Origin of the sequence: Streptomyces neyagawaensis (assembly GCF_023516595.1) — a bacterium.
Taxonomy (GTDB): Bacteria; Actinomycetota; Actinomycetes; order Streptomycetales; family Streptomycetaceae; genus Streptomyces; species Streptomyces neyagawaensis.
In genome coordinates this window covers 115,344-171,873 of record NZ_JAMGBG010000013.1, presented here as the reverse complement: position 1 = coordinate 171,873, position 56,530 = coordinate 115,344, and the positions used below count along the sequence as shown (strand labels likewise).

The following is a 56,530-nucleotide window of genomic DNA, read 5'->3' as shown; positions in this document are numbered from 1 at the left end:
GCACCGCGACGGCACCGATGCCGACGAACAGCCCGACGGACGGGCCCTTCTCGTCGGACGTACGGGCGTCCTCGGAGGCGGCCGAGCCGTCGGACGCGCCGGAGGTGCCGGACGCGCCAGATGCGCTGGACGCGCCGGAGGTGCTGGACGGGTCGGGGCCGTCATCGGCGATCGCCTCCCCGCACCCCTTCCGGGGATACCCGGCGATCGAGCAGAGCAGCGCGTTCGTGTCGTACCGGAGCGGCTTCGCCACGGCGGCCAGCGCGTCGGCGGTGGTCGCGTCCGACGGCACGCGCGCACAGGCGGTGCGCGCCGGCGGGGGCGTCTCACCCGCCGGCGCGTCCTCGGCGGTGCCGAAGTCGAGGACGAGCGCGATCCGCTTCTGCCCGTCACGGGCGGCCGTACCCGAGCAGATGGCGTCGAAGCGGGCGGCTCCGCGCGGCTCGGCGGCGTCGTCGGAGTCCGCACTGACGGCGAACCGGAAGCCCTGGACGTCCCCGTCGGAGGGCCGCGCCGTCGACGGCCCCTGCGTGGCGTACACCCAGCCGAAGCCGTCCGCCCCCCGGTCCCAGAAGGACCAGTACCGGTAGGCGGCGGCATGGGCCGGTCCGCCCAGCCCCACCAGGACGCACAGCAGAAGCAGGGTCGCCGCCGACGCGGCCGTGGCGCGCCCGCCGGTGAGGGTCATGTCCGTCGCCGCTTCCGGGTGAGGCGCGTCAGTGCGGCCCCGGCCAGCGCGGCGAGGCCGAGCCCGGCGCCCAGAACCACACCGGTCGCGATGCTCCCGTCGTCCCCGCCGTCGGCGGTGTCGTCGCTGGGCACGCTTCTGTAGTCGTCCACGTCCCGCGCCGGGCCGGTCTCGGTCAGCTGGGCCACGAGGTCCGCGCCGCCGAAGTCGCGCGGGTCGGTGCCGGCGGCGTGCGCGGCGAGGATGAGCTGGGCGTACGCGGCGGGGCCGGACTTCGCCGCCCAGGGGCCGTGGTTCTTCTCCAGCCAGGCGAGCGGCTTCGCGGTGGTCTTCGTGTCCCCGGCGGCGGCCAGCGCCACGACCGCGTCGGCGGTGTTGCCGAGGTCGGGCTGGTCCTCGGCGCCCGGGAGGGCGGACTTCAGGTAACCGTCGGAGGTGAGGGCCCCGGCGAGGTACACGGCACCGTTGTGCGCCGCGTCCTCGGGCGAGGTGCCGCTGACGCACTCACCGGCCGTACCGGCACCGGCGTTCGCGCTGCCGCTCTCCGCGTTCTCCCCGGCTTCCCCGGTCTTGGCGGCGTCGACGACGAACCCCTCACCCAGACTGCCGACCACGGCGGCGGCCGTGGCGTCGGCGTTGGCGGCGAGCCCGCCCTTCTTGTCGGGCTGGTAGGCGAAGGCACCGCTGCCCTCGGTGCCGGCTGCGCAGGGGAGGGCGAGGGCGCGCAGGGCGTCGTAGGGGGAGTGGCCGGCCTTCTTCTGCCCGCCGGGCGTCTCGCCCGCGGCGGCGAGCGCGCCGATGACGACGGACGTGGAGTTCGCGTCGCTGGGCCCGCCGGCGGTGAAGCCCCAGCCGCCGTCGTCGTTCTGGTGGTCCTTCAGCCAGCCGACGGCCCGCTCGGCCTGCGCGTCGTGCCCGCCGACGGCGGCGAGCGCCTGCACCGCGGCGGCCGTGCTGTTGGTGTCGACGGCCGTCTTGGCGTCGCACTCGGCGGTGGGGTCGGGCCGGTACGCTGCGAACGCGCCGTTCGCGCACTGCTGGCCGAGCAGCCAGTCGACGGCCCCGGCGCCGGGCTTCTCACCCACGGCGTCGAGGGCGACCAGCGTGAGCGACTGCCGCCAGACACCGTCGAACTTGGGGTCCGTCGACCCGTACAGACCGGTGGGTATCGCCTGCGACGGCGACGCGGACGGCGCGGCGGGGGCGGTGTCGTCGGCGAGGGCGGCCGGCGCGAAACCGGTACCGAGTCCGGTGCCGACCCCGGCTGTGGCGGCCAGTACGGCGACGACCGCGGCGCTGCGGCGGACATTCATGATCGGGGGTGCCTCTCCCTGACGGGAGCCGGGCGCCACGGCGCGACGCCGGGCGGCTCGGCTCCGTATTCCTCGACGGTGCCGTGCACCGGCGGACGCCGGTGACGCGAGCCGGTCACAGTTCCGCACAGGGCAGTCCGACTCGCCGATCGCACGGACGGCTTCGGCTCACGGTTGCGGGTCAGCGCCGGATTTGCACCGGCTTCCCCCTGTACGGGCGTGACAACCCGGCCACTCTACCTGCCGGTAGGCAACAGCCGGAGGGCCACCTGCGCCGGAGGGTAGGTTCGGGAACATGCGGACGGGGAGACTGCTGGGCGCGGGGCGTACGGCGGACGTGTACGAGGTGGCGGACGACGCGACGGGAAGCGACGCGGTCGACGACGACGCGGTCGAGGACGACGCGACCGCCGATGGTGCGGCCGAGGATGGTCGATCCGTGGACGCCGCCCGTGCTGCCGGCCTCCGCGGCGCCGGTGTCCGCGGCGCCGGTGTCCGCGGCGCCAGCGTTCACGGCACCTGGGTGCTGCGCCGGTACCGGGACGGCTGGGGCGACGCACGGGCCGAGGCCGAGGTCATGGAGCACGTACGCGCCCACGGCTATCCGGCCCCACGCGTCCGCACGGCGACCCGTACCGACCTGGTCCTGGAACGCCTTTGGGGCCCCACCATGCTGGAGGCGATCGCCGCGGGTGTCCTCCCGCCGGAGGAGGCCGGCGCCGAACTGGCCCGCCTCCTCCACGCGCTGCACGCGCTCCCGCCCCGCCGCTCCACCGACCCGGCGACCCGCGTCCTCCACCTCGACCTGCACCCCGAGAACGTCCTCCTCACCCCGGACGGCCCCCGCGTCATCGACTGGGCCAACGCCGAGGAGGGCCCGCCCGGCCTCGACTGGGGCATGTCGGCGGTCATCCTCGCCCAGGTCGCGGCCGACACGGCCGACGCCCGCGCCCCGCTGGCCCACGCAGCACTCACCGGCCTCCTCGCCCACCAGTCGCCCAACGCCCCCTCAGCCCTCACGGAGGAGGGACTGACAGAGGCGATCACCCTCCGGTCGACCAATCCGACGATGAGTGTGCGAGAGGTACGACTCCTCGATCGGGCCCGGGAGTTGATCCGTTCGGTCGGTGTCCGCTGAGGCCGTGTTCGTCGACGCCCGGTCTCACGCCGCCACGTACGTCACCGGGTCGGTGCCCGGGACCGCCTCCGCTCGGCCCTGTTTCACCAGGCGGCGCAGGTGGGCTTCCGCCTCGGCGACGGCGATGTTCCTGGAGCTGTAGGGGATCTGGGACCAGGGGCGGTTCCACTCCATGCGTTCGGCGAGTTGCCACGGCGTGAGCGGGGTGGTGAGGAGGGAGCGCAGGTCGGTGAGGCGGGACTCGTGGTGTGTGAGCAGCTCCCGTACGCGGGCCGAGGCGTCGGTGAACGTGTACTGGTGCGCGGGGAGGACCTCGGCCGGACCCAGCCGGGCGACGCGTTCGAGGGAGTCGAGGTAGTCGCCGAGCGGGTCGGTCACCGTCGTGTCGTCGGGGTCCTCGTACAGGCCGATGTGCGGGCTGATCTCGGGGAGGAGATGGTCGCCGGAGAACAGCCGCCCCCGGCCGGGCAGTTCCGCCGGGTGGTCCTCTTCCAGGTGCAGGCAGACGTGGCCCGGGGTGTGGCCGGGCGTCCAGATCGCGCGGAGGCGGCGGCCGGGCAGGTCGAGGAGTTCGCCGGGGACGATCTCGCGGTCGGGGAGCGCGGGGGAGAGGCCGGGCAGGGTGCGGCGACCGCGCGGGGCGCGCAGCGGCGCCACGTGCTCCTCGGGCGCACCGGCCGCCGTCAACTTGGCCGCCATGTACGTGAACCAGCGCTCCGGCCGCGTCTCCCGCGTCCGCCGTACGACCGCCGCGTCCGCCGCGTGCATGGCCAGCCAGGCGCCGGACGCCTCCCGCACCTTGCCCGACAGGCCGTGGTGGTCCGGGTGGTGGTGGGTGATCACCACGCCGGTGATCTCCCCCACCGACGTACCGCACGCGACGAGGCCCTCGCACAGGGTGTCCCAGGAGGCCGGGTCGTCCCAGCCGGTGTCGACGAGCACGGGCCCGCGATCGGTGTCGACGACGTACACGAGCGTGTGGCCCAGGGGGTTGTCCGGGATGGGGACCCGAAGGGACCGGACGCCGCCGCCATGGTCGTACACCTGCGTCATGGGCTCCCCAATCGCCGCCGTCCGGCAACTATAACTAGAACAGGTTTCGATGGGAGGCCGAGTCAACCGTCCCCCTCCACCGTCCCCGGCCGACGTCCTCGTCAATCGTCCCGAGCCGTCCGTCGTCGCCCCGCGTGGACACCCCCGTGGACTCCTCGAACCGGAGCTGGTATCAGTTCCCGTATCACCTATCTGATGCATCGTCAGAAATAGGATCGGCTCCGGGGAGGCAGTCGGCCATGACCGAGCTCGTGGAACACGGACAGCTGTTCATCGGCGGGGAGTTGACGGACCCCCTGGGCACGGACGTCATCGAGGTGGTCTCGCCGCACTCGGAGGAGGTCATCGGCCGCGTACCGCACGCCTCACGGGCGGACGTCGACCGGGCCGTGGCCGCCGCGCGGAAGGCGTTCGACGAGGGGCCGTGGCCCCGGACGACCCTCGACGAACGCATCGAGGTCGTCGCCCGCATCAAGGACGCCTTCGCCGTGCGCCACGAGGAGTTCGCCCGCCTCATCAGCGCCCAGAACGGCACCCCGTTCACCTCCAGCGTCATGGTGCAGGCCCTCGCCTCGATGATGGTGTGGGACGCGGCGATCACCACGGCACGGAACTTCACCTACGAGGAGCACCGCGACGGCGTGCTCGGGAAGATCCTCGTGCGGCGCGAACCGGTCGGGGTCGTCGCGGCCGTCGTCCCGTGGAACGTCCCGCAGTTCACCGCCGCCGCCAAACTCGCCCCCGCCCTGCTCGCGGGCTGCCCCGCGATCCTGAAGGTCTCGCCCGAGACCCCGCTCGACGCGTATCTGCTCGCGGAGATCGCCGCCGAGGCCGGGCTCCCGGAGGGCGTCCTGTCGATCCTCCCGGCGGACCGCGAGGTCAGCGAGTACCTCGTAGGGCACCCGGGCGTCGACAAGGTCTCCTTCACCGGCTCGGTCGCCGCGGGCAAACGCGTCATGGAGGTCGCCGCCCGCAACCTCACCCGCGTCACCCTGGAGCTGGGCGGCAAGTCCGCGGCGGTGATCCTGCCGGATGCCGACGCGCAGACCGCCGTCAACGGCATCGCGCCCTTCGCCTGGATGATCAACGGCCAGGCGTGTGTCGCCCAGACCCGCATCCTCGTCCCGCGCACCCGCTACGACGAGTTCGCCGAGGCGTTCGCGGCCGCCGCTTCCGCGCTCAAGGTCGGCGACCCCCTCGACCCCGCCACCGAACTCGGCCCGCTCGTGGCGCGGCGGCAGCAGCGCCGCAGCCTCGACTACATCCGCATCGGCCAGGAGGAGGGCGCCAAGATCCTCACCGGCGGCGGCCGCCCCGCCGGCCTCGACCACGGCTGGTACGTGGACGCCACCCTCTTCGGCGACGTCGACAACTCCATGCGCATCGCCCGCGAGGAGATCTTCGGCCCGGTCATCTGCCTCCTCCCGTACGGCGACGAGGCCGAGGCCGTACGGATCGCCAACGACTCCGAGTACGGCCTGAGCGGCAGCGTGTGGACCGCCGACGACGAGCGCGGCATCGAGATCGCCCGCCAGGTCCGCACCGGCACGTACTCCGTCAACACCTTCAGCCTCGACATGTTCGGCCCCTTCGGCGGCTACAAGAACTCCGGCCTGGGCCGCGAGTTCGGCCCCGAGGGATACGGCGAGTACCTGGAGCACAAGATGATCCACCTGCCCGCCGGGTACCAGCCGCCCGCCGACGCGGACGCCGCTGCCGGGGGAGAGGGGGTGGGCTGATGGGCGACCGCTGGCGCGTGGAGGTCGACCGGGCGATCTGCATCGGCTCCGCCCAGTGCACGCACCTCGCCCCGGACGCCTTCCGCCTCGACACCGCGATGCAGTCCCACCCCACCGAACCGGAGACGGACGCCAACGAACGCATCCTGAAGGCGGCGGAGGGCTGCCCGGTGGAGGCGATCTCGATCACCCTGCCCGGCAGCGGCGAGCCGGTGTTCCCCCCGGAGGAGTAGCCGCCCACCACCCCTTACGCTGTGCCCTCGTATCACCGTGAACCATCAGTGACCAGGGCGGGAAAGCGTGCGGAAGTCCGAGGCCAAGCAGTTGATCGAGCAGGCGCGTGCCGCCTGGGACGCCGAGGAGTGGCAGCGCGCCGCCGACCTCTACGAGCAGGTGCTCGCCCACTACCCGGACCTGGAGGCGAGCGCGGTGTGGTGGTACGACGCCGCGCTCGGCCACAAGTTCCTGGGCAACTGGGAGAAGGCGTACGAACTCGGCGTCCAGGCCGCCGCCCGCTCCCCGCGCGGCGAGGGCGACCCGGCGTTCTGGAACCTCGGTATCGCCGCCACCATCCGCCGCGACTGGGCGACCGCCCGCGACGCCTGGTCCGGCTTCGGCATCGACCTGCCCGACGGCGACGGCGAGATCGCCGGCCGCTTCGGCAACGCCTGCGTGCGCCTCGACACCGACGGTGAACGCGAGGTCGTTTGGATAGAGCGCCTGTGCCCCACCCGTGGCCGTGTCCTCAACGTGCCCGTCACCGGCGGCCGACGTTACGGCGAGATCGTCGTCCACGACGGAGAACCGAAGGGCGAGCGGGTCGTCGACGGTACGAACTACCCCGTCTTCGACGAGCTCCTCCTCTTCGAACCCTCCGACCTGCCCACCCTCTCCGTGACCGTCGCCGCTGCCGAACAGGCCGACCTGGAGGCCCTCCTCCAGCTGTTCACCGACCACGACTTCGGCGCGGAACCCGAGAGCAGCCTCGTCGTCCACTGCGCCTGCTGCAGCGAGGGCACCCTCCACAAGGAGCGCAGCGTCCACGCGGGCGCCCAGCGCGTGTCCCTCGCGGCCCCGGAGGAGGACGCCCGACGCCTGCTGGACCAGTGGGCGGTCGGCACGGCCATCGGGCGCAGCTGGAGCGGGCTGGAGGCAGTGGCGTAGAGATCGGAGGAGAGCGGAGTAAAAAATCCTCACCAGGGGGTTGCATACCCATATGGGCGTTCTATCCTGGAATTCGGCCTACGGGACGAGTGAGGGAGTTCGACCGGAGTAGCCGACATTTGCGAGAGGCGCAGGTCTCCGCTGGTGCCGACGTCGACGGTCGGGCTGAGAGGCCGAAAGGTCGCTGGTGCAGGACCGGACGGCGACCCCCAGAACCTGATCCGGGTCATACCGGCGCAGGGAACCCGTCTCGTAGGTCCTTCATGTGTGAGTAGATCTTCATCCGCCCCGGTGCCCGCGCGGCGCCGGGGTCATTTCGCGTCCCCGGGGGCCGTCAGGTCGATCAGGCGGCAGACCGTCTCGATGTCGATCTTCACCTGGGCGATGGAGGCACGGCCGGAGAGCCAGGTGATGAGGGCCGAGTGCCAGGTGTGCTCGATGACGCGGACGGCGGAGAGCTGCTCGGGGGTGGGGTGCTCCAGCCCCATCGCGTCCAGGATGATCGCCGTCGTCTGGTGGGAGACCTGGTCCACCTCGGGGCTGACGCTGCGGTCCGCGAACGTGAGCGCGCGGACCATGGCGTCCGCGAGGTGCGGCTCTCTCTGGAGCGCCCGGAACGCCCGCATCAGGGTCTCCGCCACCCGCTCCGCCGCCGTCTCGCCGGTCGGCGGCTTCTTCCGCAGCGTGCCGTGCATGTGCTCCAACTGGTCCTGCATCGTGGCGACCAGCAGATGGATCTTGGAGGGGAAGTAGCGGTAGAGCGTGCCGAGGGCGACCTGCGAGGACTCGGCGACCTCCCGCATCTGCACGGCGTCGAAACCGCCCCGGCTGGCCAACTGCGCGCTCGCGTGCAGGATCCGGCGCCGGCGGGCCTCCTGCCGCTGGGTGAGGGGCGGCGAGTCCGGCCGCGACTCCGGGCGCTGTTCCTGTCGGGCGCTACTGGCGTCCACCTTGGCTTCCGCAGGCATGGGTACCGTTCCGTGACAGTCGGTGAGGGCGTGCGATCCGACAGCATGCCAGGGCGCGTGCCGTGGCGTGAATCACCTGATCCACCGCTCACCGCGGCCCTACCTGCCGGTAGATTCAGTGCTCCTTGAACGATCAAGTCTGTAACTTGTTCTAGATTACCGTCCCGACGTAATCTCACCGGACAACACAGGCAGAAGGGGGCCCGAGAGTGACCGCTGAGGCCAGTGAGGCGGGGCATCACGTCGGCCCCGCCGCCGACGGCGGCCGACCGCTCAACATCGCGCTCCTCACCTATAAAGGGAACCCGTTCTGCGGGGGCCAGGGCGTGTACGTACGGCACCTCTCGCGCGAACTCGCCCGCCTCGGCCACCGGGTCGAGGTCATCGGCTCCCAGCCCTATCCCGTCCTGGACGAGGACGCCGTTCCCGGCGCCGGGCCGGGCGGGCTCTCCCTCACCGAGCTGCCCAGCCTCGACCTCTACCGGCAGCCCGACCCCTTCCGCACCCCGAAGCGCGACGAGTACCGCGACTGGATCGACGCGCTCGAAGTGGCGACGATGTGGACCGGCGGCTTCCCCGAGCCCCTGACGTTCTCCCTCCGCGCCCGCCGCCATCTGCGCGCCCGGCGCGGCGAGTTCGACGTCGTCCACGACAACCAGACCCTCGGCTACGGCCTGCTGGGCGAGGTGGGCGCGCCCCTCGTCACCACCATCCACCACCCCATCACCGTCGACCGGCAGCTGGAGCTGGACGCCGCCGAGGGCTGGCAGCGCCGTATGTCCGTACGCCGCTGGTACGCGTTCACCCGTATGCAGAAGCGCGTCGCGCGCCGGCTGCCGAGCGTGCTCACCGTCTCCGGCACCTCCCGCCAGGAGATCGTCGACCACCTCGGCGTACGCGGCGACCGTATCCACGTCGTCCACATCGGCGCCGACACCGACCTCTTCTCGCCCGATCCGTCCGTCGCGCGGATACCCGGCCGGATCGTCACCACCTCCAGCGCCGACGTGCCGCTGAAGGGCCTCGTCTTCCTCGTCGAGGCGCTGGCGAAGGTCCGCACCGAGCACCCCGCCGCCCATCTGGTCGTCGTCGGCAAGCGGCCCACCGAGGGCCCCGTCGCCCAGGCCATGGAGCGCTACGGCCTCGACGGCGCCGTCGACTTCGTGAAGGGCATCTCCGACGCCGAGCTGGTCGACCTGGTGCGCTCCGCCGAGGTCGCCTGCGTGCCCTCCCTGTACGAGGGGTTCTCGCTGCCCGCCGCCGAGGCCATGGCCACCGGCACGCCACTGGTCGCCACCACCGGCGGCGCCATCCCGGAGGTCGCCGGACCCGACGGCGAGACCTGCCTCGCGGTGCCCACGGGCGACGCGGGCGCCCTGGCCGCCGCGCTGAACCGGCTGCTCGGCGACCCCGACCTGAGAGCTCGGCTCGGCCACGCGGGCCGCGAGCGGGTGCTGCGCCGGTTCACCTGGGCCAAGGCCGCCGAGGGCACGGTCGCCCACTACCGCGAGGCGATCGCCCGCGCCGAGGGGCGCCCGGCGGGGGCCGCCGTGAGCACCGCCCCGCGTGCCGTCCCGACGGCGGACCGCACCGCCGAGCACACCACCGACCACACCGCCGACCGAGTCGTCGACGCCCACGAGGCCGTCGAAGAAGCAGTTGAAGCAAACCGCGAAAGCGCCGACCGCGAAAGCAGGGCCACGTGCTGACCGTCGACTTCTCCCGGTTCCCGCTCGCCCCGGGGGACCGCGTCCTGGATCTCGGCTGTGGAGCGGGCCGGCACGCCTTCGAGTGCTACCGGCGAGGCGCCCAGGTCGTCGCCCTGGACCAGAACGGCGACGAGATCCGCGAGGTCGCCAAGTGGTTCGCGGCGATGAAGGAGGCCGGCGAGGCCCCCGAGGGCGCGACCGCCACGGCCATGGAGGGCGACGCCCTCGCCCTGCCCTTCCCCGACGAGTCCTTCGACGTCGTGATCATCTCCGAGGTCATGGAGCACATCCCGGACGACAAGGGCGTACTCGCCGAGATGGTCCGCGTGCTCAGGCCCGGCGGCCGCATCGCGATCACCGTCCCGCGCTACGGCCCCGAGAAGGTCTGCTGGACGCTGTCCGACGCGTACCACGAGGTCGAGGGCGGCCACATCCGCATCTACAAGGCGGACGAACTCCTCGCCAAGGTCCGCGAGGCCGGCCTCAAGCCTTACGGCACCCACCACGCGCACGCCCTGCACTCGCCGTACTGGTGGCTGAAGTGCGCGTTCGGCGTCGACAACGACAAGGCGCTCCCGGTCCGCGCATACCACAAGCTGCTGGTCTGGGACATCATGAAGAAGCCCCTGGCCACCCGGGTCGCCGAGCAGGCGCTCAACCCGCTGATCGGCAAGAGCTTCGTGGTGTACGCGACGAAGCCGCACCTGCCGCGGATCGCCGACGGCGACGCCGACGGGGGCGCGACGGCAGCCGGGCCCGCTTCCGAGACCGGTGCCGAGGCCGGGGTGGCCGCCAAGTGACGACGCCCCGGACAGAACACCTGGTCCTGCCCGGGGTACTGACCGCCGAGCAGGCCGCCGCCACCGTCCGAGGGATCCTCGCGGTGCAGCGGGAGGACGGCGCGATCCCCTGGTTCCGCGGACACCACCTGGACCCCTGGGACCACGTCGAGGCCGCCATGGCCCTCGACGCGGCCGGAGAGCACGACGCCGCCGAGCGCGCCTACACCTGGCTGCTCCGGCACCAGAACGAGGACGGCTCCTGGTACGCCGCGTACGCCGACGGCGACGCCGCCGACGTCACCGACCGCGGCCGGGAGACCAACTTCGTCGCGTACATAGCCGTCGGCGTCTGGCACCACTACCTGGCCACCGGCGACGACACGTTCCTCGACCGCATGTGGCCCGCCGTGCACGCGGCGATCGAGTGCGTGCTGCGGCTCCAGCAGCCCGGCGGGCAGATCGGCTGGAAGCGCGAGGACGACGGCACGCCCGTGACCGACGCCCTGCTGACCGGCTCCTCGTCCATCCACCACGCGCTGCGCTGCGCGCTGGCCATCGCCGAGCAGCGGGAGGAACCCCAGCCGGACTGGGAGTTGGCCGTGGGCGCGCTGCGGCACGCGATACGCCGGCACCCCGAGCGGTTCCTCGACAAGGACCGCTACTCGATGGACTGGTACTACCCGGTCCTGGGCGGCGCGTTGACGGGCGCGGAGGCCAAGTCCCGTATCGAGGAGGGCTGGGACCGCTTCGTCGTCCCCGGCTTCGGTGTCCGCTGCGTCGTCCCCAACCCGTGGGTGACGGGCGGCGAGTCCGCCGAACTCGCCCTCGCGCTCTGGGTCATGGGAGAGTCCGACCGGGCCCTGGAGATCCTCCAATCCATCCAGCATCTGCGCGACCCCGCGACCGGTCTGTACTGGACGGGCTTCGTCTTCGAGGACGGGGCCGTCTGGCCCGAGGAACTGACCTCGTGGACGGCCGGATCCCTGCTGCTGGCGGTGGCCGCGCTCGGAGGCGACGAGGCGACGTGCGCGGTGTTCGGCGGGGAGCGACTGCCGCGGGGCCTGGACGACGTCGAAGAGTCTGACTGCTGCTGAGGTCCGGCCTCCGGGTGGGGAGCTTGAGGTCGTGAGGCGGCCGCGGGTGAGTGGGGGCTGCTCGCGCAGTTCCCCGCGCCCCTAAAAGCACGGGCCGGGCCCGGGGGTGTTCAGGGGCGCGGGGAACTGCGCGAGCAACCACGACCCACCCGCAGTCACCCAGCGGCCGCAACCCGCCCTCGCCGTTCCGCGAAGCGCTCAGTGTCGGTGCATGCGGTTCGCGATCGCGTGGCCCACGAACAGGTAGACCACGGCGGCGAGCCCGTACCCGGCGACGACCCGCGCCCACTGTTCGTCGAAGGTGAACAGGTCGTGGGACCAGCCGGCCAGCCAGCGGGCCGCGTCATGGACGAACTGCACGAAGTCGTTCGCGCCGTTCGCACCGAGCAGATACATCAGGATCCACAGGGCCAGAATGAAGGCCATCACGTCCGCGACGATCGCGATGACCCGGCCCGCCTGGTTGGAGCCGCTATATCGAGACATGCTTGACGGGTTGCCGCTGATTCGTGGCTGAAACCCTATGAGTTCAGCTCGGCCAGCACCCGCAGCGTCGGCAGGTCCGGTGACACGACGAGCAGATCCGTCACCGGCCCCTTCCGCCACACCTCCAGCCGCTCGGCGATCCGCTCCCTCGGCCCCACCAGCGAGATCTCGTCGGCGAACGCGTCCGGCACCGCGAGCACGGCCTCCTCGCGACGGCCGTCGAGGAACAACGCCTGTATCCGCCGCGCCTCTTCCTCGTACCCCATGCGCGCCATGAGGTCGGCGTGGAAGTTGCGCTTCGCGTGCCCCATCCCGCCGATGTAGAAGCCGAGCATGATCTTCACGGGCAACAGGCCCTCGGCGACGTCGTCGCAGAGCTGCGCCCGCGCCATGGGGGCGATGAGAAACCCCTCGCGCAGATCGGTCAACGACGCCTCGTAGACGTCCGTCCGCGTCGGCGACCAGTACAACGGCAGCCAGCCGTCCGCGATCCGCGTGGTCTGCGCGATGTTCTTCGGCCCTTCGGCGCCCAGCAGGACGGGCAGATCGGACCGGAGAGGATGCGTGATGGACTTCAGCGGCTTGCCCACACCGCTGCCGTCCGGACCGCGGTACGGCACCGCGTGGAAACGCCCGTCGAGCTCGACCGGGGCCTCCCGCCGGAGCACTTGGCGTACGACATCGACGTACTCCCGCGTCGCGGTCAGCGGCGACCTCGGGAACGGCCGCCCGTACCAGCCCTCCACGACCTGCGGACCGGACAACCCGAGCCCCAGAAGCATCCGCCCGCCGGAGAGATGGTCGAGGGTGAGCGCGTGCATGGCGGTGGTCGTCGGCGACCGCGCCGCCATCTGCGCCACCGCTGTACCGAGCTTGATCCGCGACGTGCGCGCCGCGATCCAGGTGAGCGGCGTGAACGCGTCCGACCCCCACGACTCGGCCGTCCACACCGAGTCGTACCCGAGCCGCTCCGCCTCCTGAACGAGCGGCACATGATCCGCCGAAGGACCACGCCCCCAGTACCCCAGTGCCAGACCGAGCCGCATACGCCGCCTCCTGACGCCCCGTCAGTTCCGGTGACCAGGAGGGCGACTGTACGACAACGGCCCCCCGCTCGGAAGAGCGAGGGGCCGGTCGTACGGCGAGGGTGCGGCGTCGCGCTCAGCCGCGCTGGATGCCGGTGGTGTCCTGGAGGACACCGCGGCGGCCGTCCTGGGTCTGGGCGACCAGGTTGGCGCCGCGCTGCTCGACCGCCAGGTACCAGGTACCGGGGGCCAGTTCGGCGATCGTCGACTGCGAGCCGTCCTCGGCGAACAGGGGACGCGCCACGGGCACGGCGAACCAGAACGGAGAGAAGTCACCTGCGGGCGGCTGCGGAGCGGCCTGCGCCTGCTGCGGCTGCGGCTGACCACCGAACGGCGCGCCCGGCTGCCCCGGCTGGGGCTGGCTCGCACCGAACGGCGCCTGGGCACCGGCACCCGGGTAGCCGTAACCACCGGGGGGCTGGGCGCCGTAGGGCTGCGGGGCCGCCGGGCGCGGGGCGCCGACGAGGGCGGCCTTCAGCGCGGGGACGAGGGGGGTGGCGACGGCCGCGGCGGCCATGATCAGGGTCGCGATGAGGGCGAGGATGAGGCCGGCGCCGGCGTCGGTGCTGTTGCCGCTCGAGCCGCTGCCGAAGTTGTCACCACCGCCGGTGGGGTCGAAGATGTTGCCCAACGCGCTCCACGCGGCGAAGACGGTGAAGGCGATGCCGAAGTGGCCGAGGTCGATCCCGGCGATCTTCGGCGCCTGCGGCAGGCCCCGGGCGATGACGATGAACACGGCGCCGAAAATGCCTGCCAGCACGACGCTGAGCAGCACCGGCCCGCTCTCCCAGAGATTCGGCATCTCGAAGCTGTCGGGAACACCGTCGAGGGAGTAGTTGTCGAGGAACGACGCGATGAACAGCAATACCGCTGCTCCGATCACGACGCCGTCGCCTCTGGTGAGGGAGCGGATATTCACTTCAGGTCCTTCGTCAGTCGTCTCGTCATCGGTGTGGAGGCGTCGCTGTTCACCATGGCGCCGTCAGGCTCTGGTGGGAAGCGCGGGGGTGGCCCCTCATCGTAGGGATGACCATATCGTCCACCCGACGTAGGTGTACGTCGGGATTGCCACGATGATCACGACCCTCCCCCTACCCGCGCAGGAAACTCACGATTCCCTCAGAGATCCCCTGCGCGGCCTTCTGCCGCCATGTGCCGGTGGTCAACAGTGCCGCGTCCTTGCTATCGCGCATATTGCCGCACTCGATGAACACCTTGGGAACCGTTGACAGATTGAGACCGCCCAGGTCCTGACGTGTGACGAGACCGGTACCTCCGCCCACATAGTTGGAGGGAGCGCTGCCCGTCTCGCGGACGAACTTGCCCGCGATGCGCTCCCCGAGATCGCGGGAGGGACCGACGATGGGCCGGGTGTCGGCGGCGCCCTCGTGCACCGCGCCCGGAAGGATGACGTGGAAGCCCCGGTTGCCGGCCGCCGAGCCGTCCGCGTGGATCGACACCACCGCGTCGGCCTGAGCCGCGTTGCCGATGCGGGCCCGCTCGTCGATGCAGGGGCCCCACTCCCGGTTGCCGTCCTGCGTGAACTTCACGGTGGCGCCCTGCTGTTCGAGGAGCGCCCGGACCCGGCGTGACACGTCCAGCGTGAACTCGGCCTCCGTGTAGCCGTCGTTGGTCGACGTCCCCGTGGTGTCGCACTCCTTCATCCCGGTGCCGATGTTCACCTTGCGGTTGATCTCGGCGGTGTGCCGGAAGTTCCCGGAGTTGTGACCGGGGTCGATGACGACGACCTTGCCCTTCAGGGGCCCGTCGGCGGCGGCCCCGGAGGAGGCCGTCGGGCTCGCCTTCTTGCCGTCGTCCCCCTTCTTCCCGTCCTTCCCGTCCTTGCCCTCGCCGTCCTCGGAGGCGGTCGGCTCGGCGGAGGGCGTCGACGACGCCGGGGGAGCGGTTCTCGGCTGGTTGCGCGCGGCCGCCCGGTGCGACCCGTCGTCCCCGCCGCCGGGGTCGCCGACGGCCTGCCACACCCCCCAACCGGCCACCGACCCCACCACGACGGCGGCGACGGCCACGGTCAGCGGGCGGCGCAAAGGCGAACGGCGGGGCTGGGGCGGCTCGAAGTCCGGTCCTACGTACGACACGCCTGCCACCATACGGGGCGGGCCGGCGCCGGCGGCCTCACGACGCCGTACCGTCACGCTTCACCCCCTCCCGCCGCTCCCCTTTCCCCCGTGCGGGGGCGCGGCCCCGAAACAGGGTGTGACCAGCGGATGGGCGGATGCCCGGTCGCACGGTAGAGTCGGCCAATTACTGCTTGTCGTGGGGCAGGGCTCGGCCGGGCGGTGGCAGGGGCCCTGGGGGGAGGGCCTGCAAGGGATGAGTCGTCGCTCCAACGGGTTGGTCGGGGTCTGGGCCGAGGCACAGCGCCAGCAGCAGCGTCAGCTGGAGGCGCGCGCCAGGCAGCAACGGGAGTACGAGCGCCAGCAGCGCGCGTACCAACGGGAGGTGGCCCGCAGCCACCGCGAGCAGCAGCAGGCGTACCGGCAGCAGCGTGAGGCGGAGGCCCGGCGGCGTACCGAGGAACTGGACGCGCAGGTCGCCGCCCTCCAAGGGTTGCTCGCCGCCGGCTGCCGGGCCCCGGCGTTCCGCGCCGCCTCCCTCACCCGCTCCGAGCGGCTGGAGCCCTTCGCGCCCGGCGCGCTCGCCCAGCCGGTGCCCATGCCGGACCCCGGCCAGTACCAGGCCCAGGGCGGCTGGACCGCCGGCCGGAGGGCGCAGGCGCAGGCCGAGGCGCGGGCCCGCTTCGAGCAGGACTGGCACGCGGCGCAGGCCGCGGAGGCCCAGCGGCAGCGGCAACTCGCCCAGTACCAGCGGCAGTACCAGCAGTGGGCCGACGGGCAACTGGCCGACATCCGCCGGCACAACGCGGGCGTCGCCGAGATGACGACGGCCCTGCGCTCCGGCAGCGACCCGGAGGCCGCCGTCGAGTACTTCTCCGCGGCGCTCTACGCCTCCGCCGCCTGGCCCGAGGGCTTCCCCCGCCAGGTCTCCGCCGCCTACGACGCGGCCGCCCGCGAACTCGTCCTCGACTGGGAACTGCCCCGCTTCGACGTCGTCCCCGAGGCGAAGTCCGTGCGCTACCAGGCCGGCGTCGACCAGGACAAGGAGACGGCCCGGCCCGTCACCCAGCGGCGCGCCCTCTACCGGGACGTCCTCGCCCAGTGCGTCCTGCTCGTGCTGCACGACCTCTTCGCCGCCGACGAGTTCGGCGCCCTGGAGGCGGTCACGCTGAACGGGTTCGTCGACGACCACGACCCGGCGACCGGCCGGCGCGCGCAGATCGTCCTCGCGAGCGTCATGGCCCCGCGTGCGGTGTTCACCGGCCTGAACCTGGAGCAGGTCAGCGCCGTCGACTGCCTGCTCGACGGGCTGCGCGGCCAGCTGTCCGCCAAGCCGGACCAGCGCACCACCGTACGGCCCGGCCGCCGGCCCGCCGACGTCGGCAACGGTGTCGTCACCCACGGCGGCGACGAGGAGCCCGATCTGCTGGAGATGGACCCCGTCGCCTTCGAGGCGCTGGTCGCCGAACTCTTCCAGGCCATGGGCATGCAGGCGGTCACCACCCAGCGCTCCAACGACGGCGGGGTGGACGTCGACGCCCTCGACCCGGCGCCGATCCGCGGCGGCAAGATCGTCGTGCAGGTCAAGCGGTACCGCAACACCGTCCCGCCGACGGCCGTCCGGGACCTCTACGGCACCGTCCAGCACGCGGGCGCCAACAAGGGCGTCCTGGTGACGACGTCCAAGTTCGGCCCCGGCTCGCACACCTTCGCCAACGGCAAGCCGCTCGAACTCGTCTCCGGCAGCGAACTCGTCGACCTGCTCCACCGGCACGGGCTGCGCGGCCGTCTGGGCACGGGCGGCGGGCGCGCCGTCCCCGCCCAGCGGACGGCGCCCGACCCCCGCCAGGCACTGGCCACGACCCCGGACACCCCGCCGGGCGACGCCGACGACTTCAGCGTGCTGGGCATGGGCTGGAGCGGCACCGTCGCCCTGGACGTGTGCGCGCTCGTCTGCCACGGCAACCGGGTGCTCAGCGACGACCACTTCGTCTTCTACAACAACCTGCGCACCCCCGACGGCACGGTTCGCGCGCTCCCCCCGGCGGCACCGGACAAGGCCGCGATCCGGGTCTCCTTCGACGCGCTGCCCGCGGAGGCCGACCGGCTCGTCCTCGTGGCGGCGATCGACCCCGCCGTCAACCCCGAGGCCGACCTGTCGGGTTTCACCGACGCCTGCATCCGGCTCCTGGACCCGTCGCGCACCGAACAGGGGCGCCTCGACGTCTCCGACGGCCGCCCCGGCGAGACCGCCCTGGTCCTCGGCTCCTTCCGCCGCCGCGCCAACGGCGACTGGGACTTCGTCCTCGGCGGCAAGGGCTACCGCGGGGGGCTGGAGGAACTGGTCCAGGACTACGGGATAGAGGTGGCGTAGGGCTGGGTGCCACCACCGGTGGTGCCACCACCGGTGCCGGTGGCACCACCGGTGGCGGTGCCGGTGCCGGTGCCTGTTCCGGTCCGGTGCCAGTGGTGATCCGGGTCAGACGCCGGCGCCCGTGCGCCGCAGCACCCGCAGTGAGTCCGTCGCCGAGACCTCCGTGAAGGCGCCGGAGGCGAGGGCCCGCAGATAGACGCGGTACGGGGCCTGGCCGGTGAACTCGTCGACCGGGTCGGGGAACACGTCGTGGATGACGAGCAGGCCGCCCTCGGCGACATGCGGGGCCCAGCCCTCGTAGTCGGCGGTGGCGTGCTCGTCGGTGTGGCCGCCGTCGACGAAGACCAGGCCGAGGGTGGAGTTCCAGACCTTCGCCACCTGCGGTGAGCGGCCCACGAGGGCGATGACGTGCTCCTCCAGACCCGCCCGGTGCAGGGTGCGGCGGAACGTGGGCAGCGTGTCCATCAGCCCGATCTCGGGGTCGACGGTCTCCGGGTCGTGGTACTCCCAGCCCGGCTGCTGCTCCTCACTGCCCCGGTGGTGATCGACCGTGATCGCCGTGACGCCCGCCTCGCGCGCCGCGTCCGCGAGGAGGATCGTCGAGCGGCCGCAGTACGTGCCGACCTCCAGCAGCGGGAGCCCCAGGCGCCCCGCCTCCACGGCCGCCGCGTACAGGGCCAGCCCCTCGCCCACGGGCATGAACCCCTTGGCCGACTCGAACGCGGCGAGGATCTCCGGCTTGGGGGCCGCGGGCATGGGGTCCTCCGTGGTGGCGTGGGCGGGTGCGGGTCCGCTGTGCGTGCGGGTGCCTCGCGGGTGCGGGTGCGGGTGTCGTACAGGCGTTTAAGGGCCGTACGAAACCGGGGGGTGCCCCACATGCTGCCATGCGGCCCGTCGGCTGCGTCAGGACACCCGGCGGCTCGGCTGCGTCAGGACACCCGCTCGACCGGGCGTTCGGCGGTCGCCTTGTCGTCCGCGTTGTCGTCCGCGCTGCTCGCCAGGAGGGTCGGGCCGTTCGCGGGACGGCGGCCGGGGAGGAACACGGCGAGGAGGATGCCGACGGCGACCGCGGCGGTGGCGATCAGGAACGAGACCCGGAAGCCGTGCATGGTGGGAATCGCGACCCCGCCGACGTGGTGCGCGGTGTTGGCGAGCACCATGCCGATGACGGCGCTCGACACGGACGTGCCGATGGAACGCATCAGGGTGTTGAGGCCGTTGGCGGCGCCCGTCTCGGACGGGTCGACGGCGCCGACGATCAGCGCGGGCAGCGAGGAGTAGGCGAGGCCGATGCCCGTGCCGAGGACCACCGACACCACCACCGTCTGCCAGGCGGCGCTCATCAGCCCGAGGCCCGCGCCGTAGCCGACCGCGATGATCAGCAGACCGAGGATGAGGGTGCTCTTGGGGCCGTACTTGGCGGACAGCCGGGCGTAGACGGGCGCGGTGAACATCATCGTCAGGCCGAGCGGCGCCACGCACAGGCCCGCGACGACCATCGACTGGCCGAGGCCGTAACCGGTGGCGGTGGGCAGCTGGAGGAGCTGCGGAAGGACGAGGGAGACGACGTAGAAGGAGACGCCGACCATGATCGAGGCGAGGTTGGTGAGGAGCACCTCGCGGCGGGCGGTCGTGCGCAGGTCCACCAGGGGCGCGGGGATGCGCAGCTCCAGGACGCCCCACAGGAGCAGCACCAGGGCCGACGCGGCGAACAGGCCGAGCGTGGTCACGGAGGTCCAGCCCCAGTCGCTGCCCTTGGTGATCGGCAGGAGGAAGAGGACCAGGCCGAGGGAGAGGCCGAGCGCGCCGAGGAGGTCGAAGGAGCCCTGTGCCCGCGTCTTCGTCTCGGGCACGGCGACGAGGGTGAGGACGATGGAGAGGACGCCGAGGCCGGCCGCGCCGAAGAAGAGGACGTGCCAGTCGGTGTTCTGGGCGACGGCCGCGGCCAGCGGCAGGGCGAGTCCGCCGCCGACGCCGATGGACGAGCTCATCAGGGCCATCGCGGAGCCGAGGCGCTCGCGGGGCAGCTCGTCCCGCATCAGGCCGATGCCCAGCGGGATCGCGCCCATCGCGAAGCCCTGGAGGGTGCGGCCCACGATCATCGGGATCAGGGCGCTGGTGAAGCCGCTGATCAGCGCGCCCACCACCATCACCGCCAGGCTGGCGAGCAGCATCCGGCGCTTGCCGTAGAGGTCGCCGAGACGGCCCATGATCGGGGTGGCCACGGCGCCCGAGAGGAGCGTGGAGGTCAGGACCCAGGTGGCGTTGCTGGGCGTGGTGTCAAGGAGTTGGGGGAGATCCTTGATCACCGGGACCAGCAGGGTCTGCATCACCGCGACCACGATGCCCGCGAAGGCCAGCACGGGGACGATCCCGCCGTTCGTTCTCGTGGCGGGCTCGTGGGCGACGGGTGTGGGCGGGTGCGTCATTGAGGGAGGCCTCCTGGCCGGACGTGGGTGCGTGACAGCTGAACCTCGTCGACCAGGGCAACTATTCCGATGGTTCGAGTGGCTAATGAATTCTTGACCAGTCCATGGGAATGTGATCGTCCGTCAGGTCGTCCGTCAGGTCGTCGGTCAGGCTCCTGGGCTTCGCTGGGCGGGCTGCCGCACGGGCCGCCGCGCGGGCTGCTGCGCGGGCGCGGCGAGGCCGTCTGAAGTTCTCCGCCGGACGAGGCAACGGATCCGGGCCCTCGTGGACTGTTAAAGACATCTAGGAGGTGCTCATGGGGGATCGGAAACAGGCTCGGGACGAGGAGTTCCAGAGCTTCCTCGTCGGCCGCTGGCCACGGCTGATGCGCACGGCATTTCTCCTCACGGGGGAGCAGCACGCGGCGGAGGACCTGGTGCAGACGACGCTGGAGCAGGTCTACGCGGCCTGGCGCCGAGTCGCTTCGACGGACGACCCGGACACCTATGTACGGCGCGTCATGATCAACGCCCATGCGCGCAGGCACCGCAGACGCCTCAAGGAGTTCCTGGCGCCGAGGACCGACTCGGACCTGGTGCCCGAGGTGCCGGACACCGGCGACCGCATCGCCCAGGCCGACGACCGCGGCGCGCTCCTCACGGCGCTCTCCCAGCTGCCGCCCCGGCAGCGGGAGGCCGTGGTCCTGCGGTACTGGGAGGACCTGAGCGAGAGCCAGGCGGCGGAGGCGATGGGCTGCTCCGTCGGCTCGGTCAAGAGCAACGCGGCGAAGGGGCTCGCGAAGCTCCGCGCCATACCGGGACTGGCCGAGACGGTGACACAGGGAGGGCGGAAGTGAGGGACGCGGACGACACACATGGCATCGACGGCGGGCACGGGAAGGCGGAGCGGCACATGACTCGGGGCGATGGCACCCATGGCGGCGACGACACGCTCGGCGGCCTCACGGGCAGCACGGCGCTGGAGAGGGACATCGCCCTGCTGCTGGCGGACGCGGCCGACGACGTGGAGATCGGCACAGCTCCCTACCAGGCGGTGATCCGGGGCGGCCGGCGCCGCAAGGCCCGCCGCTGGGCCGTCGCGGCGGCGGTGACGGTGGTGCTCGCGGGCTCCACCGGGGCGCTGGCCCTGGCCGGCGCGGCGGACGGGGGCCGGGTCGCGGTGCCCCCGGCGGCCACGTCACCGGCCGAGCCCGAGCAGCGCCACCTCTACCAGCCGCAGCGCACCCAACTGGCCTCGGGGCGCGACCAGGGCCGCGACTGGAAGGTCACGGTCGACTTCTGGGACGCGCCGAGGACCGAGAAGGAGGCGGAGAAGCAGCTCGCCGCCATGGCGCTGCGCGGCGACAAGCCGACGGACGTGGACGGCCCCGCCGAGCTCGTGGGCCACGCCTGGCACTTCGTGCATCTGTCCGTGGCTCCGGGGCAGACCGGCAAGGTGCTCGACGGCGAGGAGTGGACCGCGGCCGGCGCGGACCACCAGGCGTTCGCGATGGCCCTGCCCACCGGCGGCCAGGACGCGGACGGCGCCCCCAAGCGCCTGGTCATCGGTGAGGTCGCCCCGACCGCCCAACAGGTCCGCGTCACCTGGTCCGACGGCACGTCCGTCGACGCCAACCGCGAGTCCGACCTGCCCTTGTACGAGGACCTCCGCAACCCCCGCATCGTCGATGCCAAGGGCTCCCCGGTGAGCTGGTTCGTGGCCCTCGCACCGAAGGGCGCGGAGTACGAGTCGGTGAAGGTCGTGCGGTGAGGGGGTGACGGGGCCGGGCCGAGGGGTGGGCCGGGCGATGGTTGCCGGGTGGCCTGCGGGGGTGGGCACCCGGGGCAGGGTCCCGCACCTGCGGCGGCTCCGGGTCCACATCTGACACAGTGTCAGGAGTCTTCACAAGTGCACGTGCCTCGGCTATACAGAGGGTCGCCGGACTGGAACGCGTTCTAGAAGGGCGGGTTCCGGACCCCTGTGACGACCTCGGCGCGGCCGCTGGTGCGGACGGTCGTGCCGAGGTTCCGAGGTTCTTCCGAGAACAGGAGCCCCATGCCCATCGACGCAGCCAAGGCCCTCGCGGCCGAGCCCCGTTCCGCCGAGATCGCCTGGACCCGCAAGGACGTCCTGCTCTACCACCTCGGCATCGGCGCCGGCACCCCCGCGACCGACCCCGATGAGCTGCGCTACACCCTGGAGTCCCGGCTGCATGTCCTGCCGAGCTTCGCCACCGTCGCGGGCGCCGGCTCACCGGACGTCATCGGCGGCCTGAACGCCCCGGGTGTGGACGTCGACCTCGCCAAGGTCCTGCACGGCGGCCAGCGTGTCGCCCTGCACCGGCCCATCCCCGTCGAGGGCCGGGCGACCGCGACCTCGCGGGTCGCGGCAGTCTACGACAAGGGCAAGGCCGCCGTGCTCGTCATGCGCACCGACGTCGCCGACACCGACGGCCCCCTGTGGACGAACGAGGCCCAGATCTTCGTCCGCGGTGAGGGCGGCTGGGGAGGCGAGCGCGGCCCGTCCGCCCGCCAGGAACCACCCTCCACCGCCCCCGACAAGGAGGTCGAGCGCGTCGTACGCGAGGACCAGGCGCTGCTGTACCGCCTCTCCGGCGACTGGAACCCGCTGCACGCCGACCCGGAGTTCGCCGCCCGCGCCGGATTCGACCGGCCGATCCTGCACGGGCTGTGCACCTACGGGATCACCCTCAAGGCCGTCGTCGACACGGTGCTCGACGGGGAGGTCGCCCGGGTCCGCTCCTACGGCACCCGCTTCGCGGGAGTCGTCTTCCCGGGGGAGACCCTCCGCATCCGGATGTGGCGGCCGGACGACCACGCGGTGCGGGTGGCGGTCAGCGCCGTCGACCGGGACGACGCACCGGTGCTGGCGGACACCCTCGTCGAGCACGAATGAGCAGCTCAGCACAACCGTAGGCCAAGTACGCCGGACAGGTTCCGTACTCCTGACGGGTTACTGCCGGCAGGTACTCCTGAGGGGAGCCGCACCATGCGCGCAGCCGTACTGCACGAGATCGGCCAGGACAAGCTGGAGGTGCTCGACGATGTCGAGGCCGCGGGCTTCGGGCCGGGCAAGGTGAAGATCCGGGTGCGGGCCACGGGGCTGTGCCACTCGGACCTGTCCGCGATGGCCGGTGTGCTGCCGCAGCCGGGCCCGTTCGTCCCCGGACACGAGGGCGCCGGCGAGATCCTCGAGGTCGGGGAGGGCGTGAGCGGCCTGAAGCCCGGCGACCGGGTCGTCGTCTGCTGGCTGCCGGCCTGCGGCAGCTGTCCCGCCTGCAAGCGCGGCCAGACCCAGCTGTGCCTCGCCGGGTTCCTCAACGCCGGAACTCCCAACTTCAAGCGGCCCTCCGGTGACGTCTTCGGCTTCGCGGGCACCGGCACGTTCGCCGAGGAGGTCGTCGTCGACGCCGGGTGCGCCGTACCGATCCCCGACGACGTGCCGTTCGACGTCGCCGCCCTCATCGGCTGCGGTGTCACCACCGGGCTCGGCGCGGCCCTCAACACCGCCGACGTGGAGGCCGGTGCGTCGGTCGCCGTCATCGGCTGCGGCGGTGTCGGCATCTCGGCGATCCAGGGCGCCCGGCTCAAGGGCGCCGCCGAGATCGTCGCCGTCGACCCGGTGGCCGCGCGCCGCGAGGCCGCCCTGAAGTTCGGCGCAACCAAAGCCGTCTCCCCGGAGGAACTGGCCGAAGCCAAGCAGTCCGTCACCGGCGGCGAGGGCTTCGACTATGTCTTCGAGGTCGTCGGCCGCTCGGCCACCGCCCGCACCGCGTACGAGAACACCCGGCGCGGCGGCACCCTCGTCGTCGTCGGCGCGGGCGCCATGGACGACTTCCTCCAGCTCAGCATGTTCGAGCTGTTCTTCGACGAGAAGCGCATCCTGCCGTCCATGTACGGCGGCGGCGACGTCCTGCGCTCCTACGAGCGGGCCATCGCCCTGTGGCGGGCCGGCCGCATCGACCTGGAGGGCCTCATCACCCACCGGGTGCCACTCGCCGACATCAACGAGGCACTGGACCAGATGCGCACGGGGGCCGCGCTGCGCACCTGCATAGAGATCTGACGCCACCGGGCGCTCCGGGCAGCCTGGGTGGCCCGGGCAGCCCGCGGGTGGCCCGGGCAGCCTGGGTGGCCCAGGGACGCTCGGGGGACCCTGACCCTGCCGCCCGTGCCGGTTCCGCCGTGCCCGACGAACTCCGACGATCTCCGACGACTTCAAGGATGCCCATGTCATTGCCACTGGAGGGACTGTCGGCGATCGTCACCGGCGCGGGCCGGGGTCTCGGCCGGGCCGAGGCGCTGGAGCTGGCCCGGCTCGGCGCGGCCGTCGTCGTCAACGACTACGGGCAGCCGGGCCGGGACGGCAGCGGCGGCGCGTCCAGCGGACCCGCAGAGGAGGTCGCGGCGGAGATAGGGGCCACGGGCGGCCGCGCCCTCGTCCACACCGGTGACGTCTCCGACCACCGCCAGGCGCGCGAACTGGTCGAGTCGGCGATCGGCGCGTTCGGGAAGCTGGACATCCTGGTCAACAACGCGGGCATCCTGCGCGACCGGATGGTCTTCTCGATGTCCGAGGACGAGTGGGACTCGGTGATCCGGGTCCACCTCAAGGGCCACTTCAACACGATCCGCTTCGCGTCCGCGCACTGGCGGGAGAGGTCGAAGACGGCCGGTGCGCCGGTGTACGGGCGGATCGTGAACACCTCGTCGGAGGCGTTCCTCGCCGGCTCGGCAGGACAGCCCAACTACGCGGCGGCCAAGGGCGGGATCGTCGGTCTGACCACGTCCTCGGCGCAGGCGCTCGCCCGGTACGGCGTCACGGCGAACGTGATCTGCCCCCGGGCGCGGACCCGGATGACGGAGGACGTGTTCGCCGGCCTCGCCCGCCCCGAGCAGGGACCCGACCCGCTCGCCCCGGAACATGTCGCCCCACTCGTCGGCTACTTGGCCTCACCCGCCGCCGGACACATCAACGGACAGGTCCTCGTCGTCCACGGCGGCATGGTCGCGATCGTCGAACGGCCGCGGGTACAGGCGCAGTTCGACACCAAGCAGGACGCGTTCACGTACGACGAACTGGACGGCCTCCTCACCCCGTACTACGCCGACCGCCCTCAGGGGGAGACCTTCGCGGCGACGGAGGTCCTGGGGCTCCGCAAGCGCGACGGGTCCGACTGACCGACCGCGCCGCATCGCCCCCCGTCCGGCCGGGCCGTCCCACCTTGCCCCGCCGTGCGCGCCGCCCCACGCAACAGCCCCGCCCCCTCGGTGACGGGGCGGGGCCGGGTGGTGCGGTGGTGTGCGGTCCGGCGTCGGATTGACGTTTCTTCAGATCGAAGGTGCGGACCGACCGTAGATGTACCGCAGGCGCACCGGAGAGGTGCCGGAAAATGACTCGTGCCGCTGTGTTAGGCGGCCGTCGTCGTCTCCGCCTGCTCGACCGGCTTGCGGTGACGCCCGCGAGGCGTCGTCTCGGCGTCGTGGGCCGAGATCTGGCCCCGGTGCCTGCCATGGCCTTCCGCCTCGTGGGGGTCGGCAGTGGGCGGCTGAGTGGTGTGCGCGTCGCTCATGGAAAGTGTTCCCCGTCGGCATGATCTTCTTACAGGCGGGTGAGTTTAACGGCCCTTGGTGCACGATCCGAAGGCGCCCAAGGGCGTGTCGGCCTCCCCCGTGACGCGTTGGCCGAAACTCGCACAGGCCCGGGCATGAGCACCTCACCCAACGGTCACCTCCTCGTTCACCCGCCCTTCCAGCGGCGCCTGTTGCAACGGCACCGGCCGGGCCGCGACGGCGAGCCCGCCCGCCGCCACACTCGCGGGTTCGGGCTCGGGTTCGGTCTCGGTCTCGGTCTCGGTCTCGGGCGGGAGTTCCGCGGTGCCCGTCACCCCCATCAGTGCCACCGCCCCTACGGATTCACCCGGCGCTCCTGGCTCCCCAAAGGCGCCGCCCACCCCTGATGCGCTGGGCGCGTCCAACCCGCCTGGTGCGCTGGGCGGTCCCGGCGTCTCAGGCGTTCCGGGCGCGCTCGGCGTACCCGGCGTTCCGGGCGCGCTCGGCGCACCGCGCTCATCCGGCGGCGCCCCCTCGCACGCCGGCACCACCCCCAACGCATCCTCGTGCGCCGGTCCCTCGTACGGCGGTTCGCAGGCGTCCGGCTCGTCCGCCCAAGGCACTCCGACCCGTGCCACCCCGCACCGCACCATCCCCGTGGCGTAGGGCAGTTGCAGCACTCCGTCCCTGGTCCACAGTCCGGCTCCCGTCAACCATCCCTCGGGGGCGGGCAGATGGTGGACCTGCCGGGAGGCCGGGCGCCACAGGCCGACCCAGCTGCCCCGGGCGCCGTCCACGCGGAGCGCGACCGCGCAGCTCTCCGGGGTCAGGATCTGGCCCGGCTGGATGGCGAAGGGGGTCATGCGATGGTCGTCGGGGACGCGCAGGCACTCGGGGAAGCGGACCGGCAGGGTGCTGCCCAGCACGCCCCAGCCGAGCCGGTCGTGGCCGGGCGAGGGCGCGTCCGAACTGATCAGCAGCAGCCCGCTGTCGGGGTCGGCCAGCAGCAGCCGGTCGTTGCTGTCCTCCGCGATCTGGAGGAGGGGTGAGACCTCGCCCCCCTCCAGGTCCACCACGACCGTCTTGGTCCGGCCGTCCGCCTCCCGGTCCAGGGCGAGCAGCCGGCCCGCCCCGTCCAGCCAGACCCCGCCCGAGCACCGCCCCGGGACCTCCGCCACCGGCTCCGGCCCGAACGCCCCGCCCGCCACCAGCCACACCGCCGTGGAGCTCCGGCCCACGGCGAGGGCGTAGGCCCACTCCCCGCACGGGCTGGGCGGCAGCAGCCGCAGCTCGGTCGTGGGGTCCCCGCACTCGACGGCGCCGAGGAGCAGTTCACCGGTGCCGGGTCCGGTCGGGTAGAGGAGCGAGAACAGATGCCGTTCGGCCGCCAGCCGGTGGATGAGGACACGGCCGTCGGTCAGGGGGAGGACCTCGGTGCCGGGCTCCTCGGGCTGGCTGGCGGGCAGCGGTACGGCGTACGGCTCGGGGCCGTCGAGGGTCCAGCGCTCGGGGAACCAGGAGTCGTCGCCGGCGAGGGCGAGGCGTGCCCCGTAGCTCCCGTCCACGGTGATCACGCAGCCGGGCGGTGACGCGTACCGTTTCTGCTTCCCGTCGCCGGGGGAGCCTTCCTCGCTGTCGTCGTGCCCCTGTCCCGCCTCGTTCCCGTGGCCCGTCGTGGGGGATGGGGATGCACAGGCCGTCATCGTTCGATCACCTCCGACCATGAAGCTAGTTTTCGCGCGCACAGACGTGGGACAACCGGGCTTCCCCTTCACACATAAGGGTGCTCATCCCGCGATTCGCCTGAGGGAACGGCGAGATGTGTGCTGCCGGACGTGTCGAGGGACGCGGACGGAGGCCCGGGGAGAGGGCGGCGATCGGCGCGGGGAGCGACAGGCGAGGCGGGCGGGGAGGCGGGCGGGGAGCGGTGAGTGCGGCGGGCGGGAGCCGTCGGGCGCGGTGGGCGGGGGCAGTGGGTCGTGGTGGGCGGATGTCGGGGCGGCTGGTCAAGTGACCCGTGGCCGGTCGGGGACGGCAGTGGTGCAGGTAGCCTTTGTGCGTGCCCCGTCTGTCTGAAGTCATCGCCGAGCTCGACGCCCTCTGGCCGCCCGAGAGGGCCGAGGGGTGGGACGCGGTCGGCACGGTCTGCGGCGACCCCGACCAGGAGGTCACCCGGGTCCTCCTCGCGGTCGACCCCGTGCGGGAGATCGTCGAGGAGGCGGTGAAGCTGGGGGCGGACCTGCTGGTCACGCACCATCCGCTGTATCTGCGCGGGACGACGACGGTGGCGGCCTCCACGTTCAAGGGCCACGTCGTGCACACCCTCATCAAGAACGACATCGCGCTGCACGTCGCCCACACCAACGCGGACACCGCCGACCCCGGAGTCAGCGACGCCCTCGCCGGGGCGCTGGACCTGCGGGTCGTACGGCCCCTCGTGCCGGACCCCTCCGACCCCGCCGGGCGGCGCGGTCTCGGCCGGGTCTGCGAGCTGGACCACCCGCTGACCGTGCGGGAGCTGGCCGCGCGGGCCGCCGAGCGGCTGCCCGCCACCGCGCAGGGCATCCGCGTCGCCGGCGACCCTGAGGCGCTGGTCCGCACGGTCGCCGTCAGCGGCGGCTCCGGCGACAGCCTCTTCGACGACGTACGCGCGGCCGGTGTCGACGCGTTCCTCACCGCGGACCTGCGCCATCACCCCGCCTCCGAGGCGGTCGCCCGTACGACGGAGGCCGCCGCCACCTCCCTCGCGCTGCTCGACGCGGCGCACTGGGCCACCGAATGGCCCTGGTGCGAGCTGGCCGCCGCCCAGCTCGACGAGATCTCCGACCGCAAGGGATGGGGCCTGCGCGTCCACGTCTCGAAGACGGTCACCGACCCCTGGACCGCCCACGCGGCGTCCACCACCGCCACCGACAACCTGGGAGCCCCCAACTGAACGCCGCGCCCGCCGACCAGATCCGACTCCTCGACGTCCAAGCACTCGACGTACGCCTCCAGCAGCTCGCGCACAAGCGGAGGTCGCTGCCCGAGCACGCCGAGATCGAGTCGTTGACGAAGGACCTCACCCAGCTGCGCGACCTCCTCGTCGCCGCGCAGACCGAGGAGAGCGACACCGCCCGCGAGCAGACCAAGGCCGAACAGGACGTGGACCAGGTGCGCCAGCGCGCCACCCGCGACCAGCAGCGCCTGGACTCGGGCGCGGTCAGCTCCCCGAAGGACCTGGAGAACCTCCAGCGCGAGATCGCCTCCCTCGCCAAGCGGCAGGGCGACCTGGAGGACATCGTCCTGGAGGTCATGGAGCGCCGGGAGTCCGCGCAGGAGCGGGTCGCCGAGCTGACCGAGCGGGTCGGCGCCGTCCAGGGCAGGATCGACGACGCGACCGCCCGCCGGGACGCGGCCTTCGAGGAGCTCGACGGCGAGGCCGCCTCGGTGACCAAGGAGCGCGAGGTCATCGCCGCGTCCGTCCCCGCCGACCTCCTCAAGCTCTACGACAAGCTCCGCGAGCAGCAGGGCGGCATCGGCGCGGCCAAGCTGTACCAGCGCACCTGCCAGGGCTGCCGCCAGGAGCTGGCGATCACCGAGCTGAGCGAGATCCGCAAGGCCGCGCCCGACACGGTCGTCCGCTGCGAGAACTGCCGCCGCATCCTGGTGCGCACCTCGGAGTCGGGTCTGTAGCCGGGGGCTGGGAGCGGCCGTAGTCGACTGACCAAGAGGTTGATGTGGTACGGGAGTTCATCGTCGAGGCCGACGGGGGGTCCCGGGGCAACCCGGGGCCCGCGGGCTACGGTTCGGTCGTCCTCGACGGGGCGACGGGGGAGCCGCTGGTGGAGGCCGCCGAGTACATCGGGGTCGCCACGAACAACGTCGCCGAGTACCGGGGCCTCATCGCGGGTCTGAAGGCGGCGTACGCGCTGGACCCGGCGGCCACCGTCCGCGTCCGGATGGACTCCAAGCTCGTCGTGGAGCAGATGTCGGGCCGCTGGAAGATCAAGCACCCCGACATGAAGCCGCTGGCCGCCGAGGCCCAGCGGGTCTACGCCCCCGGCCATGTCACGTACGAGTGGATCCCGCGCGACCAGAACAAGCACGCCGACCGGCTCGCCAACGAGGCGATGGACGCGGGCAAGCGGGGCGAGCAGTGGTCGCCGTCCATGTCCACGGCGGACCTCGACACCCGCGCGACCCGGCAGGGGGCGGGGGCTGCCGCGTCCGCCGCCGTGCCCGAGCCGTCGGGTCCGCCCGGCGACGCGGCCGCGGGCGCGGCGAGGGCCAGAGCCGCGCTGGCGGGCGCGCGGGGAGGGGCCGGGAACGACCAGGGTGACGAGGGCGGAACGGGACCGAGGACGACAGCCGCCGAGCCCTCCCGTCGCGCCGTCGAGCCCTTCCGTCGCGCCGTCGAGCCCTCCACCGGTGCCGCCGCCGAGACCCCTGCGGGTGCCGCCGCCGAGACCCCTGCGGGTGCCGCCGTCGAGCCCCCGGCCGGTGCCGCCGTCGGGGCCTCTGCTGCCGCTGCTGCTTCTGCCGGGGCTGTCGCCGATGTCTCTGCGGGCGGGGCGGCTGAGCCCCCGGGTGGGGCGGTGTCCGATGCCTCGGCGGGCCGGAAGGCCGCCGCCGACATCCGTGCCGCGAGGAACGTCGCCTCGACGGCCCCCGATCTCGGAACCCCCGCGACCTTCGTGCTGCTCCGGCACGGGGAGACGGCCCTGACGCCCCAGAAGCGGTTCTCGGGGAGCGGCGGTTCCGACCCGTCCCTCTCCGACGTCGGCCGCTACCAGGCGGAACGGGTCGCCGCCGCGCTGGCCGCCCGGGGGACGATCCAGGAGGTCGTGTCGTCGCCGCTGGCCCGCTGCCGGGAGACGGCGGAGATCGTCGCGGCCCGCCTCGGGCTGGGCGTGACCCTCGATGACGGGCTGCGGGAGACGGACTTCGGCGCGTGGGAGGGGCTCACCTTCGGCGAGGTCCGGGAGCGGTACCCCGACGACATGAACGCCTGGCTCGCCTCACCGGACGCGGAGCCCACCGGCGGCGGGGAGAGCTTCGAGGCCGTCGCCCAGCGGGTCGCCGCCACCCGCGACCGGCTGACCGAGGCGCACCGGGGCCGTACGGTCCTGCTCGTCAGCCATGTCACGCCGATCAAGACCCTGGTCCGCCTGGCCCTCGGAGCGCCCCCCGAGTCCCTGTTCCGCATGGAACTGTCGGCGGCTTCTCTGACGGCCCTGGCCTACTACGCCGACGGCAATGCCACGCTCCGCCTCCTCAACGACACGTCACATCTGCGCTGAGCGGCGACGGCCGCAGGGATCGGTCGCGGTGCCGGCCGGGTGAGCCCCGCGCAGGTGCTCTACGCTCCGAGCAGGGCCGCCGCGCTACGCGCCAGCGCCTCGACCCGTCCCCAGTCCCGTGCGGCGATCGCGTCGGCCGGGAGCATCCAGGTCCCGCCGACGCAGCCGACGTTGGGGAGGGCGAGGTACTCGGGCGCGTTGTCCGGCCCGATCCCTCCGGTCGGGCAGAACCGGGCCTGCGGCAACGGCCCCGCGAGCGACTTCAGATAGGCCGTACCCCCGGCCGCCTGCGCCGGGAAGAACTTCATCTCCCGTACACCGCGCTCCAGCAGCGCCACGACCTCCGACGTGGTCGACACCCCGGGCAGGAACGGCACCCCGGACGCCTGCATCGCCGTCAGCAGGGCGTCCGTCCAGCCGGGACTCACCAGGAACCGCGCCCCGGCCCGCACCGCCGCCGTCACCTGTTCCGGCGTGAGGACCGTGCCCGCCCCGACCACCGCGTCCGGCACGGCCCCGGCGATCGCCCGGATCGCGTCGAGCCCGGCAGGGGTCCGCAACGTCACCTCGATCGCCGGCAGCCCCCCGGCGACCAACGCCCGCGCGAGCGGCACGGCGTCGGAGGCGTCCTCGACAACGACGACCGGGACGACGGCAGCGAGGTCGAGCACGGACGACGTCGAGACGGAACCGACGGGCGAGGGAGAGGTCATGGGCTCATGCTGCATGGCCTCTCCAGCGTGCGCAAAGGGCGTTGCGCATGCCGCAATGCCCTCTTTGCTCAAGCGCCGGCGTCCCGTCAGTGCACCTCGGTCACCAGCACGTCCAGCGTCCACGCCTTCCCCGCCCCGGCCGGAGGCTCCACCTCCACCACGTACCCGAGGTCCCGCAGTGCCTCCACCAGCTGCGCCGGGCCCGTGGGCGCGGCGCCGGCCGACAGCAGGCTGCGGACGATACGACCCTTGGTCGCCTTGTTGAAGTGGCTGACCACCTTCCGGGTCGGCGCGTGCAGCACCCGTACCGTCGCCGTGCGCCCGGCGATCTCGCCCTTCGGCTTCCACGCGGAGGCGTAAGCCGAGGACCGCAGATCGAGGACGAGCCCGTCGCCGGCCGCCTCGGGAAGGGCCGACGCCATCGGCGTACGCCAGTGCGTGCCGAGCGCGCCCACGCCGGGCAGCTTCACGCCCATCGAGCAGCGGTACGAGGGGATGCGGTCCGTGACGCGGACGGCGCCCCACAGCCCGGAGAAGACCAGCAGCGAACGCGCCGCCCGCTTCTTCGCGGCGGTGTCGAGGGAGGCCAGGTCGAGGGCGTCGTAGAGGACGCCGGTGTAGATCTGGCCGGCCGGGCGGGCCCCCGCCGTCCGCAGCTCCGCGTTCTTGGCGACCTCGCCGCGCAGCCCCTCGCTCAGGCCGAGCACCTCGCGGGCCTTGTCCTCGTCGCCCGCGCACAACTCGACCAGGTCACCGAGCACGGCCTCCCGCGCCTCGGTGAGCGCCGGGAGGGAAAGGGACTCCAGCTTCAGCGGAGCGCCGCCCGCTGAGGGGGCCTTTCCTTCGGACGGGGGCAGCAGGACGAGCACGGGTACTCCTTCGGATAGGGCTCCGCGACAGCGTACGGGGTGCGAACCGGGCGCCCGGCGGCCTGGTCGGTCGGCCCGCACCGGCACCCGTCGATACGTCGACCACCCGCGCCGACCCGGTCGGCCCGCGCGAGGTTTACGTCGGTAGGTCGACCACCCGTGCCATGCCGGGTGACCGGGTTGGCCCGCACGGGGCTCCTGTCGGAGGCCGACCATTCGGACCGGGCCGGGCGACCCGGTCGGCCCGCACAACGCTCCCGTCGGCATGCCGTCCCGCCCGCCCCGACCTAGGCTCGACGCATGCCCCGCCGCCACCTCCGCGTCCTGGGCGCCCCCGAGGCCCCCCTGCGGGCTGCCCTGCGCGCGCTCCGCGGTGAACTCGGCGTGCCCGACGCCTTCCCCCTCCAGGTCCTCGTCGAGGCGGAGCACGCCGCGAAGTCGCCCCGGCTCCCGTCGTACGACGCCACGGACATCCCCCTCTTCACCATCGACCCGCCCGCCTCCACCGACCTCGACCAGGCGATGCACCTGTCCCGCCGCACGGGCGCGGCCGGCGGCCGGGGCTACCGGGTCCGGTACGCCATCGCCGATGTCGCCGCGTTCGTCACCCCCGGCACAGCGCTCGACGCGGAGGCCCACCGCCGGGTGACGACCCTGTACTTCCCCGACGGCAAGGTCCCCCTCCACCCCGCGTGCCTCTCCGAGGGCGCCGCCAGTCTGCTCCCGGACCACACCCGCCCGGCGGTGCTGTGGACGCTGGACCTCGACGCGGACGGCCGTACCGAGCGCGTCGACGTGCGCCGAGCCCTCGTCCGCAGCCGCGCCAAGCTCGACTACGCGTCCGTGCAGAAGGAGATCGACGCGGGCACCGCCGAGGAACCCCTCGCCCTTCTCAAGGAGATCGGACACCTCCGGGAGCGCCTCGAAGTGGAACGCGGCGGCATCTCCCTCCACGTCCCCGAACAGGAGATCGTCGAACGGGACGACATCGGCGGCCATGGAGCCCAGGGGACGTACGCGGAGGACGACATCGGCGGCCATGAAGCGCCGGGGGCGTACGCACTCGAAATCGCCTACCGGGCGCCCCTCCCCGCCGATGCCTGGAACGCCCAGATCTCCCTGCTCACCGGTATGGCCGCCGCGGAGCTGATGCTCGGCGGCGGCACCGGGATCCTGCGCACGCTGCCCCCCGCGCCGGACGGCGCCGTCGGCCGACTCCGCCGGACCGCGACGGCGCTGCGCATCGACTGGCCGCACCACGTCTCGTACGCGGGCCTGGTCCGCGCCCTCGACCCGCACGAACCCCGCCACGCCGCGTTCCTCCAGGAGTGCACGACCCTGCTGCGCGGCGCCCACTACACGGTCTTCCGCGACGGCGCCCTCCCCGACATCACCACACACTCCGCCGTCGCCGCGCCCTACGCCCACTGCACGGCCCCGCTCCGCCGTCTCGTCGACCGCTACACCGCGGAACTCTGCCTCGCCGCGGTCGCCGGCACCCCGGTCCCCGAGTGGGTCCTCGCAGCCCTCGACACCCTCCCGGACGAGATGGCCGGCGGCAGCCGCCTGGCGGGTCGCGTGGAGCGCGAGTGCGTGGACCTCGTGGAGGCCGCGCTGCTCAGGGACAGGGTCGGCGAGGTCTTCGACGGCTACGTGGTGGACGTCGAGGAGGAGCGGACCGGGAAGGGCGAACCGGCCAGGGGCACCGTCCAGTTGGAGTCCCCGGCGGTCATCGGTCGCGTCGACGGCCGGGACGGCGAACCGCTCCCGCTGGGGGAACGGCTGCGCGTACGGCTCACACAGGCCGAGCCGGGAGTGGCGAAGGTTCGCTTCGTACCGGCGTGAAGTCCCCCTGGGCTCGCCGGAGTCGGTCGATCTCGCCCACGAGCCGATCGGCGTCGTCCGCGTGGAACCGTACGAGCCGGACCGCCCTGGGGCGCCCGAAGAACGTCAAGTACCGTGCATCGTCGGCGAGTTCGAGGGTGACGGTGGTCTGCGAACCGGCCTCCAGACTCAGCTCACCGTCCTTCTTCTCGTGTGTCAGGCACAGCTCGCGGCGCACCGAGGAGACGGTCGTGAGCGGGACGAGGAGGTCCACGGAGGCGAAGCGGCGCAGCCGCAGGGTGGTGTCGGTGAGGACGTGGGGGCGGGTGACCGAGGCGGCGTGCAGTCCGGCGACGATCAGGATCGTGTAGAGGTCGAGGGCGAGGAGGACCCGGTGCGCCAGCGGGTGGTCGTCCAGGAGTACGGACAGGGTGACCGTCTCGACGACGCACACGAACCCGAAGCCGAGCATCATCGCGCCCTGACCGCGCGCGTACCCGAAGGCCCGCCCCTCGCCGACCCCGTGAGGCCGCCGGACCATCCAGCGGAACAGGCTGGCCAGCAGCAGGAGTTCATGCCGGATGAGGGCACGGCCGATCCGGTGGGCACCACCGATCAATACGGCAGGCCTCTTCCGCGCCCTCGGTGTCCCCGGCGTCCCCTGCGTCCCCGGTGTCCTTGGCGTCCTCGGTGGGTTCATCGGCGGTCCTCCATGAGTATCCGGAACGTGCGGCGGATGGCCTCCGCCTGGGCTGGAGCGAAGTCGGCGAAGAATGCCCGCAGAAAGGCGCTGTTGCCGCCGCCGCGTGCGTCGGGGCGGCCGGTGCCGGTGCCGGTGCCGATGCCGGAGCCCTTGCCGAGCCCGAGCCCGAGGTCGAGGTCGAGGTCGGCCGGAATGAGCTCGGCGGGGATGAGGTCGGCGAGGAGCCGGGCGGCCTTGTCGACACGAGGGTCGTCGAGGCCGGCGTCGGCGAGGTCGTCGAGCAGCGCGTACGCCTCGTGCGCCCGCTCCACCGCGCCGGGCGCCGCCATCATGGCCTCGAGCCCGGCCAGCAGTTCGGCCCGGGCCTGCGGGGGTGCGGTCGTCTCCAGGAGTGCGAACACCTCCCGGTCCTTGGCGGCCATGGGGGATTCGGGCGGCACGGTCCCGAACTTCCCGAAGAGGGCGGCGAGTTCGGGTGAGACGGGTCCCTCGGCGGGCAGTCGCCCACGCCGGGCGTCCTCCCTCAGGACCCGCAGCCGGACGCGCCGCTCCCTGATCGCCGACTCCTGCCGCGCGAGGTCCTCGTCCAGCTCGCCGAGCACCTCGACGAGCTCGCGCCCGGCGTCGTCGGCCAGCACGTCACGTACCTCGGCGAGCCCGAGCCCCAGCTCCGTCAGCCGCCGGATCCGCGCGAGCACGACCGCGTGCCGCAGGGTGTAGTCCCGATACCCGTTCGCCCGCCGCTCCGGCTCCGGCAGCAGCCCCAGGTGGTGATAGTGCCGCACCGCCCGAGTGGTCACTCCGACGGTCGCGGCCAGCTCTCCGATCCGCATGGGACCAGTAGAAACGTTGACGTTGCGGCAGGGTCAAGCGACATCGGGGGAGCCCCGCGGCAGCGATGCCGGAATGTTCTGCTCTGGCCCGAGGGGTGCCTCGTGAAGCCTGGTCCGGCGAGCTGTCAGTAGTGCTCTTCTCGGTAGGCGCCGTCCGCCTCGACACCGGCGGCCCACTCGGCGAAGTCGGTGTTCGCCAGCTCCATGTTGTCGACGAAGGAACCGGCGGCCGCGAGGGCGATCCTGAACGGGGCGTCGTCCTCGTCGGGCACGTTGCTCACGGCCAGCAAGGGCAACTCCGCGGAGCCCAGTGCCCGCTCGTCGGCGACGAGGACGAGCGTGCTGTCCGGCCAGTCCTCGCCGTCGCGGCCGATCCGCGCCAGGATCTGCTCCGGGGTGAAGCCTGAGTAGGCGCGGTTGTCGACGATGGTGATCGACTCGATCGGCTCATGGCGCTCCGGGCCCTCTTCGACGGCCTGGAGCAGGCGTGCCCACTGCTCCGGCCGCTCGAAGGACGTCCGCACCAGGAGCGGCCCGGCGGCCTCCTCGATCATGTCGGAGGGCGGCTCGGGCTCGGCGCCCGTACGGACAACGGGGATGACCTGGATCAGGAAGCGGGGCCGCTTGTCGTCCACCGAGCGGTCGTCGGCGTGGACGCGGACCAGATAGGGGCCGGCTCCCGCGGTGGCGAGATTCTCCTTGCGCAGGGGCTCGTACCCGCTGTCGCACAGGGCGAGGAAGCCGGTCGTGGAGACCACGGTGATCTCCTCGACCTCGTCCCAGCCGTCCTCCGCGCCCGGGTCCTGACCGGCGTAGAGGGTGACGATGGGGTTCTCCAGGGCGCTCCCGGCGTCGATGTGCAGCCAGTCCTTCTCGGCGGCCAGGAACCCGCGTCCGCGCGGCGGCCTGCCGGCTTCGGGGTCCATGACGGCCAGGTCCCCCCACTCCTTCAACTGGAGCGGCCGGGTGCGACCGTCGAGGAGCGGCCAGGTGGAACGCCGCATGGAGAACCTCCATCGTGCTTCTGTGCCCGCCGGTTCCGTCTCGGAAGAGTAGACGGGCACGGTGGAAGGCGAGTCGCGTGCGTTACCGGACCTCGACGGGGAAGGACGACACCGCCCCGCGGCTGCCCTCCGTGAGACAAGCACGCTATGGGCGTCAACTTCCCTGCTGCTATCGGCCGTTGGGGCGCTGCCCCGCAGGACGGGTCCGGTTCCGGCCAGGAGGGGGCGGCGAGGATCGCGACAACGGAACCGCTTGGTGACGCGGCCTGGGGGCGGGGGCTGGTGACGGGGTTGTGCCACCGCCCACCGCGGCCGGCGGGGAAGGGAATCGAGCCACTCGCGCGTTGCACCGTCGGAAACGACCGTCGAAGGGGGCGCGGGACGTGGGCGGCAGAGAACAACAGGCAGAGGCACAGGCGCAGCGGACACAGCGGACGCGGCAGACGCAGCAGCCACAGCAGCACACGCAGCAGGAACAGCAGACGCAGCGGCAGCCACGGCGGGCCCCACAGACCCCCCAGACCCCACAAACCCGGTGGACACGGGCGACCCTCGGCCGTCCCGACCGCCCCCTCGACCTGCTGACCGCCCGCTTCGACCGCCACCGCTACGCCCCGCACACCCACGAGGAGTTCAGCGTGGGCATCTGCGTCCTCGGTGCCTCGTGCATCGACTACCGGGGCGGCGCCCTCACCGTGGGGGAGGGCGCGATCGTCGTGCTGGCCCCCGGGGAGGTCCACACCGGCGAATCGGCGTACGGCACCTACGCCTACCGCGCCCTCTACCCGGCCCCCACCCTCCTCACCGACGGCATCGTCGGCGGTACCCCGCATTTCCGGGAGCCCCTCCTGCACGACCCCGAACTCGCCGCAGCCCTGCGCACCGCCCACACCGAGCTGAGCACCTGCCCCGACCCGCTGGAGGCGGAGTCCCGCGTCCCCTGGTTGCTCACGGCTCTGGCCCGCCGCCACTCCACGGCCCGCCCCACCTCCGACACGGTCCCCGGCGCCGGCACCATCGCCCTCGCCGTACGCGACCGCCTGGCCGACGAACTCCAGGCCCCGCCGTCCCTCGCCGACCTGGCCGCCGACCTGGGCCTCTCCCGCTACCAGCTGCTGCGTGCCTTCCGCACGACGATGGGCATGCCCCCGTACGCCTGGCTGGCCCAGTACCGGGTGAGCCGGGCCCGCGCCCTCCTCGAACTGGGGGGACGCCCGGCGGAGGTCGCCGGTCAGGTGGGCTTCGCCGACCAGGCCCACATGACGCGCTGGTTCGGACGGGTCCTGGGGGTGACCCCGGCGGCGTACCGGACGGGCGTACGGCAGTAAGCCCGAGGAGGCAGCCCGAGTAAGCCCGGAGGGGCGGCTCTTCGCGCCACCCCTCCGCAACAACGTTCAAGACCCCGACCTCCCACCAGCCGGACACTGATCCCATGACTGCACGCGGCTGGTTCCTCTTCTCGCTGATGGGAGTCCTCTGGGGCATCCCCTACCTGATGATCAAAGTGGCGGTGGACGGCGTGTCCCCGTCGATGGTGGTGTTCGTCCGCTGCGCCCTGGGCGCGGCACTCCTGCTCCCCTTCGCGATCCGCCAGGGCGGACTGGCCGCGACCGTACGGACCCACTGGCGCCCCATGCTGGCCTTCGCGGTGATCGAGGTGATCGGCCCCTGGTGGACCCTGACCGACGCGGAACGCCACCTCTCCAGCTCCACGGCCGGCCTGCTGATCGCGGGCGTACCGATCGTGGCCGTGCTCCTGACCCGCTTCTTCGGCGACACGGAACACCTGGGCGCGCGGCGGCTGACGGGACTGATCCTGGGCCTGGCCGGAGTAGGGGTCCTCACGGTCCCGCACCTGGCCGGGGGCGACGCCCGCTCGCTGGCGGAGGTGGCGGTCACGGTGATCGGCTACGCGACGGCACCGCTGATCATGGCCCGCCACCTGAAGCAGGTCCCGACGCTGCAACTGATCGCCCCGGTGCTGCTCCTGTCGGCGATCGTCTACGCCCCGGCGGCGGCCCTGACCTGGCCGACGGCCATGCCCTCACCCTCGGTCCTGGCCTCCCTGGCGGGCCTGGGAGTGATCTGCACGGCGCTCGCGTTCGTCGTCTTCCTGGAACTGATCCGCGAGGTCGGCCCGACGAGGGCGACGGTCTTCACGTACGTCAACCCGGCGGTGGCGGTGGCGGCGGGCGCGCTGTTCCTGGACGAGCGTCTGACGGGGACGGTGCTGGTGGCGTTCGCCCTGATCCTGGCGGGCTCGTTCCTGGCGACGGCGGGGCCGGGGTCCGGTCCGAGGCGGAAGCGGACCGCACGGCTGCCGTCGCAGCCGAAGCCGGCGGGACCGAGGCGCTCCAGCCGCCCGGTAACATGGTCGACACGGCAGACGAGCCGGGCGGACGGCCGCGTGGAGTCCCCCCTCCTAGGGGGCTTCCCGAGGAACGTCCGGGCTTCACAGGGCAGGGTGGTGGCTAACGGCCACCCGGGGTGACCCGCGGGACAGTGCCACAGAAAGCAGACCGCCGGGGACCTCGGTCCTCGGTAAGGGTGAAACGGTGGTGTAAGAGACCACCAGTGCCCAGGGTGACCTGGGCAGCTAGGTAAACCCCACCCGAAGCAAGGTCAAGAGGGAGTACCTACCAGGGTTAGGCAAGGGCTCCTGCGCGGACGATCGAGGGCTGCCCGCCCGAGTCCGCGGGTAGACCGCACGAGGCCGGTGGCAACACCGGCCCTAGATGGATGGCCGTCTCCCCGGCCGCCGCGAGGCGACCGGGTGACAGAACCCGGCGTACAGCCCGACTCGTCTGCCGCCCCGTAGTTCCGCAGGTCAGAGGTATTGTTTACCGGATGAACAAAACCTCGGGGTCGAATCCGGGGCGAATCTGCGCGGCTCCCCGTGACCGACCTTCACGGCCGGCTCGTCGGCGTGGTCAGCCGACAGGACCTGCTGCGCGCCCTGATCCGCGACGACACCGAGATCCAGGCCGAAGTCGAGTCCCTCGTCGGGCAGCATCTGGTGGATACACGTGCCGTCGACGTGGCCGTGAAGAACGGCGTGGTGACATTGACGGGGCGGCTGGAGAAGGACCTCATCCTCGAACTGCTCGCGCCGGTACGGGACATCGACGACGTGGTCGAGGTCGTCGACGCCATCGTGGCGGTGTGAGCCGACGGCGTCCGTTCGCCCGTTCGCCCGTCCGTCCGCCCGCCCGCCCGTTCGCCCGTCCGCCCGTCCGTCCGCCCGTCCGACGGTCCGTCGTGGCAGACGCCGGATCCTTCGTGGGTCACTCTCAGGGGGCGAGGGAGAAATAGTTCTCCTCCTCCTGGGTGAAGTGCAGCCGCAGGACGGTGTTGAGGCCGTAAAGGCAGGAGCGCAGGTCGTCGAGTTGTTCGGGGGCCAGGCCGCCGTCGGCGCGGGCCAGTTCGAGGTGGGTGGCGATGCGCCGTGAGAGGCGTTCGATCTCGGTGTGGGCGCGGCTCATGGTGGCGGTGGCCTCGGGGCCGCCGAGGGTGGGGGCGATTGCGGGATAGAGCTCGTGTTCCTCGGCGTACTCGTGGGGCAGCAGCCGTTCGACGAGCAGGCGGTGGGTCTCCTCCACGGCGGTGAGGGCTGTGGGCCCGGGGGTGCCGGAGAGGCGGTCGGCTGCGTCGCGTACGGCGTCAAGGACGTCCTGAAGGTCGTGGTGTTCGTCGGCGAAGCGGTGGATGAGGGCTTCGGCGGCGGGGGTGACGGCGGGGCGTGCCCCCTGGTCGACGCGTAGGGCGCGCAGGGCGTTGAGGATGACGGCGACGTCTATGCCCTCTTGGAGCAGCGCGCCGACGGCGGGCGGGAGCAGGCCGACCGCGGCCGCGGCCATGGCGGCCAGCGACATCACCATGCCGCCGAGGGCACTCTGGACGGCGATGCGGCGGGCGCGCTGGGCGATGGTGACGGCGTCGGCGAGGTGGTCGACCCGGTCGGTGGTCAGGACGATGTCGGCGGCCTCGGAGGAGGCGGTGGAGCCGCGCGCGCCCATGGCGACACCGATGTCGGCGGCGGCCAGGGCGGGGGCGTCGTTGACACCGTCGCCGACCATCACGGTGACGGCGTGCTCACGTTCGGCGCGCACGGCGGCGACCTTGTCGGCCGGGCCGAGTTCGGCGCGTACGTCGTCGAGGCCGAGGACGGCGGCGACTTCGTGGGCCGGTGCGGCGCGGTCGCCGGTGAGCATCAGCAGCCGCTCGATGCCAGCCGCGCGCAGGTGGCGCAGGGTGCGCGGCGCGTCGTGGCGCAGGGGGTCGCGCAGCAGGACAGCACCGGCCGGCTCCCCGTCGAGGGTGAGCCAGGCGACGGCCGCGCCGTCAAGGAGGGCACGGTTGTCGACCGCCCCGGCCCAGGCGGGCCGTGCCTGGTCGGGGTCCAGGCGCCCGACGGACACGCGGTGTCCGCCCACAGTGCCGGCGGCGCCTCGGCCGGGTTCTTCCGTGACGTCCGTCGGGGCTGTCAGTTCCAGTCCGCGTTCTCTGGCGGTGTCGACGATGGCCTGGGCCAGGACGTGGGGCGAGTACTGATCGAGTGAGGCCGCCAGACGCAGGACTTCCGCGGGCTTCAGATTGGGGGCGGCGGTGACGTCGAGGACGCGTGGGCGGCCTCGGGTGAGGGTGCCGGTCTTGTCGAGCAGGAGGGTGCGGGCGCGGCCCAGGTTCTCCAGTGCGCCGCCGTCGCGGACGACCACGCCGAGGCGGGAGGCGCGGGAGAGACCGGAGACGATCGCGACCGGGGCGGCCAGCAGCAGCGGACAGGGCGTGGCGACGACCAGGACGGCGACCGCCCGTACGGCGGAACCGCTGATCAGCCAGGCCAGTCCCGCGATGACGAGGGACAGAGGAAGGAACCAGGCGGCGTAGCGGTCGGCCAGCCGCACGACAGGCGCGGACTCGGCCCCGGCCTGCTGGGCCAGCCGCACGATTCCGGCGTAGGTGCTGTCCCGCTCGGTGGCGGTGGCGCGCAGTTCGAAGGCGCCCCCGGCGTTGACCACGCCGCTGCGCACTCCTTCGCCCAGGAGCCGCTCGACCTGGACGGGCTCACCGGTGAGCACCGACTCGTCGAGGACGGCTGCGGCGCCGTCCACGCGACCGTCGACGGGAACGACTTCACCGGGACGGACGACGAGCAGGTCCCCGACGGCGACCTGTTCCAGCGGCACTGTTACCACGCCCGAGTCGGTACGCCGGTGCGCCGAGCGCGGCGCGTGTTCGAGCAGGGCCCGCAGGTCGTGGGAGGCGCGCCGCTGGGCAGCGGCTTCCAGGGTGCGCCCGGTGGCGAGCATCAGCGCGATCAGGGCACCGGCCAGGTACTCACCCACGGCAAGGGTCCCGCCGAGTGCGAGTACGGCGATCAGGTCCACGCCCGCCTGTCCGCGCCGCAACGCGGCCAGCACCCACCACACCGCGGGGACCACGGCGGCCACGGTAGCCAGAGCCCAGAGCAGGTCAGCGACGTTTGGGGCGTCCACGAGCCAGGCGATGCCGCCGCCGGCGAGGGCGGCCGCCGTGACGACCAAGAGGACCGGTTCCAGCCGTCGGGACACTCCTGTGGAGGTCAGGCGGTGCAGTCGCGCTGCGAGAGCGGAGTGGTTCATGGCACACCTCGGAAGATCCGGCACGGTGACCGCCGGATCGGTCTTCTTCCATCCCACCGCGGCACCCGGGCCCTGCGGAAGGGGACGTCCGGCCCTGCTCTTGGGCCGGGCGGATGGGCACGGGAAAGGCGCATGGGCCTCGCCCTGCCGCTGGTCGCCCCGATCACACTTGTGATCAGGAATACCCGGCGTACAGCCCGACTCGTCTGCCGCCGCCTGCGGCTTTGCCTCGGAAAGGGCCTCTGACCCGCGTCGGAGGACCTTGCCGATCTTTCGGGGCCTGCCGTGTCAGGCGGCGGAAAGTCCCTCGGAAGTCCCTCGGACAAGGCTGAAAGTCCCTGAGAAACCCGTCCATCGCCGGCCTTCGCACAACGCGTACGAAGGCCGGCGTCGCCCAGGAGATCACGCTCACCCTCGGATACACGTCCTCTGCGGACGTCCCCCTGGACGCCATCGAATCCCTTGCGGCCGCGCTGGTCGACGAGCATGGCCTGGTGTCGATGCTCACGATGCTCCGAGCGGCTCGCGGGGACCTGACCCTGACCCCGCGTCTGGAGGCCCCACCTGTCCCTGTGTCCTTCACCCTCGGCAGCCGGGACGTCAACGCCATCGGCCTCACCCACGCCCGTCGCCCACCCCTCGCCCTACGCCCCCAACTCCTGGGTGCACTCACGTCCCCGGCCCGGCACTACCCCTTCGGCGACGGAACCAACGCAGTGGCGTGGAACGCGTTCCAGCACGTCACTACCCATCTCGGGGCTGTTCCCGGAGCGGTATCACCGGGTCCTTCTCGTTCGGTAGGGAACGCAGCGCCCGAACCGTGTCACTGCCGAGCTGCGCCTCCTTACAGCCCGGTTGGGTAGGCATCGCTCGACCCGGCCCCGCCCCTGCGGTCAGCCCAGCAGCGCCGCCAGCCGCCGCCACCCCTCCCTCGGCAGCGCGTCCCCCGGCCCTTCGTCGATCACCTGCAACGCCACATGGTCCGCCCCCGCCGCGTGGAACTCGTCCACTCGCGACCGGATGCGGTTCTCGTCGCCCCAGGCGTACACCGCGTCGATCAGGCGGTCGCTGCCACCGTCCGTGAGGTCGTCCTCGGTGAAGCCGAGGCGGAGGAACGTGTTCGTGTAGTTGGGCAGGCCCAGGTAGAAGGAGAGGTGGGCGCGGGCCGTGGCGCGGGCGCGGGTCGGGTCGGTCTCCAGGATCACCTTCAGTTCGGGGGCCAGGAGCCGCCCCTCGCCCAACGCCTCGCGCGCCTGAGCCGTGTGCTCCGGCGTCACCAGGTACGGGTGTGAGCCCGCCGCCCGGTCGCGGGAGAGGCGGAGCATCCTCGGGCCGAGGGCGGCGAGGACGCGGCGCTCCGCGGGGACGCCCGCCGCGTCCAGCGCGTCCAGGTAGGCGACCATCGCCGAGTACGGGCGCCGGTACTGGTCGGCGAGCTTGGCGTGGCTGACGCCGAGGCCGAGCAGGAAGCGGCCGGGGTGGGCGGTCTCCAGGGCGGCGTACTCCGCGGCCGTGTCGCCGGCCTCGTACTGCCAGATGCTCTGGATGCCGGTGGCGACCGTGAGTCGGGTGGTCGCCTCGATCAGCGGGACGGCGTGGCGTACGGCCGAACTGCCGCCCAGCCAGATCGCGCCGAAGCCGAGTTCCTCCAACTCGACCGCCGCCTCCGCCAGTTCACCCCGCCGCGCGGGGTCCTCCGCTCGTAGGCCCATGCTCCAGATGCCGTGTCGTCCTGTGTGCTGAATCCCCATGCCGTCACCAACTGGGCCGCCGGGGCCGTGTATTCCGCCGAAGCCGGCCGCCCCATCGGGTTCCTGGGACGCATCCGCACGCATCCGCCACGAAAGTCGTGTCCGATCCATTGACGCCCCTCCTGCCCCACGCTTACCTTCTGGCCGAAGTTACGCACAGCGTTCGCAATGTCGAACACTCGAAGATCCCTGAACATCCCCCCTGCTGAGCCGCTCCCGGAAGGGACTTGCCGTGGTCCGCACACGCGTACGCCACCTACGCCACTGGGTGACCTGGGGGGCCGCTCTGGTGGCCCTCCTCGCGTCGCTCCTTGCCGTCCAGCCCGCCGGCTCCGCCGCCGCGGCCGACGGCAAACCGTTCACCAACCCGGTCAAGTCGCAGAAGGGCGCCGACCCCTGGCTGGAGTACTACAACGGCAACTACTACCTGGTGACGACCTCGTTCACCGGTGAGCTGACCATGCGGAAGTCGCCCACGCTCGCCGGGCTGAGCACCGCGCCCAGCGTCCAGGTGTGGTCGGACAGCACCTCCACCCGCAACTGGAACATGTGGGCCCCGGAGATCCACTTCTTCGACGGCAAGTGGTACCTCTACTACTCCGCCGGGCCCCGCGGCACCGCCTGCTGCGACAGCCAGCGCACCCATGTGCTGGAGAGCGCGGGGTCCGACCCGATGGGGCCGTACACCTACAAGAACACCCTCACCGGCGCCAACACCACCCCGGGCGGCTGGCTCATCGATGCCAGCGTGCTCAAGCACGACGGCAAGCTGTACCTGGTGGGCAGCGGCTTCGTCGGCGGCGGCAAGCAGAGCCTCGTCATCGCGCCGCTCAGCAACCCGTACACGCTGGCCAGTTCCACCTTCACCGTCATCTCCAGCCCGACGCTCGGCTGGGAGACGCAGAGCGGTGAGGTCAACGAAGGGCCCGAGCCGCTCTACCGCAACGGGCGCACCTTCCTCATCTACTCCGCCAGCGCCTGCTGGGGCCCCGACTACAAGCTCGGGCAGTTGGAGCTGACGGGTTCCGACCCGCTGCTCGCCTCCTCCTGGACCAAGAAGCAGACCCCCGTGTTCCAGCGCGCCGACGCCAACGGTGTCTACGCGCCCGGCCACAACGGGTTCTTCACCTCGCCCGACGGCACCGAGAACTGGATCGTCTACCACGCCAACGACGCGGCCGGTGACGGCTGCGACAACGGTCGGACGACCCGCGCGCAGAAGTTCACCTGGAACGCGGACGGTACCCCCAACTTCGGCACGCCCGTCGCCCTCGGCACCACCCTCGCCGGCCCCTCCGGTGAGACGGCGACGACCCCGAACGCGTACACCATCGTCAACCGCAACAGCGGCAAGTGCCTGGACGTCAGCGGCGGCAACACGGCCGACGGGACCAACATCCTCCAGTGGACCTGCAACGGCGGCGCCAACCAGAAGTGGCGTATCGAGGACCGCGCCGACGACACCAGCCGCCTCGTGAACGTCGCCACCGGCAAGGTCGCCGACGTCGCCGAGTGCGCCGCCGCGGACGGCACCGACATCCGCCAGTGGTCCTGGCTGAACAACAACTGCCAGAAGTTCCGCATGGTCTACCTCGGCGGCGACTACGTCCGCATCGTCAACGCCTCCACCGGCAAGGTCATGGACGCCGCCGACTGCGGCACAGCCAACGGCACCGACGTACGCCAGTGGTCCTGGCTCAACAACAACTGCCAGCAGTGGCGGCTCGTCCCCACGACCGCCTGACCCGCCCGACCACCACATGGCTGCCAAGTCACATGGCCGCCTGACCGGCGGACTGCTCCGGCCTCCATGAACGCCGACGCCGACGCCGAGCCGACGCCGATGCCGTCCGCCGGTCCGCTCCACCCCGCACATCCGAAACCCGAAGGGCCGCACAACATGAGACGACTCGTCAGACGGGCCATGGTGGCCGCGGCAGCGGCGCTCGCCGTGCTCACCGGCGTGACCACCCCCGCCCAGGCCGCCGCGCCCGCGTCGCCCGCCGTGACGTTCACCAACCCGATCGCGCTCCAGCGCGCCGACCCGCACATCTTCAAGCACACCGACGGCTACTACTACTTCACCGCCACCGTCCCCGCGTACGACAAGATCGTCATGCGCCGGGCCACCACCCTCCAGGGCCTTGCCACGGCCCCGGAGACGACCATCTGGACCAAGCACGCCAGCGGTGACATGGGCGCCCACATCTGGGCCCCGGAGATCCACTTCATCGACGGCAAGTGGTACGTGTACTTCGCGGCCGGTGCCTCCGACGACATCTGGAAGATCCGCCCGTACGTCCTGGAGTCCAGCTCCGCCAACCCGCTCACCGGCACCTGGACCGAGAAGGGCCGCATCAGCCTGCCCCTGGACACCTTCTCGCTGGACGCCACCACCTTCACCCACAACGGGACCCGCTACCTCAGCTGGGCGCAGAACGACCCGGCGGTCGGCAGCGGCACCAACCTGTACCTGGCGAAGATGGCCAACCCCTGGACCATCAGCGGCAGCCCGGTGATGATCTCCAAGCCCGAGTACTCGTGGGAGACCGTCGGCCACCGGGTCAACGAGGGCCCGGCCGTCCTGCAGAAGAACGGCAAGGTCTTCATGGCCTACTCGGCCAGCGCCACCGACGCCAACTACTGCCTCGGCCTGCTCACCGCCGACGCCACCGCCGACCTGATGAACCCGGCGTCCTGGGCGAAGACGTCCACACCGGTCTTCAGGAGCAACGACAGGACCGGCCAGTACGGGCCCGGCCACAACACCTTCACGGTTTCCGAGGACGGCAAGTCGGACATCCTCGTCTACCACGACCGCGACTACAAGGACATCAGCGGCGACCCGCTCAACGACCCCAACCGCCGCACCCGCTACCAGAAGCTGTACTGGAACGCAGACGGCACACCCAACTTCGGCATCCCCGTAGCCGACGGCGCGACCCCGGTCCGCCTCTCCTCGTACAACTACCCGGACAAGTTCATCCGGCACTGGGAGTACCGCGCGAAGCTGGAGGGCAACGTCACCAACCTCGCCGACTCGCAGTTCCGGATCGTCACCGGTCTGACGGGCAGCGGCACGGTCTCCCTGGAGTCGGCGAACTTCCCCGGCTACTACCTCCGCCACAAGAACAACGAGCTGTGGGTGGAGAAGGACGACGGCACGGCCCTGTTCGACGCCGACGCCTCCTTCCACCAGCGGGCCGGTCTCGCCGACAGCGCGGCCGGGGTGTCGTACGAGTCGTACAACTTCCCCGGCCGCTACATCCGGCACTACAACAACCTGCTCTACACCCAGCCGGTCAGCACGACCCTCGACCAGCAGGACGCCACCTTCTACAAGGAGTAGCCGGCCTCGACGAGCGGGCCTCCACCAGCGGGCTTCCGCATGCGGTGCACCGTGTCCCCGTGGGGCGCGGTGCACCGCTCATTGCTGTCATTCCGGTGGTACCACCTGCACCAGGCCCGACTGGTACGCCATCACCACCAGTTGCGCCCGGTCGCGGGCGCCGAGTTTCGTCATCGCGCGGTGGATATGCGTGCGCACGGTCAGCGGGCTGACGTAGAGCTTCTCGGCGATCTCGTCGTTGGACAGGCCCTCCGCCGCCAGGGACATCACCTCGCGTTCCCGGGAGGTGAGCGTGGCGAGCTGCTCGGGCGCGGTCAGCGGGGTGCCGGGGGCGGGGGTGGTGAGGAAACGGGTGATCAGCGTGCGGGTGGCGGTGGGGGAGAGCAGGGAGTCCCCGGCGGCGACCGTGCGGATACCGTCGAGGAGGGCGTCCGCGGTGACGTCCTTGCCGAGGAAGCCGCTCGCGCCGGCCCGCAGCGCCTGCGCCACGTACTCGTCGATCTCGAAGGTCGTGAGGATCAGTACGCGGGTGTCGGACAGGTCCTCGTCGGCGCAGATCACGGCCGTGGCGGTGAGCCCGTCGGTGCCGGGCATCCGGATGTCCATGAGGACCACGTCGGGGCGGTGGACGCGGACGAGATCGACCGCCTCCCGGCCGTCGGCGGCCTCGCCGACGACCTCCAGGTCCGGGCAGGAGTCGATGAGGATACGGAAGGTGGCCCGCAGCAGCGCCTGGTCGTCGGCGAGCAGCACACGAATGGTCATGAGGTCGGTCCGCCTTCGAACTGGAGGGTGCGGGGGCGGGGTCGCAGCGGAAGATCGGTGGTGACCTCGAAGCCGCCCTCGGGCCGGTGGCCGGCGCTCAGGGCACCGCCGACCGACTGGGCGCGCTCGCGCATGCCGACGAGACCGAACCCGCGGCAGTTGTCGAACACACTGGCGGGGGCTGCCGTGCCGTCGCCGTCGTCGGTGACCGTGATCGTCAGGTGCGACTCCCGGTAGGCGAGGCGGATCCGGGCCGCGTCCGCGTCGGCGTGCTTGCTGACGTTGGTGAGGGCCTCCTGCACGATCCGGTACGCGGTCAGGTCCACGCCCGGGTCGAGCGGCCCCGGCGGGCCCTCCGTCGTCATGGTGACCGTGAGGCCCGCGGACTCGCACGCGGCGACCAGGTCGGGCAACTGGTGCAGGCCGGGGGCGGGGGCGAGGGGCGCCTCCGGGTCGTCGGGCTGGCGCAGCACACCGACAGTGGCCTTCAACTCCCGCAAGGCCGACGACGTGGTGGCGGTCAGGTCGGTGAGGATCCGGTGGGCCTGCTCGGGGTCGACGCGGGTGAGGTGCGCGGCGGTGCCCGCCTGGGCGTTGGCGAGGGCCAGATGGTGGGCGACCACGTCGTGCAGATCACGGGCGATGCGCATGCGTTCCTCGGCGACCCGGAGGCGGGCCTCCTCCTCACGGGTGCGTTCGGCGTGCTCGGCGCGGGCCTGAACCGACTTCAGATAGGCGCGCCGCACCTGGGTGGCCTTGCCCGCGGCGAGGGGCAGCAGCAGCCAGAAGACAGGGCCGATCGTCCTGATCAGCAGGGAGAGGTGGTCCATGGAGTCGGCGAACACCGCCGCGAGCGTCGTCGCCCCGATGGCGGTGAGGCCGTAGACGCGGGTGGTGTTCCGGTCGGTCTGGGTGGACAGCCAGTACAGGCCCCCCATGACCGGTGCCAGCAGCAGGGGGGTGACCAGATAGCCGAGGGAGACCGCGACGATCGTGCACAGTGCCGTGATGACCAGCACGGTGCGGGGGTGGGCGCGGTGCTTGAGCAGGGCGAGGCAGGAGAGGCCCATGAGGGCGACGCCGACGTTGTCCTGGTCCGGCGGGTCGGCGCCGGGCAGGGTGAGGGCGCTGCCGAGGGTCGCGCACGCCATCAGCATCGCGGCCATCGTCAGATCGATGAGGAAGGGATGGCTCTCGGAGAACTCCTCCAGGCGGTCGGCGTAGCGCCGGTCCAGGCTGATGCTCATCGGGACTCCGGTCGGTGGGACTGGGAACCATGGTGGTCGACGTCGGGCGCGCACGCCCCGGGGGCCGTCCGTGGTCTTCGCCGCGGACGGCCCCGCCGGGGGGTGCGGGGTGGGTCAGACGCGGGCCGCCGCGGGTTCGGCGGGCTCCGCCGGGCCGGGCTCCACCTCGGGGCGGCGGCTGAGCGCCTCGCCCTCCACGTCGACGCGGGGCAGCGCGCGGTCCAGCCACTTCGGCAGCCACCAGGCCTTGTCACCGAGCAGCGCGAGCACGGCAGGCACGATCGCCATCCGTACGACGAACGCGTCGAACAGGACCGCCGAGGCCAGTCCGAAGCCGATCATCTTGATCATGGACTCGCTCTCGCCGATGAACCCGGCGAACACCGCGATCATGATCAGGGCGGCCGCCACGACCACCCGGGCGCTGTGCCGGAACCCGCTGGTGATCGCCTCGTCGGGCCGGTCGCCGTGGACGTACGCCTCCCGCATGCGGGAGACGAGGAACACCTCGTAGTCCATGGCGAGACCGAAGACGATGCCCACCAGGAAGATCGGCATCAGGCTCATGATCGGGCCGGTCTGCTCCACGCCCAGCAGCTCCGCGCCGTGGCCCTGCTGGAAGACCAGGACGACCACGCCGAGGGAGGCGAGCACCGACAGCAGGAAGCCGAGGGCGGCCTTCACCGGGACGAGCAGCGAGCGGAAGACGACGAGCAGCAGCAGGACGGCGAGGCCGACCACGACCAGCAGATAGGGGACCAGCGCCGACTGCACCTTGTCGGAGATGTCGATGTTCAGGGCGGTGGTGCCGGTGACCTCGTAGGTCGCGCCCGTCCTCGACTCGATGCCGGGACGCTCGTCGCGGATGACCGTCACCAGGTCCTTGGTCTTCTCGTCGGTCGGCGCGGTGGCGGGGACGGCGGAGAAGACGGCGGTGTCGCCGGCCTCGTTGAAGCGCGCGGGGGAGACGGACACGATGCCCTCGGTGGCGCCGATGTCCTTCGCGACGGTCTCGGCGGCGCTCTTGGCGTCCTCGGCGCCCCGGGCGTCGACGACGACCGTGAGCGGCCCGTTGAAGCCGGGCCCGAAGCCCTCGGCGAGCGCGTCGTAGGCGCGGCGCTCGGTGGTGGAGGTCGGCTTGGCCTCGTCGCCGGGCATGCCCAGCTGGAGGTCGGTCATCGGTACGGCGAGCGCGCCGAGACCTATGACGCCGAGGAGGAGGACGGGCACGGGCCGGCGCAGCACGAACCGGGACCAGCGGGTGCCGCCGTTGTCGCCGCTCTCCGCCGGCCGACCGCTCTTGCGGGCCTTGCGGGCCAGCACCGCGTTCGGCCAGAACCCGAGGACGGCCGGGACCAGGGTCAGCGCGATCAGCACGCCGACGACGACCGCCCCGGCGGCGGCCAGCCCCATCTTCGTCAGCATCGGGATGCCGACCACGGACAGCCCGGCCAGCGCGATGACGACGGTGAGCCCGGCGAACACGACCGCCGATCCGGCGGTGCCGGTGGCGAGGGCGGTCGCCTCCTCGGGCGTACGGCCCTTGGCGCGTTCCTCGCGGTAGCGGGAGACGACGAACAGGGCGTAGTCGATGCCGACCGCGAGGCCCAGCATCATCGCGAGGGTGCCGGTGGTGGTGGACAGGCCGAGCGCGTCGGACAGGGTGAGGATGGTGGCCATGCTGACGCCGACGCCGACCAGCGCGGTCAGCAGCGGCAGCCCGGCCGCGGCGAGCGAGCCGAACGTCACCAGCAGGACGACGGCGGCGATGGCGACGCCGATCACCTCGGCCGCACCGCCCGCGCCGCCCTGCTCGGAGACCGCGTCGCCGCCCGCCTCGACGGTCAGCCCGGCGTCCTGGGCCCGGTGGAGGGCGTTCTCCAGGTGGGTCCTGCCGGCGTCGGAGAGTTCGTTGGCGCCGACCTTGTAGGTGACGGTCGCGTACGCCGTCGTGCCGTCCTGGCTGACGGCCCGCGCCCGGAACGGGTCGACGGCGCTCGCGACCTGGGAGCCGTCGGCCAGGTCGGCCACGGTCTCCTCGATCGCCTTCTTGTTCCCGGCGGCGGTGACCTTCTCGCCGCCCGGCGCGACGAACACGACCCGGGCGGTGGCGCCGTCGGCGGTCATGCCGGGGAAGCGCTCCTCCAGCAGGTCGAACGCCTTCTGGGACTCGATGCCCGGCATGGAGAACTCCTCGTCGGAGGCTCCGGGGGCCTTGACGGCGCCGACACCGACGGCACCGAGGACCGCCACCCACACGAGGGTGACGTACCAGCGTTTACGGAAGGCCAGCCGGCCCAGCCGATAGAGGAAGGTTGCCATGGGGCGCAGGTCTCCACGTCAGATGTCTGGGATACCCGCACAGACTCCCGTTCCGAGGCCCTCCGGGTCGTCGTGCGCCTGCCGACAATCCCGGGTACTCGAATCGCAGTACGACCCGGCCGCCGGATCACCCCCCGGTATGACCGCGTGGAACCCGCGCCCCTCTCACATGGCGTGCAGGGTGTCGCGCGACGCCTTGATGAAGTCCTTCAGGGCCTGCCAGAACGGCCGGTAGCAGGCGTCGAAACGGGCGACCGCGTCCGCGTCGCCCTCGATCATCGCCTCCATCGCCTTGTGGAACGGGCTCGTCGAGCGCCGTACGGCGTTGGCGAGCTCGGCGACCTCGTCCGGGCCCTCCAGCGACACGATCCACGTACGGTGCCGCAGCGCCGCGTACTCCTCCCGCTGCCGGTCCCGCAGCGCCCGCAGCTCCTCCACCTGCCGGGGCCCGAGCCCTCCGTCGGCGGCGCGGACGACGTCCGACACCTTCCAGTGCACGTCGCTCAGCCGCTGCGCCTGCTCGATGAAGTCCGCGTACGCCGCCCGCCGCGCCTCCCTGAGCCGCTCCACCCGCTGGGCGCCCGTCGTGGTGTCCGCCTGGATGCGGGCGGCCCGTGCCGTGCCCCGGCTGGTCACCCAGCTCGCGACCACGGCGGTACCGGCCGTCAGGGCGGCGATCCAGAACGCGTCGTCAGCCACGGCGGGCGCCCAGGGAGCGTTCCGCGACCCCGGCCAGATGGGCGGCGAGGACCGCGCGGGCGTCCGGGGCGAGGGTGCGCAGCGCCACCATCGCCGTGATGATCACGTCGCACAGCTCGGCCCGCACGTCGTCCCAGGTGTGGGTGGTGCCCTTGCGCGGGTTGGACCCGGTGACACCGATCACCGCCTCGGCGACCTCGCCGACCTCCTCCTGGAGCTTCAGCAGCCGCAGCAGCAACAGCTCACGGCCGTCGTGCGCACGGTTCGAGTCCAGCCAGGAGTACAGCAGCTCCACGGACCGCCAGGGGTCGCCGGGGGCGTGGCTGGACTGCGTGGGGTCGTCGGGGGCGTGGCTGGGCTGCCGGGGGTCGCCGGGGGCGTCGCTCCGCTCGCTCATGGGCGCAGCTTGTCACGCCCGTACCGAGCGGGGAGGTCACTCCTCGAACAACGGCTCCTGCTCGCCCTCCTTCTGCCGCCGCACCCGCTTGATCCGGGCGCCGATCACCAGCGCCGTGGTGGCGGCCGTGAAGGCGAGCGCCGACGGCACCATCCAACCCCTGTCGACGACGTGGTGGAACGCGTGGTCGAGGGAGAGCCTGCCGGGACCGGTGATCGCGAGTCCCGCGGCGGCCAGGCCCAGGGTCGCTGCGTACTCGTAGCCGCCGTTCGCGTTGAAGAAGCCGTTGGGGGTGTGGACGGCGGCGGCGCCCGCCATGGCGCCGGCCGCGGCGGCACCGGCGGCGGGGGTCGCGAGACCGAGGGCGAGCAGGGTGCCGCCGCCCGTCTCGGCCAGCCCGGCCGCGGTGGCGCTGGCCTTGCCCGGCGCGTACCCCACCGACTCCATGAAGGCGCCGGTCCCCTCGATGCCGTGCCCGCCGAACCAGCCGAACAGCTTCTGTGTGCCGTGCGCGGCGAGGACGCCGCCCGTGCCCAGGCGGAGGAGCAGCAGGCCCAGATCGCGTCGGTCGAATGTGGTCACGATGACTCCCGGAACGGACGGTGGCGATCGGATGGTTTCCCCTCCCGCGTATCCACCGTCGCACCGATGACACGCTTCGGGACACCCCGCGCGGCCGTTCGAGTGGCGGGGTCGGAACGCGCCGTCGCCGTCGCCGGTCCGACCGCGGTCACTCCGCCGCGCGCCTCCGGTGGCGGGCGCGTACCGGCGGTGTGAGGCTGACCGGCATGCCGATCGCACCCGCCAGACTCAGTGACCCGACCGTCCGCGCCTTCGTCAACGCCGTGAACGCGCAGGACCGCGACGCCTTCATGGCCCTCCTCGCCGACGACGCGACCATGTCGGACGACGGCTCCGACCGGGACCTCGCGGACTGGACCGACCGGGAGATCTTCTCCTCCCACGGCCACATGGAGGTCCAGCGCGAGTCCGACGGCGGCCGCTCCCTGGTCGCCAACTACCGCAACGACACGTGGGGCGAGATGCGCACCGCCTGGCGTTTCACGGTCTCGGACGACGGCAGGATCTCCCACTTCGAGACCGGCCAGGCCTGACGCCGCATCCGCACGCCCGGCTTACGCGACTCCTTCTCCGCAAGGTGCGGAAGGTCCGCAAGGTCCGCAAGGGATTTCCCCCGCGACGGCTTGCCTTCGCGTGCGCTCCAACTCCTACCGTCCTCGGTCATGGAGACCAACACGTACACGAGGCCGCTCGGCCGCAGCGGCATCCAGGTCAGCGCACTCGGCTTCGGCTGCTGGGCCATCGGTGGCGAGTGGCAGTCCGCCGACGGGCAGCCGCTCGGCTGGGGGAGGGTCGACGACGAGGAGTCCGTACGGGCCGTGCAGCGTGCCCTCGACCTCGGCGTCACCTTCTTCGACACGGCCGACGTGTACGGGGCCGGCCACAGCGAACGCGTCCTCGGCCGCGCTCTCGGCCGGCGCCGCGCGGACGTCGTCGTGGCCACCAAGTGGGGCAACGTCTTCGACGAGCGCACCCGCACCCTCACCGGCCAGGACGACACCCCGGCCCACGCCCGCCACGCCCTCACGGCCTCCCTCGACCGCCTCGGCACGGACCACGTCGACCTGTACCAGCTCCACCTGTCCGACGCCGACCCCGAGCGGGCGGCCGAACTCCGCGACATGTGCGAGGAGTTCGTCCGCGAGGGCCTGATCAGGGCGTACGCGTGGAGCACCGACGACCCCGAGCGGGCGGCCGTCTTCGCGAAGGGCGCGCACTGCGCGGCCGTCCAGCACCGGCTGAACATCCTCCAGGACGCCCCCGAACTCCTCGCCCTGTGCGAGGAGTCCAACCTGGCGAGCGTCAACCGCAGCCCCCTCGCGATGGGTCTGCTCACCGGCAAGCACACTCCGGGGCGTGCCCTGGCGGCCGGTGACATCCGCAGCACCCCGCCCGCCTGGCTGCCGGGCTTCACCGCGGACGGCGGGGCGGACCCCGAGTGGCTCGGCCGGGTGGAGGCGCTGCGGGAGATCCTCACCAGTGAGGGCCGGACGCTCGCGCAGGGCGCCCTCGCCTGGATCTGGGCCCGCAGCCCGCGCACGGTGCCCATCCCCGGCTTCCGCTCGGTCGCCCAGGCCGAGGAGAACGCCGGCGCCCTCGCGAAGGGGCCGCTCACCCCGGACCAGCTGGCCGAGGTCGACCGGGTCCTGGGGCGCTGAACCGCCCGCCGGGCCGGTATGGCGGGGCAGCCGTCCCGTGCCCCGGTGCACACCCCGCGGTCCCACGCGAGGTCCGCCCCCTTCCGGAGCGCGGGACGGCTGCCCCATCCCCCCTCGGTGTGGTGATGGAAGCCGTCTCCTCCAACTGTGAAGCCGAGATGTGAAGCTCCGGTGGAGGAGTGATGAGCATATGACTCCCACGTGCTCGAATGGCCCGGAGTGGCAGCTTCCGTTTGTGCAGGTTGAGTGCTGGACCAGTGGTCCGGCAGGGCTCAGCCGCGCCCCACGTACGGCATCGTCGTCGCCATCACCGTCGCGAACTGCACATTCGCCTCCAGCGGCAGCTCCGCCATGTGCCGCACGGTGTGGGCCACGTCGGCGACATCCATCACCGGCTCGGCCATGAGCTGCCCGTTCGCCTGCACAACCCCGCGGCTCATCCGCTCGGTCATGTCGGTCGCCGCGTTGCCGATGTCGATCTGCCCGACCGCGATGCCGTACGGCCGGCCGTCGAGCGACAGCGACTTGGTCAGGCCCGTCAGCGCGTGCTTGGTCGCCGTGTAGGCCACCGAGTGCGGACGGGGGGTGTGCGCCGAGACGGAGCCGTTGTTGATGATCCGGCCGCCCTGCGGGTCCTGCTCCTTCATCTGCCGGTAGGCCGCCTGCGCGCACAGGAACGCCCCGTTGAGATTGGTGTCCACCACATGCCGCCAGGCCGCGTAGTCCAGCTCCTCCACCGGCACCCCGCCCGGCCCGAACGTCCCCGCGTTGTTGAACAGCAGGTCCAGCCGCCCGAACCGCTCCCGCACGGCGGAGTGGAGGGCCGCCACCTCCTCCGGCCGTGACACGTCCGTGGGGACGCACAGCGCCTCCCGTGCGCCGCCCGCCGTCTCGACGAGCTTCTCCTCCCGCCGCCCCGCGAGCGCCACCGACCATCCGGCGCCGAGCAGCTCCAGGGCCACCGCCCGCCCGATACCGGAGCCCGCACCCGTCACGATCGCGATCTTCGTTCCCTCGGTCCTCATGGGCCCGCAGCGTAGGGGAGGCGGCGCGGCGGACCGGGCAGAAGGGGGCCGGACATATGGAACTCATGCGTCCGCCACCTGGCTGTTGTGTACGGGACAGAAGATCGTCGAACCTGGCCACTCCAATGCTCCAGGACAACTACCTTCAGGAGAAGGCCAGATGACCCACGCAGCCCACAGGGCGACCCAGCCGCACTCGTCCCACTCACCGGAACTGCGTGCCGCCGCACGCCACT

Annotated in this window: 51 protein-coding genes, 1 other RNA gene, 1 pseudogene and 1 riboswitch (2 of these 54 only partly in view); of the genes and pseudogenes, 27 read left to right on the top strand and 26 right to left on the bottom strand. The window is 72.3% G+C overall.

Translation table 11 applies throughout. The features are described from left to right. Together M8J73_RS09020 and M8J73_RS09015 are read right to left on the bottom strand one after the other, a co-directional pair. Positions 1-688: the 5' portion of an SCO2322 family protein gene (locus M8J73_RS09020; RefSeq protein WP_055540342.1), read on the bottom strand. The gene continues 47 nt to the left of window position 1, outside the view; 688 of the gene's 735 nt are visible here — the first part of the coding sequence; its start codon is at positions 686-688; its stop codon lies off the left edge, out of view. Beyond that, the gene (locus tag M8J73_RS09015) at positions 685-2,001 is read right to left on the bottom strand and encodes an SCO2321 family membrane protein (protein ID WP_055540343.1); all 1,317 of its coding nucleotides are present in this window, start codon (positions 1,999-2,001) and stop codon (positions 685-687) included. Before M8J73_RS09015 ends, M8J73_RS09020 begins: the two co-directional genes overlap by 4 nt. Before the next feature lie 114 nt (positions 2,002-2,115). Further along, positions 2,116-2,255: riboswitch (cobalamin riboswitch) on the bottom strand. 41 nt (positions 2,256-2,296) lie between these two features. Here M8J73_RS09015 and M8J73_RS09010 point away from each other — a divergent pair. Further along, on the top strand, positions 2,297-3,139 hold the full coding sequence (locus tag M8J73_RS09010; RefSeq protein WP_055540344.1) for a phosphotransferase: 843 nt from the start codon (positions 2,297-2,299) through the stop codon (positions 3,137-3,139). Positions 3,140-3,163: 24 nt separating this feature from the next. On the opposite strand, the gene M8J73_RS09005 is transcribed toward M8J73_RS09010, so the two are convergent. Further along, positions 3,164-4,192, bottom strand: coding sequence for a Strvi_7410 family MBL fold metallo-hydrolase (locus M8J73_RS09005; RefSeq protein WP_055540345.1), 1,029 nt, complete (start codon positions 4,190-4,192; stop codon positions 3,164-3,166). A 239-nt stretch (positions 4,193-4,431) separates the two neighbouring features. Between M8J73_RS09005 and M8J73_RS09000 the strand changes: the two genes are divergently transcribed. From M8J73_RS09000 to M8J73_RS08990, 3 genes are all read left to right on the top strand, one after another. Further along, positions 4,432-5,931 (top strand): aldehyde dehydrogenase, encoded by a 1,500-nt coding sequence (locus tag M8J73_RS09000; protein WP_055540346.1) that lies wholly within the window; start codon positions 4,432-4,434, stop codon positions 5,929-5,931. Beyond that, positions 5,931-6,164 (top strand): ferredoxin, encoded by a 234-nt coding sequence (locus M8J73_RS08995; protein WP_055540347.1) that lies wholly within the window; start codon positions 5,931-5,933, stop codon positions 6,162-6,164. The genes M8J73_RS09000 and M8J73_RS08995 overlap by 1 nt, the downstream gene beginning before the upstream one ends. 67 nt (positions 6,165-6,231) lie before the next feature. Beyond that, positions 6,232-7,095 (top strand): tetratricopeptide repeat protein, encoded by an 864-nt coding sequence (locus M8J73_RS08990; protein WP_055540348.1) that lies wholly within the window; start codon positions 6,232-6,234, stop codon positions 7,093-7,095. Positions 7,096-7,406: 311 nt separating this feature from the next. Here M8J73_RS08990 and M8J73_RS08985 read toward each other — a convergent pair whose 3' ends face one another. Continuing rightward, the gene (locus M8J73_RS08985; protein ID WP_055540349.1) at positions 7,407-8,063 is read right to left on the bottom strand and encodes a TetR family transcriptional regulator; all 657 of its coding nucleotides are present in this window, start codon (positions 8,061-8,063) and stop codon (positions 7,407-7,409) included. A 209-nt stretch (positions 8,064-8,272) separates the two neighbouring features. Between M8J73_RS08985 and M8J73_RS08980 the strand changes: the two genes are divergently transcribed. Genes M8J73_RS08980 through M8J73_RS08970 form a run of 3 tightly spaced genes read left to right on the top strand, consistent with a single transcriptional unit; the run spans position 8,273 to position 11,648 of the window. Next, positions 8,273-9,772, top strand: coding sequence for a glycosyltransferase family 4 protein (locus M8J73_RS08980; RefSeq protein WP_055540350.1), 1,500 nt, complete (start codon positions 8,273-8,275; stop codon positions 9,770-9,772). Beyond that, the gene (locus M8J73_RS08975) at positions 9,766-10,572 is read left to right on the top strand and encodes a class I SAM-dependent methyltransferase (RefSeq protein ID WP_055540351.1); all 807 of its coding nucleotides are present in this window, start codon (positions 9,766-9,768) and stop codon (positions 10,570-10,572) included. Before M8J73_RS08980 ends, M8J73_RS08975 begins: the two co-directional genes overlap by 7 nt. Beyond that, positions 10,569-11,648, top strand: a complete 1,080-nt coding sequence (locus M8J73_RS08970; protein WP_249828437.1) for a prenyltransferase — start codon at positions 10,569-10,571, stop codon at positions 11,646-11,648. Before M8J73_RS08975 ends, M8J73_RS08970 begins: the two co-directional genes overlap by 4 nt. A 198-nt stretch (positions 11,649-11,846) precedes the next feature. Here M8J73_RS08970 and M8J73_RS08965 read toward each other — a convergent pair whose 3' ends face one another. From M8J73_RS08965 to M8J73_RS08950, 4 genes are all read right to left on the bottom strand, one after another. Continuing rightward, the gene (locus tag M8J73_RS08965; protein ID WP_055542949.1) at positions 11,847-12,134 is read right to left on the bottom strand and encodes a hypothetical protein; all 288 of its coding nucleotides are present in this window, start codon (positions 12,132-12,134) and stop codon (positions 11,847-11,849) included. Positions 12,135-12,169: 35 nt separating this feature from the next. Further along, positions 12,170-13,180, bottom strand: a complete 1,011-nt coding sequence (locus M8J73_RS08960) for an LLM class F420-dependent oxidoreductase (protein ID WP_249828436.1) — start codon at positions 13,178-13,180, stop codon at positions 12,170-12,172. Positions 13,181-13,295: 115 nt separating this feature from the next. Further along, a complete protein-coding gene (locus M8J73_RS08955) occupies positions 13,296-14,138 on the bottom strand; it encodes a DUF5336 domain-containing protein (RefSeq protein ID WP_249828435.1) in 843 nt (280 codons plus the stop codon). Positions 14,139-14,310: 172 nt separating this feature from the next. Next, positions 14,311-15,315, bottom strand: coding sequence for an N-acetylmuramoyl-L-alanine amidase (locus M8J73_RS08950; protein ID WP_055541508.1), 1,005 nt, complete (start codon positions 15,313-15,315; stop codon positions 14,311-14,313). Positions 15,316-15,550: 235 nt separating this feature from the next. Between M8J73_RS08950 and M8J73_RS08945 the strand changes: the two genes are divergently transcribed. Then, positions 15,551-17,668, top strand: a complete 2,118-nt coding sequence (locus M8J73_RS08945; protein ID WP_206188040.1) for a restriction endonuclease — start codon at positions 15,551-15,553, stop codon at positions 17,666-17,668. Between the two features lie 105 nt (positions 17,669-17,773). Here M8J73_RS08945 and M8J73_RS08940 read toward each other — a convergent pair whose 3' ends face one another. Next, positions 17,774-18,424 (bottom strand): class I SAM-dependent methyltransferase, encoded by a 651-nt coding sequence (locus M8J73_RS08940; protein ID WP_055542481.1) that lies wholly within the window; start codon positions 18,422-18,424, stop codon positions 17,774-17,776. Between the two features lie 173 nt (positions 18,425-18,597). After that, positions 18,598-20,097, bottom strand: a complete 1,500-nt coding sequence (locus tag M8J73_RS08935; protein WP_055542480.1) for an MFS transporter — start codon at positions 20,095-20,097, stop codon at positions 18,598-18,600. Between the two features lie 296 nt (positions 20,098-20,393). Between M8J73_RS08935 and M8J73_RS08930 the strand changes: the two genes are divergently transcribed. The 5 genes from M8J73_RS08930 to M8J73_RS08910 all read left to right on the top strand — a co-directional run bounded on the left by M8J73_RS08930 (position 20,394) and on the right by M8J73_RS08910 (position 25,278). After that, positions 20,394-20,933 (top strand): SigE family RNA polymerase sigma factor, encoded by a 540-nt coding sequence (locus M8J73_RS08930; protein WP_055542479.1) that lies wholly within the window; start codon positions 20,394-20,396, stop codon positions 20,931-20,933. 56 nt (positions 20,934-20,989) lie between these two features. Next, entirely contained in the window at positions 20,990-21,847 is an 858-nt protein-coding gene (locus tag M8J73_RS08925; RefSeq protein ID WP_249828434.1) for a hypothetical protein, read from the top strand. 285 nt (positions 21,848-22,132) lie between these two features. Beyond that, the gene (gene chsH3 / locus M8J73_RS08920) at positions 22,133-22,993 is read left to right on the top strand and encodes an enoyl-CoA hydratase ChsH3 (protein ID WP_055543251.1); all 861 of its coding nucleotides are present in this window, start codon (positions 22,133-22,135) and stop codon (positions 22,991-22,993) included. A gap of 93 nt (positions 22,994-23,086) precedes the next feature. Continuing rightward, on the top strand, positions 23,087-24,163 hold the full coding sequence (locus tag M8J73_RS08915) for a Zn-dependent alcohol dehydrogenase (RefSeq protein WP_055543250.1): 1,077 nt from the start codon (positions 23,087-23,089) through the stop codon (positions 24,161-24,163). A 164-nt stretch (positions 24,164-24,327) separates the two neighbouring features. Then, the gene (locus tag M8J73_RS08910) at positions 24,328-25,278 is read left to right on the top strand and encodes a 3-oxoacyl-ACP reductase (RefSeq protein WP_249828433.1); all 951 of its coding nucleotides are present in this window, start codon (positions 24,328-24,330) and stop codon (positions 25,276-25,278) included. Between the two features lie 230 nt (positions 25,279-25,508). Here M8J73_RS08910 and M8J73_RS08905 read toward each other — a convergent pair whose 3' ends face one another. Both M8J73_RS08905 and M8J73_RS08900 read right to left on the bottom strand, forming a co-directional pair. Then, on the bottom strand, positions 25,509-25,670 hold the full coding sequence (locus M8J73_RS08905; RefSeq protein WP_181362161.1) for a hypothetical protein: 162 nt from the start codon (positions 25,668-25,670) through the stop codon (positions 25,509-25,511). 144 nt (positions 25,671-25,814) lie between these two features. Next, positions 25,815-27,353 (bottom strand): hypothetical protein, encoded by a 1,539-nt coding sequence (locus M8J73_RS08900; RefSeq protein WP_249828432.1) that lies wholly within the window; start codon positions 27,351-27,353, stop codon positions 25,815-25,817. A gap of 356 nt (positions 27,354-27,709) precedes the next feature. Between M8J73_RS08900 and M8J73_RS08895 the strand changes: the two genes are divergently transcribed. From M8J73_RS08895 to M8J73_RS08885, 3 genes are read left to right on the top strand one after another with little or no spacing between them, the layout of a single operon-like run. Next, positions 27,710-28,585, top strand: coding sequence for a Nif3-like dinuclear metal center hexameric protein (locus tag M8J73_RS08895; RefSeq protein WP_249828431.1), 876 nt, complete (start codon positions 27,710-27,712; stop codon positions 28,583-28,585). Continuing rightward, positions 28,582-29,325: a zinc ribbon domain-containing protein gene (locus M8J73_RS08890; RefSeq protein WP_055542678.1), complete on the top strand. Its 744-nt coding sequence runs from the start codon at positions 28,582-28,584 to the stop codon at positions 29,323-29,325. The genes M8J73_RS08895 and M8J73_RS08890 overlap by 4 nt, the downstream gene beginning before the upstream one ends. 44 nt (positions 29,326-29,369) lie before the next feature. Continuing rightward, positions 29,370-30,932: a bifunctional RNase H/acid phosphatase gene (locus tag M8J73_RS08885; protein ID WP_249828430.1), complete on the top strand. Its 1,563-nt coding sequence runs from the start codon at positions 29,370-29,372 to the stop codon at positions 30,930-30,932. A 59-nt stretch (positions 30,933-30,991) separates the two neighbouring features. On the opposite strand, the gene eda is transcribed toward M8J73_RS08885, so the two are convergent. Continuing rightward, a complete protein-coding gene (gene eda / locus M8J73_RS08880; protein ID WP_055539858.1) occupies positions 30,992-31,645 on the bottom strand; it encodes a bifunctional 4-hydroxy-2-oxoglutarate aldolase/2-dehydro-3-deoxy-phosphogluconate aldolase in 654 nt (217 codons plus the stop codon). Positions 31,646-31,731: 86 nt separating this feature from the next. Continuing rightward, a complete protein-coding gene (gene yaaA / locus M8J73_RS08875; protein WP_249828429.1) occupies positions 31,732-32,514 on the bottom strand; it encodes a peroxide stress protein YaaA in 783 nt (260 codons plus the stop codon). 300 nt (positions 32,515-32,814) lie between these two features. Between yaaA and M8J73_RS08870 the strand changes: the two genes are divergently transcribed. Continuing rightward, positions 32,815-34,359: an RNB domain-containing ribonuclease gene (locus tag M8J73_RS08870; protein ID WP_249828428.1), complete on the top strand. Its 1,545-nt coding sequence runs from the start codon at positions 32,815-32,817 to the stop codon at positions 34,357-34,359. On the opposite strand, the gene M8J73_RS08865 is transcribed toward M8J73_RS08870, so the two are convergent. The 3 genes from M8J73_RS08865 to M8J73_RS08855 form a co-directional block, all read right to left on the bottom strand. Further along, the gene (locus tag M8J73_RS08865) at positions 34,310-34,954 is read right to left on the bottom strand and encodes a hypothetical protein (protein ID WP_055537972.1); all 645 of its coding nucleotides are present in this window, start codon (positions 34,952-34,954) and stop codon (positions 34,310-34,312) included. The genes M8J73_RS08870 and M8J73_RS08865 overlap by 50 nt on opposite strands. Positions 34,955-35,034: 80 nt before the next feature. Next, entirely contained in the window at positions 35,035-35,874 is an 840-nt protein-coding gene (locus tag M8J73_RS08860; RefSeq protein ID WP_055537970.1) for a MerR family transcriptional regulator, read from the bottom strand. Positions 35,875-35,999: 125 nt separating this feature from the next. Beyond that, complete coding sequence (locus M8J73_RS08855; RefSeq protein WP_055537969.1) at positions 36,000-36,878, bottom strand: DUF6924 domain-containing protein; 879 nt, start codon at positions 36,876-36,878, stop codon at positions 36,000-36,002. Between the two features lie 383 nt (positions 36,879-37,261). On the opposite strand from M8J73_RS08855, the gene M8J73_RS08850 reads away from it, so the two are divergent. The 4 genes and pseudogenes from M8J73_RS08850 to M8J73_RS08830 all read left to right on the top strand — a co-directional run bounded on the left by M8J73_RS08850 (position 37,262) and on the right by M8J73_RS08830 (position 40,044). Further along, positions 37,262-38,206, top strand: a complete 945-nt coding sequence (locus M8J73_RS08850; RefSeq protein WP_240501670.1) for a helix-turn-helix domain-containing protein — start codon at positions 37,262-37,264, stop codon at positions 38,204-38,206. 104 nt (positions 38,207-38,310) lie between these two features. Beyond that, positions 38,311-39,090 (top strand): annotated as a pseudogene (locus M8J73_RS45490) (DMT family transporter); the annotation flags it as partial. Between the two features lie 175 nt (positions 39,091-39,265). Then, an RNA gene (gene rnpB / locus M8J73_RS08835) (RNase P RNA component class A) lies at positions 39,266-39,685 on the top strand. Positions 39,686-39,774: 89 nt separating this feature from the next. Then, entirely contained in the window at positions 39,775-40,044 is a 270-nt protein-coding gene (locus M8J73_RS08830) for a BON domain-containing protein (protein WP_055541962.1), read from the top strand. A 124-nt stretch (positions 40,045-40,168) separates the two neighbouring features. Here the strand turns inward: M8J73_RS08830 and M8J73_RS08825 are convergent, their stop codons facing one another. After that, positions 40,169-42,499: a heavy metal translocating P-type ATPase gene (locus tag M8J73_RS08825; protein WP_107424108.1), complete on the bottom strand. Its 2,331-nt coding sequence runs from the start codon at positions 42,497-42,499 to the stop codon at positions 40,169-40,171. Positions 42,500-42,837: 338 nt separating this feature from the next. On the opposite strand from M8J73_RS08825, the gene M8J73_RS08820 reads away from it, so the two are divergent. Next, positions 42,838-43,362: a DUF6177 family protein gene (locus M8J73_RS08820; RefSeq protein ID WP_283946434.1), complete on the top strand. Its 525-nt coding sequence runs from the start codon at positions 42,838-42,840 to the stop codon at positions 43,360-43,362. Positions 43,363-43,392: 30 nt separating this feature from the next. Here the strand turns inward: M8J73_RS08820 and M8J73_RS08815 are convergent, their stop codons facing one another. Beyond that, positions 43,393-44,250 (bottom strand): LLM class F420-dependent oxidoreductase, encoded by an 858-nt coding sequence (locus M8J73_RS08815; protein ID WP_249828427.1) that lies wholly within the window; start codon positions 44,248-44,250, stop codon positions 43,393-43,395. 232 nt (positions 44,251-44,482) lie between these two features. Here M8J73_RS08815 and M8J73_RS08810 point away from each other — a divergent pair, with 232 nt between their 5' ends. Together M8J73_RS08810 and M8J73_RS08805 are read left to right on the top strand one after the other, a co-directional pair. Then, positions 44,483-45,994, top strand: a complete 1,512-nt coding sequence (locus M8J73_RS08810; protein WP_055539711.1) for a family 43 glycosylhydrolase — start codon at positions 44,483-44,485, stop codon at positions 45,992-45,994. Positions 45,995-46,150: 156 nt separating this feature from the next. Then, entirely contained in the window at positions 46,151-47,599 is a 1,449-nt protein-coding gene (locus tag M8J73_RS08805; protein ID WP_206187882.1) for a family 43 glycosylhydrolase, read from the top strand. Positions 47,600-47,686: 87 nt separating this feature from the next. On the opposite strand, the gene M8J73_RS08800 is transcribed toward M8J73_RS08805, so the two are convergent. From M8J73_RS08800 to M8J73_RS08775, 6 genes are all read right to left on the bottom strand, one after another. Next, positions 47,687-48,364, bottom strand: a complete 678-nt coding sequence (locus tag M8J73_RS08800) for a response regulator transcription factor (protein WP_249828426.1) — start codon at positions 48,362-48,364, stop codon at positions 47,687-47,689. Then, positions 48,361-49,611 (bottom strand): sensor histidine kinase, encoded by a 1,251-nt coding sequence (locus M8J73_RS08795; RefSeq protein ID WP_055540167.1) that lies wholly within the window; start codon positions 49,609-49,611, stop codon positions 48,361-48,363. The genes M8J73_RS08800 and M8J73_RS08795 overlap by 4 nt, the downstream gene beginning before the upstream one ends. A 114-nt stretch (positions 49,612-49,725) precedes the next feature. Further along, on the bottom strand, positions 49,726-51,933 hold the full coding sequence (locus tag M8J73_RS08790; protein WP_055540166.1) for an MMPL family transporter: 2,208 nt from the start codon (positions 51,931-51,933) through the stop codon (positions 49,726-49,728). A 165-nt stretch (positions 51,934-52,098) separates the two neighbouring features. Further along, positions 52,099-52,632, bottom strand: coding sequence for a hypothetical protein (locus tag M8J73_RS08785; protein ID WP_055543248.1), 534 nt, complete (start codon positions 52,630-52,632; stop codon positions 52,099-52,101). Beyond that, positions 52,625-53,029, bottom strand: coding sequence for a MazG-like family protein (locus tag M8J73_RS08780; RefSeq protein ID WP_055543249.1), 405 nt, complete (start codon positions 53,027-53,029; stop codon positions 52,625-52,627). The genes M8J73_RS08785 and M8J73_RS08780 overlap by 8 nt, the downstream gene beginning before the upstream one ends. A gap of 36 nt (positions 53,030-53,065) precedes the next feature. Continuing rightward, positions 53,066-53,611, bottom strand: a complete 546-nt coding sequence (locus M8J73_RS08775; protein WP_055541675.1) for a DoxX family membrane protein — start codon at positions 53,609-53,611, stop codon at positions 53,066-53,068. A 206-nt stretch (positions 53,612-53,817) separates the two neighbouring features. Between M8J73_RS08775 and M8J73_RS08770 the strand changes: the two genes are divergently transcribed. Further along, positions 53,818-54,144 carry a nuclear transport factor 2-like protein gene (locus tag M8J73_RS08770; RefSeq protein WP_055541674.1) on the top strand — a complete coding sequence of 109 codons (327 nt, stop codon included), beginning with the start codon at positions 53,818-53,820 and terminating at the stop codon, positions 54,142-54,144. A gap of 129 nt (positions 54,145-54,273) precedes the next feature. Then, positions 54,274-55,269 carry an aldo/keto reductase gene (locus M8J73_RS08765; RefSeq protein ID WP_055541673.1) on the top strand — a complete coding sequence of 332 codons (996 nt, stop codon included), beginning with the start codon at positions 54,274-54,276 and terminating at the stop codon, positions 55,267-55,269. Between the two features lie 272 nt (positions 55,270-55,541). On the opposite strand, the gene M8J73_RS08760 is transcribed toward M8J73_RS08765, so the two are convergent. Continuing rightward, entirely contained in the window at positions 55,542-56,294 is a 753-nt protein-coding gene (locus M8J73_RS08760) for an SDR family oxidoreductase (protein ID WP_055541672.1), read from the bottom strand. Between the two features lie 160 nt (positions 56,295-56,454). Here M8J73_RS08760 and M8J73_RS08755 point away from each other — a divergent pair, with 160 nt between their 5' ends. Then, a protein-coding gene (locus M8J73_RS08755) for an alkaline phosphatase D family protein (RefSeq protein ID WP_055541671.1) crosses the window boundary here: on the top strand, positions 56,455-56,530 show its beginning. Its footprint extends 1,586 nt past the window's final position; only the first 76 of its 1,662 coding nucleotides appear in the window; the start codon lies at positions 56,455-56,457; its stop codon lies beyond the right edge, outside the window.

Bases quoted from the DNA above. Each gene is read 5' to 3' on its own strand.
- M8J73_RS09015 (WP_055540343.1), bottom strand. From the start codon at position 2,001: ATGAATGTCCGCCGCAGCGCCGCGGTCGTCGCCGTACTGGCCGCCACA.
- M8J73_RS09010 (WP_055540344.1), top strand. From the start codon at position 2,297: ATGCGGACGGGGAGACTGCTGGGCGCGGGGCGTACGGCGGACGTGTAC.
- M8J73_RS09005 (WP_055540345.1), bottom strand. From the start codon at position 4,192: ATGACGCAGGTGTACGACCATGGCGGCGGCGTCCGGTCCCTTCGGGTC.
- M8J73_RS09000 (WP_055540346.1), top strand. From the start codon at position 4,432: ATGACCGAGCTCGTGGAACACGGACAGCTGTTCATCGGCGGGGAGTTG.
- M8J73_RS08995 (WP_055540347.1), top strand. From the start codon at position 5,931: ATGGGCGACCGCTGGCGCGTGGAGGTCGACCGGGCGATCTGCATCGGC.
- M8J73_RS08985 (WP_055540349.1), bottom strand. From the start codon at position 8,063: ATGCCTGCGGAAGCCAAGGTGGACGCCAGTAGCGCCCGACAGGAACAG.
- M8J73_RS08965 (WP_055542949.1), bottom strand. From the start codon at position 12,134: ATGTCTCGATATAGCGGCTCCAACCAGGCGGGCCGGGTCATCGCGATC.
- M8J73_RS08960 (WP_249828436.1), bottom strand. From the start codon at position 13,180: ATGCGGCTCGGTCTGGCACTGGGGTACTGGGGGCGTGGTCCTTCGGCG.
- M8J73_RS08945 (WP_206188040.1), top strand. From the start codon at position 15,551: ATGAGTCGTCGCTCCAACGGGTTGGTCGGGGTCTGGGCCGAGGCACAG.
- M8J73_RS08940 (WP_055542481.1), bottom strand. From the start codon at position 18,424: ATGCCCGCGGCCCCCAAGCCGGAGATCCTCGCCGCGTTCGAGTCGGCC.
- M8J73_RS08935 (WP_055542480.1), bottom strand. From the start codon at position 20,097: ATGACGCACCCGCCCACACCCGTCGCCCACGAGCCCGCCACGAGAACG.
- M8J73_RS08930 (WP_055542479.1), top strand. From the start codon at position 20,394: ATGGGGGATCGGAAACAGGCTCGGGACGAGGAGTTCCAGAGCTTCCTC.
- M8J73_RS08925 (WP_249828434.1), top strand. From the start codon at position 20,990: ATGACTCGGGGCGATGGCACCCATGGCGGCGACGACACGCTCGGCGGC.
- chsH3 (WP_055543251.1), top strand. From the start codon at position 22,133: ATGCCCATCGACGCAGCCAAGGCCCTCGCGGCCGAGCCCCGTTCCGCC.
- M8J73_RS08915 (WP_055543250.1), top strand. From the start codon at position 23,087: ATGCGCGCAGCCGTACTGCACGAGATCGGCCAGGACAAGCTGGAGGTG.
- M8J73_RS08910 (WP_249828433.1), top strand. From the start codon at position 24,328: ATGTCATTGCCACTGGAGGGACTGTCGGCGATCGTCACCGGCGCGGGC.
- M8J73_RS08905 (WP_181362161.1), bottom strand. From the start codon at position 25,670: ATGAGCGACGCGCACACCACTCAGCCGCCCACTGCCGACCCCCACGAG.
- M8J73_RS08900 (WP_249828432.1), bottom strand. From the start codon at position 27,353: ATGACGGCCTGTGCATCCCCATCCCCCACGACGGGCCACGGGAACGAG.
- eda (WP_055539858.1), bottom strand. From the start codon at position 31,645: ATGACCTCTCCCTCGCCCGTCGGTTCCGTCTCGACGTCGTCCGTGCTC.
- M8J73_RS08870 (WP_249828428.1), top strand. From the start codon at position 32,815: ATGCCCCGCCGCCACCTCCGCGTCCTGGGCGCCCCCGAGGCCCCCCTG.
- M8J73_RS08860 (WP_055537970.1), bottom strand. From the start codon at position 35,874: ATGCGGATCGGAGAGCTGGCCGCGACCGTCGGAGTGACCACTCGGGCG.
- M8J73_RS08855 (WP_055537969.1), bottom strand. From the start codon at position 36,878: ATGCGGCGTTCCACCTGGCCGCTCCTCGACGGTCGCACCCGGCCGCTC.
- M8J73_RS08825 (WP_107424108.1), bottom strand. From the start codon at position 42,499: ATGAACCACTCCGCTCTCGCAGCGCGACTGCACCGCCTGACCTCCACA.
- M8J73_RS08815 (WP_249828427.1), bottom strand. From the start codon at position 44,250: ATGGGGATTCAGCACACAGGACGACACGGCATCTGGAGCATGGGCCTA.
- M8J73_RS08805 (WP_206187882.1), top strand. From the start codon at position 46,151: ATGAGACGACTCGTCAGACGGGCCATGGTGGCCGCGGCAGCGGCGCTC.
- M8J73_RS08800 (WP_249828426.1), bottom strand. From the start codon at position 48,364: ATGACCATTCGTGTGCTGCTCGCCGACGACCAGGCGCTGCTGCGGGCC.
- M8J73_RS08795 (WP_055540167.1), bottom strand. From the start codon at position 49,611: ATGAGCATCAGCCTGGACCGGCGCTACGCCGACCGCCTGGAGGAGTTC.
- M8J73_RS08790 (WP_055540166.1), bottom strand. From the start codon at position 51,933: ATGGCAACCTTCCTCTATCGGCTGGGCCGGCTGGCCTTCCGTAAACGC.
- M8J73_RS08780 (WP_055543249.1), bottom strand. From the start codon at position 53,029: ATGAGCGAGCGGAGCGACGCCCCCGGCGACCCCCGGCAGCCCAGCCAC.
- M8J73_RS08770 (WP_055541674.1), top strand. From the start codon at position 53,818: ATGCCGATCGCACCCGCCAGACTCAGTGACCCGACCGTCCGCGCCTTC.
- M8J73_RS08765 (WP_055541673.1), top strand. From the start codon at position 54,274: ATGGAGACCAACACGTACACGAGGCCGCTCGGCCGCAGCGGCATCCAG.
- M8J73_RS08760 (WP_055541672.1), bottom strand. From the start codon at position 56,294: ATGAGGACCGAGGGAACGAAGATCGCGATCGTGACGGGTGCGGGCTCC.